The organism is Cytobacillus kochii, from assembly GCF_020171845.1.
Lineage (GTDB): Bacteria > Bacillota > Bacilli > Bacillales > Cytobacillaceae > Cytobacillus > Cytobacillus kochii.
Genome location: NZ_JAIVAM010000003.1, coordinates 115,343 through 173,013 on the forward strand (window position 1 = coordinate 115,343; position 57,671 = coordinate 173,013).

A 57,671-nucleotide genomic window follows, 5' to 3' on the forward strand; every position below is an offset into this window, starting at 1 on the left:
TAAAAGAAGGGCTCCCCCTACCTGATTTAATTATCATTGATGGTGGAAAAGGACATGTTGAAGTCGTTCGAGATGTGCTTGAGAATGAACTCGGTTTAGATATTCCACTAGCAGGATTAGTCAAAGATGATAAGCATAAAACATCTCAACTTCTTTATGGAAATCCATTAATGATCATTCCCCTCGCTCGAAATAGCCAGGAATTTTATTTATTACAACGTATTCAAGATGAAGTGCATCGATTTGCGATTACATTTCATAGACAAGTTCGTGGAAAGAGTGCATTTCAGTCACTTCTTGATGAAATTGATGGTATTGGGGAAAAAAGAAAAAAGCAGTTATTAAAAGATTTTGGTTCTGTAAAAAAAATGAAATCAGCTAGTGTAGAAGACCTTAGGGAATCTGGCTTACCATTAAAAGTTGCACAAGAACTTTATGAAAAGTTACATGAATAGACATTGTCTGAAAAAAACAAATATGGTATAGTGTTTTTAACTTTATATCAAATCACTTTTTAACTTGAAAGTGAAGGTAGAGGTGCGAGTTTCATTAGTAAAAGTTCCTTAGAAGATTGAGCTTCGTTTGAAGGACTTTGAAAGGGAATATTCGCCGAAGTGAAGAAAGACTCAATATTTTCTTCGCTGGTTCTGCATTGAATAAATGCAGGATTGTCAAGACTATCTGTCTTGGAGGGCTATCTCACTGTGTGTGCGTAGATTGTTCATACGTTTGACTACACAGCAATGGGATGGGTTTCATCTCATTGCTTTTTTTTATGCCGAATATGGGTAGAAATGTGTTGGTTGTACATACAGGCGGCAGGGAATAAAAACGAATGACTTGAAAGTAGGGGAGAAAAGTGGGCTTAATTGTACAGAAATTTGGTGGAACCTCCGTAGGCTCGGTTGATCATATTCAAAATGTAGCCAACCGTGTCATTGAAGAAAAAAATAATGGTAATGATATCGTTGTCGTTGTGTCGGCTATGGGCAAAACGACTGATCAATTAGTTGGTATGGCAAAAGAATTATCACCTGCTCCAAGTAAGAGAGAAATGGATATGTTGTTATCTACAGGTGAGCAAGTTACAATCTCCTTATTAACAATTGCATTAAATTCCAAAGGTTATGAGGCAACTTCCTATACAGGCTGGCAAGCAGGGATTAAAACGGAATCAGTACATGGTGACGCAAGAATCACTGATATTGACACAAAGCCTGTTTCACAAGAGTTAAAGAAAGGGAGAATTGTTATCGTAGCGGGTTTTCAAGGTTTAAGTGAGACTGGCCAAATAACGACATTAGGTAGGGGTGGCTCTGATACAACAGCCGTGGCTCTTGCAGCAGTATTAAAAGCGGACAAATGTGATATATACACTGATGTAACAGGTGTATTCACAACTGATCCACGCTATATAAAAAATGCAAGAAAGCTTCCATCTATCTCTTACGATGAAATGCTTGAATTAGCTAATCTTGGTGCAGGCGTTCTACACCCAAGAGCAGTTGAGTTTGCAAAAAATTACAATGTAAAGCTTGAAGTACGTTCCAGTATGGAACGAGAAGAAGGAACAATTATTGAGGAGGTTGCGGAAATGGAAGAGAACTTAGTTGTTAGAGGGGTTGCTTTTGAAGATGATATTACAAGGGTATCTGTCCTAGGGATTAAAGACCCTTTAATAAGCCTTTCATCCATCTTTTCACTTTTGGCGAAAGAACATATAAATGTTGATATTATTATACAAAGTATTACAGATGATAAATCATCAGGCTTATCTTTCTCTATTAAAAACCAAGATCTTACAGAGACTGTGAAAATACTAGAAAAAAATCGAGAAGCCTTAAGTTATGATCAGATTGAATGGGAATCACAATTGGCGAAAATTTCGATTGTCGGTTCAGGAATGATTTCAAATCCTGGAGTAGCAGCTGAGATGTTTAATGTATTAGCTGCTAATAACATCGTTGTAAAGATGGTCAGTACATCTGAAATAAAGGTCTCGGCTGTGATTGACCAAGCGCATATGTTAAATGCTGCTCAAGCTTTACATCAAACGTTTAATTTAGCTGGGGATTTAATAAAAAATTAAATGAGCTAGCAGTAGTATAAGATAGGAAAATCCAAACACCATTTAAACGCCTTAAAAAGAATGATGTTTGGATTTTTTTTACTGTTGGGTATATTTATTAGGTGTGGATATTGTCCTTTTTATCCCATTTGACTGTGAAGAGGACCTTTCCACCTTTTTTACGTGGGTGCTCGAATGTTTCGCAAATCACTTCTTTTTTCTGTTCGATTTGTTGAGCAATAAAACCAGCTTCTAATTGGAATGTTGCGTGAGCATTTTCTTTACAGCGCTTTTGAATGACTTCACTTGTTAACTCGTATTCGATTTCTTTTTTGTTTTCGAGGTTTTTCGTTAATTTTCCCCAACCAGCCTCGACAAAGAAACTGAATAAGTCTTCTTCTGTTTGTAGAGGATATTTACGCGCTAGTCTCTTGCCTGCCCAGTATAAGATATCTGGTGCGTCTTTACCTAGCAAATCATGTAAAAGTTCTTCTCTAATTAATTCATAACCAAAGGATGGAATCACTTCTTTGTTTGGTTCGATTGATTCTGCCATGTTTTCGGTTTGTTCTATTTGGGCTTCTTGAGATGGCATATTATGCTAAATCTCCCCTCTTTCATAAAGTCTAATATATACAATTTACTTGGAAAAAACGAATACGTACAGTGAAAAGGGAAAAATTTTTAGTTTGTAAAACTGGTGTAAATTATGGGAATAATCTTAACACTAATAATAATCTAATGTAAATGTATTTTTATGCGTAAAATATGAATATTATTGCGTGATTTAAGCTATTTTAATATACCGCCAAATAGGGTTGAAAAAACTATATCATTGGTTTTTTGAGTGAAACTAGAATAGAAAAAATTTTCGTAATATCGACAAAATCTGTATCCGTTTTCTTGACGCTAATGGGCGATGGGAGTAAAATGGACATGTCATATAAATGTTTTGAAAATGATTTGCATTTTCTTAGTGATGCGAAGGATTTGTTATGTACATATTCAGCGTGTCATGCTACAAATTCAAGGGGGTAAACTTATGGCGGGTAATCGAGAGTTTTTAAATCGCAGATTGCATTCATTACTTGGAGTTATACCTGTTGGGGTCTTTCTGATCCAACACTTAGTAGTGAACCATTTTGCAACTAGGGGAGAAGAGGCATTTAATAGCGCATCACATTTCATGGAAAGTCTTCCTTTTAGATATTTCCTAGAAATATTTATTATTTTCTTACCTTTGTTATATCATGCAATTTACGGTCTTTACATTGCGTTTACAGCAAAAAATAACACTTCAAGATTCGGATTTTTCCGAAACTGGATGTTCTTAGTTCAACGTGTAACCGGTGTAATTACATTGATTTTCATCGTTTGGCATGTTTGGGAGACTCGTATTGCAGCAATGTTCGGTGCCGAAGTAAATTATGATATGATGGCTGATATTTTGTCTAGCCCATTCATGTTAGCATTTTACATCGTTGGTGTATTATCTGCAATTTTCCACTTTGCAAATGGTTTATGGTCCTTCATGGTAAGCTGGGGAATTACAGTATCTCCTAGATCACAATTGATTTCAACTTATGTAACTTTAGTTATTTTTATCGCATTATCAATTGTAGGTATTCGTGCTATTTTTGCTTTCGTGTAATGAATACATACATTTTTCTATAATTTGTTCGGTTTTTTAGAGGTATTAGTATTAAGGGAGTGAGTCAGATATGGGTAAAGGAAAGGTTATTGTTGTCGGTGGCGGATTAGCCGGATTGATGGCAACTGTTAAAATTGCTGAAGCTGGCGGACAAGTAGAATTATTTTCTTTAGTGCCGGTTAAACGTTCTCACTCTGTTTGTGCCCAAGGTGGTATTAACGGAGCAGTAAATACAAAAGGTGAAGGGGATTCTCCTTGGATTCACTTTGATGATACAATTTATGGTGGTGACTTCTTAGCTAACCAACCTCCAGTTAAGGCGATGGCAGAAGCAGCACCTGGAATTATTCACTTATTCGACCGTATGGGTGTTATGTTCAACCGTACACCTGAAGGGTTATTAGATTTTAGACGCTTTGGTGGAACACAGCATCACCGTACTGCTTTTGCTGGTGCGACAACAGGTCAACAATTGCTTTATGCATTGGATGAGCAAGTGCGTCGTCACGAAGTAGCAGGGTTAGTAACAAAATATGAGGGTTGGGAGTTCTTAGGAACTGTCATTGATGATGACGGTGTTTGTCGTGGGGTAGTTGCGCAAAACCTACAAACAATGGAAATCCAATCATTCTCAGCAGATGCTGTCATTATGGCTTCTGGTGGACCGGGAATTATTTTTGGTAAATCAACTAACTCTATTATTAATACAGGCTCTGCTGCATCAATCGTTTATCAACAAGGCGCGTATTATGCAAATGGTGAGTTCATTCAAATCCATCCAACTGCTATACCAGGAGATGACAAACTACGTCTAATGAGTGAATCTGCACGTGGTGAAGGTGGTCGTGTTTGGACATATAAAGACGGGAAACCTTGGTATTTCTTAGAGGAAAAATATCCGGCATACGGTAACTTAGTTCCTCGTGATATTGCTACACGAGAAATCTTTGATGTTTGCGTAAACCAAAAACTAGGTATCAATGGTGAAAACATGGTTTACCTTGATCTTTCACATAAAGACCCGAAAGAATTAGATATTAAATTGGGCGGTATTATTGAAATTTACGAGAAATTCCAAGGTGATGACCCTCGTAAAGTACCAATGAAAATCTTCCCAGCTGTTCACTATTCAATGGGTGGTTTATGGGTAGATTATGATCAAATGACAAATATCCCTGGATTGTTTGCTGCAGGTGAGTGTGATTATTCACAACATGGTGGTAACCGTCTTGGAGCTAACTCATTGCTTTCTGCCATTTATGGTGGTATGGTTGCTGGTCCAAAAGCGCTTGAATATATTGAAGGATTAGAGAAATCAAGTGAAGATTTATCTTCTTCATTATTTGAAGGTGCAGTTCAACAAGAACAAGAGAAATGGAATAAAATCATGTCTCTTGATGGAACAGAAAATGCATATATCCTTCACAAAGAACTTGGTGAATGGATGACTGATAATGTAACAGTTGTTCGTCATAACGATCGTTTATTAAAAACAGATGCTAAAATTGTTGAATTGTTAGAGAGATATGAAAATATCAACATTAACGATACAGCTAAATGGAGTAACCAAGGGGCGGCGTTTACTCGTCAATTACAAAATATGCTTCAATTAGCTCGTGTTATTACAATTGGTGCATATAACCGTAACGAAAGCCGCGGTGCCCATTATAAACCAGAATTCCCTGATCGAAATGATGATGAATTCTTAAAAACAACTATGGCTAAATTCGTTGATGGCAAATCAGCCCCACAATTCCATTACGATGAAGTGGATATCAGCTTGATTAAGCCACGTAAACGTGACTATACAACGAAACATTAAGAGAAAACTCGATGAAAGGGGAGTAATTAATCGTGTCAGAAGCAGCAGTAAAGTCTAAAACCGTATTATTTCAAATTACAAGACAAGATGGTCCTGATTCAGATTCTTATGTAGAAGAGTTTGAACTTGATTATCGTCCAAATATGAATGTGATCTCTGCTCTAATGGAAATTCGAAGAAACCCGGTAAATACAAAAGGGGAGCATACAACACCAATTACTTGGGACATGAACTGTTTGGAAGAAGTTTGTGGAGCTTGTTCTATGGTCATTAACGGCAAGCCACGTCAATCTTGTACAGCTCTGATCGACCAATTAGAACAACCAATTCGTTTAGCACCAATGAAAACATTCCCGGTAGTACGTGATTTACAAGTTGATCGTAGTCGCATGTTTGATTCATTGAAAAAAGTAAAAGCATGGATTCCGATTGATGGAACATATGATTTAGGACCAGGGCCGCGTATGCCAGAGAAAAAACGCCAATGGGCTTATGAATTATCAAAATGTATGACTTGTGGTGTATGTTTAGAAGCGTGTCCAAATGTAAACAGCAAATCTGATTTTATCGGACCGGCACCACTTTCTCAAGTGCGTTTATTCAACTCGCATCCAACGGGTGAAATGAATAAGGCAGATCGTTTAGAGGAAATTATGGGTGACGGTGGTCTTGCTAACTGTGGTAACTCACAAAACTGTGTGCAATCTTGCCCTAAAGGTATTCCTTTAACAACATCAATTGCCGCGCTTAACCGTGATACAACATTACAATCTTTTAAAAACTTCTTTGGAAGTGACCGTGTGTAATAGATTTTATAGAACACTGAGGCTTATAGCCTCAGTGTTTTTTTTATCCAGTTAAAAGAGTAAGAGGTGGATCTTCGTTTAAATTAGCAATATTTTTAATAGTATTAAGCAATAGGTACTGAAAATTCATAATAATAAAACAAAATACCTATTAATTAATAAATAAAGAAAGTACTTTCAGCTTATTTTTGGCAAAAAATGTAGAATTTTTGTTATAAATAAACACGAATCATAGAAAAACTGGTATATTTCAGTTGTTGAAAGATTAATAATAATTTGAAGGAGGAACAGAATGAAATTAGCTAGAAATCGATGGTTGGCCTTATTGATGATTTTTATGTTAATATTTTCTAGCTTCAGCCCTCTAGCGGGACAAGCAGCACAAGAAGATGTATTGACGGTGAATGAAGCGATTGAAAATAACGAAGGAAATGCAACAGTAGAAGGTTACATAGTAGGTCATACAGTTTCGACGAATAATTACAATTTTAATCCACCTTTCAGTAATGACTATAATATTGCGATAGCTGATGATGCGAATGAACAAGATTCGTCAAAAATTTTACCTGTTCAAGTGTCTAGCAGCTTTCGTGCGACATTTGGCTTACAGACTAACCCTGATATTATAGGTGAAAAAGTACAAATAACAGGCAATCTTGAAGCATATTTTACCGTACCTGGCTTGAAAAATCCAACTGCATTTACATTTGCTGATGGAAACCCTGATGATGGTGAAGAGGAAGAGCCATCTGATGGTATTGAAGGTCTGCACATTCGTGATATACAAGGAGCGGGGCATGAGTCTCCTTATGTAAATCAAAACGTAACAGCCGTACAAGGTATCGTAACAAAAGTAGTAGATAACAGTAATTTTTATATGCAAGATGATACACCCGATGATAATCCCCATACATCAGAAGGGATTCTCGTGTACAAGCCTACGCATCAAGTGAAAGTTGGAGATAAGGTTACAGTGGATGGGCTTGTGAAAGAATGGGTTCTTGACGGATATAGTGAAAAGTTAGAAACAGATTTAGCCATGACGGAAATCAATGCCCAAAATGGGAAGTTAAGCATTGAATCATCAGGAAATGACCTGCCAGAAGCAATTGTTTTAGGCAAAGATCTTCCTATACCTCATGATATTATTGATAATGATGAATTGCAATCTTTTGACCCTGAGGAAGATGGTATCGATTTTTATGAGAGTCTAGAAGGTATGCGCGTCGCAGTGGAGAATCCTCAAGTTGTTGCACCTCAAAAATATGGTGAAATACCTGTCATTGCGAATCAGGAAGAGGATAAACTCTATACGGATCAAGGCGGAGTTTTATTAACGGAAGATAATGCAAATCCAGAAAGACTGCATCTTTTATTAGAAGAGGATAATTATGTAGCTAAAACGGGTGATCGTTTTGATGGTACAGTCACTGGTGTAATTAGTTATGGTTATAGCAACTTTAAAGTATTAGTGGATATGGATTCTTTACCAGATCTTATTGAATCGGAAAAAGAAGAAGTAACGACAGAACTTGGTAAGGATGAAGGAAAATTAACAGTTGCCTCTTATAATATTGAAAATTATTATGAAGGTACAAGCCAAGAAAAGACAAATAGAATAGCGCAGTCAATGGTCAATGAGTTAAATTCACCGGATATTATTGGTCTTGTAGAGGTACAAGATGATAATGGCCCGACTGATGATGGTATAACAACGGCAAAAGCTAGTTATGAGAAATTAATTGCAGCCATTGCCGCAAACGGTGGTCCGACGTATGACTGGGCAGATATTGCACCAGAAGACAAGCAAGATGGCGGTCAACCGGGTGGGAATATCCGAGTAGGATATCTCTATAATCCAGAGAGAGTTACATTAAAAGAGGCACCAAAAGGCGGGGCTAACGACGCAGTTACGTATGAAGAAGGTCAATTAACATTGAACCCAGGTCGCATCGATCCGACGAATGAAATTTTCCAAGATACAAGAAAATCGCTAGCTGCACAGTTTGAATTTAATGGAGAAGATGTGATTGTCGTTGCTAATCACTTTAATTCTAAGTCAGGTGATGAACCACTATTTGGGAAGAATCAACCTCCAGAATTAGTGAGTGAAGCACAAAGAATACAGTTAGCAGAAGCTGTAAATGGGTTCGTGAAAGATATAGATTCTAAAAACCCAGATGCGAATGTTATTGTATTAGGGGATATGAATGATTTTCAATTCACTCCCACATTAGAAACATTAAAAGGTGAAGAGTTAACGAATATGGTTGATACTTTACCGGAAAACGAACAGTATACGTATAATTACCAAGGAAATATGCAAGTACTTGATCATATTTTAGTATCGAATCATTTAGCAGAAGCTGCCAAAGTAGATATTTTAAATATCAATTCTCTATACATGGAGGAGCATGGTAGAGCTAGTGATCATGATCCGTTATTAGTTGAGTTAGACCTCGCAGTTGAAGAGGAAAATGACGGGCCATTCTCAATGAGTATCCTTCATACAAATGATACCCATGCTCATTTAGAAAATGTACCAAGGTTATTTACTGCAGTGAATCAACTAAGAAATGAAAAAGAAAATACACTATTAGTTGATGCTGGGGATGTATTCTCAGGTACATTATTTTTCAATATGTACCTAGGACAAGCGGACTTACAATTTATGAATCGCCTAGGTTATGATGCTATGACATTTGGAAATCATGAATTTGACAAAGATTCGCAAGTGTTGGCTGACTTTGTATCCAATGCGGATTTTCCATTTGTTAGTGCAAATGTGAATGTTGAGAATGATGAGATTTTAAGTGAATTAAAAGTAAATGAGTTTGGATATCCTGGAGAAAACGGTAAGATCTATCCTGCCATTATTAAAGAAGTAGATGGCGAAAAAGTAGCATTATTTGGCTTAACAACAGAGGACACTTCATTTTTGGCGAACCCAGATGAAGCCATTGTTTTTGAAGATGCAGTTGAAATGGCCAGCAATACAGTAGCAGCGCTTGAAGAAGAAGGAATTAATAAAATTATTGCACTTTCACATTTAGGTTATACGCCAGATCTGGAATTAACTGAAGCTGTTCAAGGTATCGATGTGATTGTTGGAGGACATTCTCATACGACATTAGAAGAGCCAGTTGTAAAAAATGAAGATGGAGAACCAACTTTAATCGTTCAAGCCAATGAATATCATAAATATTTAGGCTCTTTAGACATTGTTTTCGATGATGAAGGCGTACTGTCAGAGTGGGATGGTGAGTTACTTGATCTCGTTAGTCAAGATGAGAACGGTGAATATGTTTATGAAGAAGATGAATGGGCGCGTAATAAACTTGATGAGTTAAGTGAACCGTTGGAGGAATTAAAACAAGAAGTAGTCGGGTACAGTGAAGTTGCCTTGAATGGTGAACGTACTGATGTTCGTACGAAAGAGACCAATTTAGGAAACTTGATTGCAGATGGTATGCTCTCTAAAGCTAATGAATCTGTGCCAACACAAATTGCGATGCAGAATGGTGGCGGTATTCGTGCATCTATTGCTCAAGGTGAAATTACGCTTGGCGATGTTCTTACTGTGTTGCCCTTCGGTAATATGTTAGTAACCCTTGATTTAACAGGAGAAGAAATAAAACAAGCATTAGAACATAGTGTAGCAAATATTGAAGAAGGTGCTGGCCAATTTATGCAAGTGGCAGGTCTTCGCTTTAAATTTGACCAAGCACAGCCAGTGGGTGAACGTGTCCATGGCGTTGAAGTGAAAGTAGACGGTGAATATATAGCAATCAATGAAGACGAAACCTATACGGTTGCGACCAACGCTTTCACGGCCGATGGTGGAGATGGATATGATATGCTCAAAAAAGCCAAGGATGAGGGCAGAATTACTGAACTATTTGAAGTGGATTATGATGTGTTTTCCACCTATTTGGAAAACAATAATCCAGTAGCTCCGGAAGTTGAAGGAAGAATTATTGCAGAAGTGAAATCAACGGATCCAGAAGAGCCAGGTGAACCAGAAAACCCTGAAGAGCCGAGCGCATGTATTCCTGGCCCCGATACTAGCTGGTCTGAGTGTAAACAAGAAATCATTGATCACTTGAAGGACAAGGTAAGAGAATTCACAAGATGGATTTGGGAAATGATTAAAAAATGGTTTGGGTTTTAGGATAAAATCTATTTAAAGTAAGCCCCAGCACACACTTTGTAAAAAGTTTGTGCTGGGGCTTTTTATTGTAGTGTTAACACCATATCTTTGAGATTTCTCGTTTTTTATAAGGAAGTGTTGGTAAATTATTTGTCGAGTCATCTTATCAGCTTTTTACATTTGAGAAGGAAATCCCTTCAAATGACACCAAAACACGTTTTACGCGGTTTGCCTTAAACAGTTATTAAACATGAATGACTCAATTAAGCAATTATAGTTACAAAATCAGAAAAAGTAACATAAGAATATGTAAGAATTTCTCCTTTTGTATTTGTGTGAAAAAAGCTATAATAAGAAAAAAGGTGACTGAATGCTCATTCATTCTCAAGGAGGATTTAAAAGTGAAAAAAACTGATTATATAGAAAATATTGTGACATGGGAAGAAGAATTTATATTTGCTCATCCTGTTAAGGTGCGCTTTTCTGAAACAGATATGTTTGGTCATTTGAATAATACGGTTCCATTTGTTTACTTTGAAGAGGCTCGCATTGAGTATTTTAAAAGTTTAAATCTTATGGACGATTGGGTGAAGGAAGAAAACGAAACATTTATTGTCGTTGCAGATCTCCAATGTGACTATATGAAGCAAGTTTACTTCGATGAGCACCTCTTAATTTATGTAAAAGCAGGCAGAATCGGACAATCCTCGGTAGATATTCATTACATGGGTAAAAGAGAGGGTGGTGACATTTGCTTTACAGGAAGAGGAACGATTGTTCAGGTATCTAAATTAACTGGTAAAGGTGCGCAGTGGACTGATGAAATGAAGCTTGCTTTTCATGAGAAAATAAATGTACCTCAATCTTAGATAGGGACAGGCGTACATTTAGAAAATAAACATTCTCTACTTCAAGAATTTCAGTCACTCTCATTGTTTAACATACATATGATATGATGACTAATACACACCCACCCCGCGATTCATGGCTGGCGAAAGGCAAGGAGGGTTACAATACTTGAAGGAGAATGATTATACTCACAAGCCGTTACTCACAAAACGAGAAAGGGAAGTATTCGAGCTGCTAGTACAAGATAAAACAACTAGGGAAATCGCTGGTGAATTATTTATAAGCGAAAAGACAGTTCGGAACCACATATCTAATGCCATGCAAAAGCTTGGTGTAAAGGGGCGTTCACAAGCTGTTGTAGAGCTCCTTCGTATGGGAGAGCTAGAGTTATAATTTTAGACCGGCAGTCCGTCTGGATTGCCGGTTATCAATGTAATAGAGTTTGAGTATTCTAGGCGGGCGCAATGCTCGTTTTTCTTTTCTTGACATATTTTTTTAGTTTGCTTACAGTTCTCGCTTGAATTTTCCTCCGAAAAAGGTGACAATAAAATTAGGGTTAAAAGTAACGGAATAACCGAATATTTCGATGATATATATAGGAGTGTAGTGAATGAACGTAAGAGAACATAGAAATGAACATGTTAATGAAGTTGTAGCAGATATAGAAAAGGATTTACGATATATTTCTGGAATCATTAAGCAACATGGCCGTGAAATTTTAAGCAATTATACCATTACTCCCCCGCAATTTATTGCCTTACAGTGGTTATTAGAGGACGGGGACATGACAATTGGAGAATTATCGAATAAAATGTACTTAGCCTTTAGTACAACGACAGATTTAGTCGATCGTATGGAAAAGAGTGAATTGGTGAAAAGAGTAAAAGATCCTAATGATCGTCGCGTTGTAAGAATCCACTTATTGGAGGAAGGCGAAAGAATTATAGAAGAAGTGATCGACAAAAGGCAAGATTATTTGCAAGAAGTATTAAAGGATTTTTCCGGTGAAGAGGTCGTTCATTTAAGGGAGAATCTAAGAAAATTGCATCAAGATATGAAAAGAGATTGAGGCGAGAAGAAAGTGAAACAACCGATAGGTATTATTGATTCAGGGGTTGGCGGATTAACTGTTGCAAAGGAAGTGATGCGTCAGTTACCTAATGAAAATATTATTTACTTAGGAGATACAGCTCGATGTCCATATGGTCCGAGGTCTGGAGAAGAAGTAAAAGAATTCACATGGCAAATGACGAAGTTTTTATTAGAAAAAGAAGTGAAGATGCTCATTATTGCCTGTAATACTGCGACTGCTGTTGCGTTAGATGATATTAAAAATGAGTTACCAATTCCGGTCATTGGCGTTATTTTTCCTGGAGCAAGAACGGCGTTAAAAGTAACAGAAAATCATATCATTGGCATCATTGGTACAGCGGGAACGGTGAAGAGTCGTGCTTATGAACTCGCTTTAAAAGGGATCAATAATCGTACGGTAGTTCATAGCCTAGCTTGTCCTAAATTTGTCCCACTAGTAGAAAGTGGGGAGTACGAGAGTGTATTTGCGAAAAAAATCGTTCTAGAAACGTTAGGGCCATTAACAAATAAAGGTTTAGACACATTGATATTAGGCTGTACACATTACCCGCTGTTGGAGAATCTTGTTAAGCAAGTGATGGGTGAAGGTGTTAACGTGATTAGTTCCGGAGATGAAACCGCTCGAGAAGCAAGCACGATTCTTTATGATCGCGGCTTTTTAAACACGAGTGAAGAAGATCCTCAGCACCGTTTTTTCACAACAGGTTCTGAAGCGATGTTCAAAGACATAGCAACAAAATGGTTGCATAGAGAGATAAACGATGTGGAGCGCATACAACTCGGATAATATGGAGGCACCAAATATAATCAATGAACAATCATTGGTTGTATTTGGTGTTTTTTAAATGAATAGATTGCGAGGAAGAAACGATATGCGTTATGCTTTTAAATATATATCAATAAAAAATGAGGTGAGGATGGATATGCAAACAGCAGAGGAGCATTTGCAGAAGTATTTCGGTTATACAAGTTTTCGACCAGGTCAAAAAGATATTATTTACAATTTAAATCATGGCCACAACGTACTTGGCATTCTACCAACTGGCGGTGGTAAATCACTCTCCTTCCAAATTCCCGCACTTATGAATGACGGTGTGACGATCGTTATCTCCCCTTTAATTTCACTGATGAAAGACCAAGTAGATGCCCTTCTTGAAGCAGGAATTCCTGCAGCCTATATGAATAGTAGCCTTTCTTACAAGGAATATTCGGAAACAGAAGAGCGACTGTTAGCAGGGGAATATAAGCTTGTCTACATAGCTCCGGAACGTCTGGAGTCAATGGAGTTTCTAACGATTATGGAAAAGATTCATTTGTCAATGATTGTCTTTGATGAGGCTCATTGTATTTCTCAATGGGGACATGATTTTAGACCGAGTTATCGATCGGTAGTAGACAGGATTTTCTCTCTTACTGAAACTCCTGTAATTGCTGCATTAACAGCGACAGCGACGAAAAATGTAGAAGAAGATATAAGTCGCTTATTGCATATAGAAAAAGAACATATATTTGTTACAGGCTTTGCCCGAACGAACCTTTCTTTTCAAGTGTTAAAAGGAAGAGATAAGCGCAAGTATTTAGAAGCCTATGTTTCCAGTAGAAAAGAAGAATCAGGTATTATCTATACGTCTAGCAGAAAACAAACCGATCAATTATATGAACATTTTCTAAAGAAAGGTTATAAGGTTGAAAGATACCATGCTGGTCTTTCTGAGGATAATCGTAAACACTCTCAAGAAAAATTTGTCCATGATCAAGTGACGTTGATGATTGCTACCAATGCGTTTGGGATGGGGATTGATAAACCGGATGTGCGTTATGTGGTGCACTATAATATGCCACGGAACATCGAAGCTTATTATCAAGAAGCCGGAAGAGCAGGACGAGATGGGGAAGAAAGTGAATGTATTTTACTTTACTCACCTCAAGATATTCTCCTACAAAAATTTTTAATAGAAAAGAGCGAGCTGTCAACAAGCCTTCGCGAGCAAGAATATGAAAAACTAAGACAGATGACGAATTATTGTCATACGGAAAGTTGCTTGCAATCCTATATTGTCGCTTATTTTGCCAATCAAGATGTCTCGTCATGTAATAAATGTTCTAACTGTTTAGATGAAAGACAATCTGTTGACATTACGAATGAAGCGATGATGATTTTCTCGTGTATTAAGCGAATGGGAGAGCGTTTTGGCGTTAAGCTAACAGCTCAAGTGTTAAAAGGGTCCGCGAATAAGCGGATTAAGCAATTGTCTTTTCATACACTTACAACATATGGGCTTATGAAAGAAAAGACGGAAAAGCAAATTGTTGATATGATTAATTATTTACTTGCTGAAGGCTATCTTTCAATGACAGATGGCCAATATCCGACCGTTACATTAGCAGATGAAGCTGTCCCGGTTTTAAAAAGAGAAGCCCAAGTATCTATGAAAATTTCTGAAGATAAAGAGCTAGAAGAACGTCCGGCTGGTGAAGAAAATAGCGAGTTATTTACTATCCTAAGGGAGTTAAGAAAAAATTTAGCGCAAGAACAAGGTGTGCCGCCCTATGTCGTTTTTGCTGATACAGCTTTAAAAGAAATGTGTACTTATTTCCCTACTACTAAAGAAGCGATGTTATCGATTAAAGGTGTTGGTGAAATGAAGTTTAGTAAATATGGGGAAGCATTTCTAGAGGAGATAAAAATTTTTACTGAAAAAAATGACATAGAGGTCAAAGAGCAACACTTTGTGAAGACACCACCAGTAAATAAAAAGGCGGCTGAAGGGACAGGAAGTCATATCCATTCATATGAAGCCTTTCTATTAGGTAAAACGATTGCGGAGATTGCTAAAGAGCGTTCCTTTTCACCGATAACGATTCAAAATCATATTTTTAGAGCGGTAGCAGAGGGCCATCCGATTGACTGGGATCAAGTTTTCAATGAGCAGATAGAAGAGGAAGTACTTGTAGCTGCAGATAAAGTCGGTGTAGAAAAGTTAAGACCGATTAAAGATGAAATCAATGATGATACAATTGATTACTTTCAAATTAAGGCTGTTTTAACGAAACATCGTCTTGTTTGAATACGCTTTGTCCAAATTTGTCTAAAAGAATAGAAGACTTTCTTTCCTAAAGGCGGTCTATTTTGTAAATAGGCTCGTATACATGTAGTACAAACTGTCTTAGGAGGGAAAGGTTATGTCTTTAAATAAAAAAGCGACCATCGCAGTGTCCGCTGTATTAGTTTCATCTGCTTTGTTATCAGGTTGTGGATTATTTGGTGGAGAGGAGAAAGAGAAAATTGACCCACCGAGTGAAATGTCCATTAATAACGAAGATGCCAATGTAGAGACAGAAGAGACAACTGGTGAGGAAAGTGGAGCTACTGATGAAGCGGCAGAAACAGCAACGATTCCAACAGAATTATACTTAATTGACAATAATGGATATGTTGTATCACAAACATTAGATTTACCAAGTACGAACTCTGTTGCTAAACAAGCGTTAGAATATTTAGTGGTAGATGGAAAAGTAACTGAACTCTTACCAAATAATTTCCGTGCAGTCTTACCAGCCGATACAAAAATGACGGTTGATGTGAAAGATAAAGTGGCTCATGTTGATTTTTCTAAGGAATTTGCTGAGTATAATCCAGAAGATGAAGCAAGAATCCTGCAATCAGTCACATGGACATTGACCCAATTCGATGAAATAGAACAAATGAAATTGAGTATAAATGGGAATGCGATTAAAGAAATGCCAGTCAATGGTACACCAATTGGCGAAGAAGTAAGTCGTTCTATCGGTATCAATTATGATAACTCTGTTGTCACAGATATTACAAATACAAAACCAGTTACCGTTTATTACATGGGTGGCGAAGAAGATGATAAATACTTTGTTCCAGTAACAAAAAGAGTGTCCAATAATGTCGACAATAACGTGACGGCAATCATTGATGAGTTAGGGAACCCTTCTTTAGGATCTAAACTTTCTGCCGTCTTACCAAGTGAAGTCGCTTTATTAGGTGAACCTAAAGTAGAAGATGGAACGATTACGCTCGATTTCGATGAATCGATTTTCTCTAGTGGGGAAGAAAATGTCATTAACGAAAATGTATTAAAAGTTTTAGCGTTATCACTTACAGAACAAGCAGAAGTGGAATCTGTTGCTGTTACAGTGAATGGCGAGGGTGATTTACTTGATGAAGATGGCGAAAAGCTAGAGCCTGTTTCAAGACCTGAAAGTGTGAATACAGGAAGCTATTAATTGGTATCACCATCCTTTTATAGTAAAATGAGAAGAGTGAGGAAAGGGGCCTCCTCTTCTCTTTATTTTTTTATGACGAACGTAAAAGGAAGGAAACGCTATATGTCTGAGATTATTATTGCGACAAAGAATAAAGGCAAAGCAGAGGAATTTAAAAAAATGTTTGCACCACTCGGTTATGAAGTGAAAACATTACATGATTATCCTGATATGCCAGATGTGGAAGAAACGGGTACGACTTTTGAAGCAAATGCCGTTTTAAAAGCAGAAGAGATTTCGCGCTTAATGAATCGACCGGTGATTGCTGATGATTCCGGATTATCAATTGATGCACTTGAAGGACGCCCAGGAATATTTTCCGCTCGCTATGCAGGGGAAGATAAAAATGATGAAGCGAATATAGATAAAGTACTTGAAGAAATGAAGCATGTACCGGAAGAGAAGCGGGATGCTCGGTTTTATTGTGCACTCGCGGTAGCTATCCCTGGAAAGAAAACATACACCGTTTCGGGGACATGTGAAGGTAAAATTCTTTATGCACGCAAAGGAACAAATGGCTTTGGTTATGATCCCATCTTTTGGGCGAATGCAAAGAATAAGGCGATGGCAGAGTTAACATCAGAAGAAAAAGCAGCCATTAGCCATAGAGGACAAGCATTAAAGCAATTAGAAAAAGATCTTCCAACTATTCTTTAAGAGGAGGATAACATGAAGTTACTCATCGTTAGTGACAGCCACGGTGATGATGACATCCTGCAAGAACTAAAAGTACGTCACAGTCAAAATGTCGACTATATGATTCATTGTGGGGACTCTGAATTAAGTAGTGACCAAGCTGAAATCACTGGATATGTCGCTGTGAGAGGGAATTGCGATGCCGATGCTCGCTTTAAAAACGAAGAATTAATAGATACGGATAACGGCAAAGTATGGATTACACATGGTCATCTATATGGCGTAAAATCGTCCTTTTTAGGTTTAAGCTTAAGAGCAAAAGAAGTAGCTGCACGTATTGTGTGCTTTGGTCATTCGCATCAACTGGGGGCTGAAATGGTAGATCAAATCCTTTATCTTAATCCAAATAGTATCTCGCTTCCAAGGCAGCCGAAAGAAAAAACATATATGATGGTAGATTGGACAGCGGAAAAAGTGGTCGTTTCCATTTGGACAAGAGACGGTGTCGAGCTCGAGGAATGGCAGCAATCCTTTTCCTTTGCGTAGCCAGAGAACTGCTATTTTTACAGCAGTTCTCTTCCAATCATAAATTTATTTAAAAATTAATTGACACTTCAGTTTATCCTGCGTATAATAAATATTGTCTTGATATTAAGTCCCAGTAGCTCAGCAGGATAGAGCAACAGCCTTCTAAGCTGTCGGTCGGGAGTTCGAATCTCTCCTGGGACGCCATTAGCTACATATTTATCTACCAACACTAGCGTTGATTCCGGTGAAAACTTGGATTAGCGCTTTTTTTATTTGAGCTAGAGATCGATTTCATATTAGTTTTCTCCATAAGTAATCTTCCTTTGTTGTTCTCCATCCTCAATTAAAAACCCAAAAACAAATACAAAAATACTATCTTAAAATAATAGCGATAGGATGCAGTGAATAAAAACCTACTCAAATACTGGTGATTTTTATCGAATATGTACCGATGAGTCGGCATATGGTAGAAGTTATCACGTTTGTATGTGATTAAATATTAAAAAAATGGATTAAAATGAAATGGTCTCTGAAGGTTGTAGTTTCTTTGTATAGTATTTATCGTAAATGAACGCACATGATTTATCTTGTAATAGCCTTCAATTAGTTGCGTTCTTTTGCTCATGAGCTGTTCAAATACCCCCATCCTAAAAGTACATCACTTGCTATTCTCGCATGCCACAGAATGAATAAATCAATAAAAAATTTTGTCCAATTAAAAGGTTAATAGATCAATGATGTAAGCGGATACATGAAAACAGACTAATCTAAATTATCAAATAATTTTCCAAAAAGGTGTTGACGACTATTAAAAATGGGCGTAAGATAGTCCTCAACAAAGCAAAGCACAATAAAATAAATCGAAAATGAAATTGGAAGCAGCGTTATTTTCCTTTTATTTTTACAAACGAAATTTTAGTGGTTTAAAGTGAGAAACTAAAAGCGTTGATGAGGATAAGTAGTTTTTTGATGTAGGTTTTGCAGAGAGCCGGGCAAGCTGGAAACCGGTAAACCAGTCTTAAAATGAACTCACCTCGGAGTGGAGACTTGAACAATGATAAGTAGAGTCTTCCGGGTCGAAGGAACCCGTTATCTAAGCTTAGCAGTTATTATGCTGTTACTGAGTGCGCGTGGAGATTTAAAACGCGAACAAGGGTGGTACCGTGGAATGGTGATCAAAGCCTTTTCATCCCTTGACCAATGATTGGTCAATGAGGGATGAAAAGGCTTTTTTATATTTAATTTTATTAAGGAGGTTAAAGAGCGATGGTGCGGGAAGCTGCCTTAACAGAAGAAGTGAAAACAAAGCTTGAGACGATTACAGGCGCAGACTTATTAATGGATGCGTTAGAAAGGGAAAATGTAGAAGTCGTCTTTGGCTACCCTGGCGGAGCGGTTTTGCCGATTTACGATAAGATTTATGATGCGAAATTCCTTCATGTTCTCCCTAGACATGAACAAGGCGGCATACATGCTGCAGAAGGTTACGCAAGAATTTCAGGTAAGCCTGGTGTCGTCATTGCAACATCCGGGCCTGGAGCAACGAATATCGTAACAGGTTTGGCTGATGCGATGATGGACTCATTACCAATTGTAGCTTTTACAGGTCAAGTAGCAACAAGTGTGATTGGTTCAGATGCTTTCCAAGAAGCAGATATATTAGGAATTACCACACCGATTACAAAATATAATTTTCAAATTCGCCAATTGGAGGATATTCCAAGAGTCATTAAAGAAGCGTTCTATATTGCAAAGACAGGCAGACCCGGTCCAGTGCTCATTGATATTCCTAAAGATATAGCTTCGACGATTACCGAAAGGCCCGAAGAAGTAGAAATGGAGTTACCGGGTTATCAACCGACATTAAAGCCTAATCGCCTTCAGATTCGTAAGCTCTCAGATGCGATAGGAGCAGCACAGAAACCAGTTATTTTAGCGGGGGCAGGCATTCTTCATTCGAAGGGGGCAAACGAACTCTTACAGTATGTAGAAAAAACAAAAATACCAGTTGTCCATACATTACTTGGTCTTGGTGGCTTTCCAAGTGATCATCCATTATTCATAGGCATGGCTGGCATGCACGGCTGTTACACAGCAAACATGGCTCTTTCTCAATGTGACTTATTGATTAATATTGGTGCAAGGTTCGATGACCGCTTAACAGGTAATTTGGAACACTTTGCTCCGAATGCTAAGGTTGCTCATATCGATATTGACCCTGCAGAAATTGGTAAAAATGTACCGACAGTTATTCCGGTTGTAGCAGACGCAAAGGCTGCGCTTCTCGCACTTCTTCAAGAAGAATGTAATGAACCAGCTCATAGCGAATGGATGGAGACATTAAAACAGTGGAGTGTTGCACATCCTTTCCATTATGATAAAGCATCACCAAAGTTAAAGCCGCAAAGAGTAATGGAGCTCTTGTATGAAAACACGAAGGGCGAAGCGATTGTAACGACAGATGTCGGTCAACACCAAATGTGGGCTGCGCAATACTATCGCTTTAAACATGCGGATAGGTGGGTTACATCTGGTGGGCTTGGAACGATGGGATTTGGTTTACCTTCTAGTATTGGCGCTCAAATTGCTGATCCAGATAGTTGTGTGCTTGCCATTGTCGGTGATGCAGGCTTTCAAATGTCAACACAGGAATTAGCAGTTATACAAGAAATGAACTTACCGATAAAAATCGCAATATTCAATAATCAATCCTTAGGGATGGTTAGACAATGGCAGGAGTTTTTCTATGAATCACGTTTTTCACATAGCAAGATTCCGGTTCAACCTGATTTTGTGAAGCTAGCTGAAGCTTACGATATTAAAGGTTATACCATAACGACAGAAGAAGAAGCAGAGAGAGTGTTAGCTGAAGTATTACACACAAGAGAGCCTGTATTGCTAGATTTCCGTGTCGATGCTGACGAAAATGTCTTTCCAATGATCGCTCCGGGTAAAGGGATTCATGAGATGGTAGGTGTGAAAGAATGAAGAGAATCATATCGCTCCTTGTTTTAAATAAACCTGGTGTACTTAATCGAATTACTAATTTATTTTCTAAACGTAATTATAATATCGAAAGTATTTCAGTGGGTTTATCTGAACAGGAGGGGATGTCAAGAATCACATGTGTAATTTATGTAGAGTCCGACCAACAAAGTGAGCAAATTACGAAACAGCTCAATAAACAGATAGACATACTGAAAGTGACGGATATTACAAATCAAGCAGTGGTTGCTAGAGAACTAGCTTTGATAAAGGTACAGTCTAATCCGCACTCAAGAAATGAGATTTATTCTTTAATTGAACCTTTCAGAGCTTCTGTCATTGACGTAAGCAAAGATAGTTTAGTCATCCAAATCACAGGAGAATCTGAAAAAATCGAAGCTTTCCTAGAGTTAATTAAGCCTTATGGTATTAAAGAGATTGCTAGAACGGGTACAACAGCATTCCCAAGAGGGACACAAAGACAGTCGCAACAAAAACATAATTTTTCAATTGTATAAAAAAATAAATGATGAATAGAGGAGAATGAATAATGGCTAAAATGTACTATAACGGAGATGCAAATGAGAACTACTTAAACGGGAAAACAGTAGCAGTAATTGGATACGGATCACAAGGTCATGCGCATGCGCAAAATATGAGAGATAGCGGTGTAGAGGTAGTAATCGGCTTAAGGCAGGGAAAATCATGGCAGACAGCAGTTGAAGATGGCTTTCAAGTTTACTCAGTAGGAGAAGCGACTGCTAAAGCAGATATCGTAATGATTTTATTACCAGATGAATTGCAAACGAAAGTATATAAAGAAGAAATTGAACCAAATTTAACCAATCAAGCATTGATGTTTGCTCACGGATTTAATATCCATTTTAATCAAATCGTTCCACCGAAAGAAAGTGATGTTTTATTAGTCGCACCAAAAGGACCAGGTCATTTAGTAAGAAGAACATATGAAGAGGGAGCGGGTGTACCAGCGTTATTCGCTGTTCACCAAGATGTATCGGGTGAAGCAAGAGAATTAGCACTAGCTTATGCAAGAGCAATTGGTGCACTAAGAGCCGGGGGCTTAGAAACGACATTTAAAGAAGAGACAGAAACAGATTTATTCGGAGAACAGGCAGTATTATGTGGCGGACTGACTTCTCTTGTTAAAGCAGGATTTGAAACGTTAACGGAAGCAGGTTATCAGCCGGAACTCGCCTACTTTGAATGTCTCCATGAACTCAAATTAATTGTTGACCTTATGTATGAAGGTGGATTAGAAGGAATGAGATATTCTATTTCAGATACAGCACAATGGGGAGATTTCGTCAGTGGCCCACGGGTTGTAGATGAACGGGTAAAAGCAGAAATGAAAGAAGTATTAAAAGATATTCAAGAAGGTAAATTTGCTAAAGGTTGGATTATGGAAAACCAGGTGAATCGTCCAGTGTTTACAGCTATTAATGCAAAAGAAAGTGAACATGAAATTGAAAGAGTTGGTAGAGAGCTTCGCAAAATGATGCCATTCGTCCAAAACAATAAAAAGAAAGAAGTGGTGAGCAGTGCAACAAATTAATATATTCGATACAACGCTTAGAGATGGAGAACAGTCAGCAGGAGTCAACTTGAACTTCTCTGAGAAATTAGAGATTGCTAGACAGCTAGAAAGACTGAATGTAAACATCATCGAAGCAGGTTTTCCAGCCGCGTCTAAAGGAGACTTTGGATCGGTAAAATCTATTGCAGAAACAGTGAAGAACGCTTCTGTAACAGGTTTAGCGAGAGCGGTTTTATCGGATATAGATGCAGCATGGGACTCATTGAAGGGAGGAGCCGAACCAAGGCTCCATACCTTCTTGGCAACTAGTCCTATCCATCGTGATTACAAACTTAAAATGACAAAAGAGCAAGTAGTGGAAACGGCAGTTAACACCGTTAAGTATGCGGCGGAACGCTTCTCCATTGTCCAATGGTCAGCAGAGGATGCTTCAAGGACAGAATTGCCCTTCTTGGCAGAAATCGTGGAGAAAGTCATCCAAGCAGGAGCAAGGGTGATTAACATTCCGGACACAGTCGGATATGCAACACCGAAGGAATATGGAGAGATTTTTAAATATTTAAAAAATAATGTCCCGTCTATTGATAAAGTAGCATTATCAGCTCATTGCCATGATGATCTAGGGATGGCGACAGCGAATTCTTTAGCTGCGATCGAAAATGGTGCGACACAAATAGAGGGAACGATTAACGGAATTGGTGAGCGAGCGGGCAATGCAGCGCTTGAGGAAATAGCTGTCGCCCTTCACATTAGAAAAGATTTCTATAATGCCCAAACAACGTTAAACCTAGGGGAGATTAGCCGAACAAGTAGCCTTGTAAGCAAACTTTCCGGAATGCCTGTCCCAGCAAATAAAGCCATTATTGGAGCAAACGCTTATGCTCATGAATCTGGTATTCATCAAGATGGCGTATTAAAAGAGGTAACCACTTATGAAATTATTTCACCGCAATTAGTCGGTGTGCAATCTAACTCTCTTGTTCTTGGTAAACATTCAGGACGACATGCATTTAAAAATCGTTTAGACGAATTAGGATTAGATGTGGCAGACGAAGATATCAAACCACTATTTACCGTATTCAAAGATTTAGCCGATCGCAAAAAAGAGATGACAGATGAAGACTTAGTCGCCCTTGTGCTAGAAGAAAAATTGTCGAAGGAACAACGATTCTATGAATTAATTCAAATTCAAATTCAGTACGGTACGAATCAAGTGCCGACAGCAACGGTTACATTATCCGGTAGCGATAATCAAGTGATCCAGGAAGCGGGTACGGGTGCAGGTAGTATTGAGGCACTGTATAACACATTAGAAGCAAGTGTGAATGGTGAGATTAGTTTACTCGATTATCGCATTCAATCAGTTGGTGCCGGTAGAGATGCACTTGCGCAAGTGTTCGTTAAGTTAGCTTACCAAGGGGTAGAAACGAGCGGTCGAGGGCTCGCTCAAGATGTGCTCGAAGCATCAGCAAAAGCTTATTTAAATGCAGTTAACCGAGTCATATATATGAAGGAAAAAACGGAACCAGCTATGCAGAATAGTTAACATACATTTTAATCGGAGGGATAAAAGATGAAAAAACGTATCGCTGTACTACCAGGAGACGGGATCGGGAAAGAAGTTGCAAAGGGAGCAGTTGAAATTCTCCAAGCAGTCGGAGAGCGCTATAATCACCAATTTGAATTTTCTTATGGTATGATTGGCGGCCATGCGATTGATGAAAAAGGCAAACCACTTCCGGAAGAAACCATTCAACTATGCAAAGAAAGCGATGCGATTCTTTTAGGAGCAGTGGGTGGTCCTAAATGGGACCAAGTAAATCCTGAGATCCGTCCGGAGAGAGGGTTATTACAAATCCGTAAAGAGCTTAATCTCTATGCCAATCTTCGTCCAACAACTTATTTTGAAAGTTTGGCGCAATCTTCTCCTCTAAAAGATGAAGTGATCCAAGGTGTAGACTTATTGATGGTACGCGAATTAACTGGCGGATTATATTTTGGTCAACCGAGTGAACGCATGGATGCTAACGGGGAGTCTGCGGTAGTCGATACACTATTTTATAAAAAAGCAGAAATGAAGCGTGTAATCGAAAAAGCGTTTGTTTTAGCAGATAAGAGAAGAAAAAAAGTCACATCTATTGATAAAGCAAACGTGCTTGAATCAAGTAGGATGTGGAGGGAAACGGCAGAGGAAGTGGCAAAAGATTATCCGCATGTGTATCTTGAGCATATGTTAGTTGACAATGCGGCGATGCAGATGGTGACAAATCCTAAACAGTTTGATGTTGTCGTAACCGAGAATATGTTTGGTGACATTTTAAGTGATGAGGCTTCCGTTTTAACCGGTTCATTAGGTATGCTACCATCTGCTAGTTTATCTGAGAAGGGTCCATATTTATTTGAACCGATTCATGGTTCGGCACCTGATATCGCTGGCAAAAACGTGGCCAATCCGTTAGCAATGATTTTATCTGCTGCGATGATGCTTCGTGAATCGTTCGGGTTAGAAACAGAAGCGAATGAAGTAGAACGTGCTGTAAAACAAGTGTTAGATGCAGGCTTTAGAACGAGTGATATTGCGGAATTCGGCCAACAAGTGACATCGACAACAGAAATGATTGCGGAAGTAAAAGCGATGCTACTTGATAATGAAGCCATTATGCATATTATGGGTGCGTACGCTTAAATAATGGAGAAGGGACACGGCCCTATTGTGGGTCCGTGTTTCTTTTAGAAAGGTGTGAATATTAATGGGGCAATCAATTATAGAGAAAATATGGGAACAACATATTGTTCATCAAGAAGAGGGAAAGCCGGACTTATTGTACATTGATCTGCATTTAGTGCATGAAGTAACATCGCCGCAAGCATTTTCTGGCTTAAGAATGAAAGGAAGAACGGTTAGAAGACCAGATAAAACCTTCGCTACGATGGATCATAATATCCCAACAGATAATCGTAAAGTCATTAATGATAAGATTGCATTAAACCAGATGACAACACTAGAAAAAAACTGTGAAGAGTTCCAAATACCACTAGCAGGAATTGATCATCCAGACCAAGGAATTGTTCATGTCATTGGTCCGGAATTAGGACTAACGCAACCAGGGATGACAATTGTATGTGGCGATAGTCATACATCCACACACGGTGCATTCGGCTCAATTGCATTCGGTATCGGTACAAGTGAGGTGGAGCATGTGTTAGCCACACAAACCATCTGGCGCCAAAAACCGAAAACGCTAAAAATCGAAATCAATGGCAAAAGGCAACAAGGTGTATCAGCAAAAGATGTTATCCTATATGTTCTTTCTCAATATGGGTTTGATTTTGGAACAGGACATGTAATTGAATATACGGGAGAAGTAATTGATCATATGTCTATGGAAGAGCGGATGACGATTTGTAATATGTCGATAGAAGGTGGCGCGAGGGCTGGATTAGTGAACCCTGATGAAACAACATTTTCTTACTTAAGAGGACGTAAGTATGTCCCAACAGGGGAAGCCTTTGAACAGCTAGTGACAAAATGGCAATCATTAGTGTCGGATGAAGATGCAACTTATGATCGTGTGATTACTATGGATGCAGCCAATATTGCCCCAATGGTTAGCTGGGGGACAAACCCAGCGATGACCTCTAAAGTTACTGATTCAATTCCTACATCAAGTGATTATGAAACAGCTGTGGAAAAGAAATCACTTGAGAGTGCTCTTAAATACATGGGACTAGAGGAAGGACAGAAAATAGAAGATATTCAGATTCAACATGTATTTATCGGTTCTTGTACCAATTCACGACTAGAAGATCTACGTGAGGCTGCTTCTGTAATCAAAGGCAATAAAGTTCATCCTGATGTGCGAGCACTAGTTGTGCCAGGTTCACAAACGGTCAAGTCGCTTGCAGAAGAAGAAGGTCTAGATGAAATTTTTAGAGAAGCTGGGTTTGAATGGAGAGATTCGGGTTGCAGTATGTGTTTGAGTATGAATAATGATATTGTCCCTAGCGGTGAACATTGTGCTTCCACATCTAATCGGAATTTTGAGGGTCGGCAAGGATCTGGAGCGAGAACTCATTTAGTCAGTCCAATTATGGCTGCAGCAGCAGCTATTCATGGTCATTTTGTCGATGTTAGAAAAATGGTTGAAAGACAACCAGTAAGATAGGGAGCGGAGTAGATGACTGGATTTAAAACTTTAAAGGAAAAAGCGATTGCATTTGACCGTGCCAATGTAGATACAGATCAGATTATTCCTAAGCAATTTCTAAAACGAATTGAAAAAACGGGCTTTGGTCAATATTTGTTCTATGAATGGCGTTATATGGCAGATGGTAGTTTAAACCCAACATTTGAACTGAATCAAGATAAAAATCAACATGCATCGATTTTAATTGCAAATGAGAACTTCGGATGTGGGTCGTCTAGGGAGCATGCCCCGTGGGCCCTCCTAGATTATGGGTTCAAAGTGATATTAGCACCATCCTTCGCAGATATTTTTCATCAGAATTGCATGAAAAATGGTGTGTTACCGATTGCGTTACCAAAGGAGCAAATTGTGCAATTACTTGAAAAAGGCAAGCAACAGCCTTATCAATTAGAAGTGAATCTAGAGAAGCAAACGATTGGTGATGAAACAGGGTTCCAAGTATCATTTGAAATTGATGCTTATTGGAAAACGATGCTAATGAATGGGTGGGATGAGATTGAAATTACCTTGCAATTAGCTGATCACATCACTGCATATGAACAAGCATTAAGATAAGAAATGAATCATTACTTGTGAGCCCGTATGCATTGTATATAGGGCTCATTTTTTTATGAAGTTTTTCCGCTAAACCTCTCAATGGCACAATCCTTTTGCATTTTTCTCTTTTCATGCTACACTTACCTCTAAATAAGGAATTAAAGGGACGTAGGCAAAATGACAAAACATAATCGTGATGACAAAAAAAATAAAGTGATTCCCTTTCCCTTTTTAGATAGGCGTTTATTAGAGAAAGGGTTAGAGGCTCTACACCGTAGGGAGTTTCAAGAGGCAGTAGAATTCTTAACAGAAGCTTCAGAGCTAAATGATAAGGATGAAGATATTCAAACAGGTCTTGTGCTTGCCTTTTTTGAATCAGGTCAATTACAACATGCGCAAAAACAAGCGGAATACATGCTCCATAATGGGATAGGTGACTACCTTCAAGTGGTAGATATGTATTTGATGATATTAGTACAATTACATCGCTACGATGAAATTGTGACCACTATTGAATACTTATTTGAAGAGAATAAAGTACCTCATGAAAAATTTGAACATTTTAGTCGGTTGTTAGAATTCAGCCGTAGAATGGCTGAAGCAGATATAAAGTCCAGTGAGGTAGAGGACGACTCGGAAACTCACCTACAGCTTTTTGAAATAAAAGATCAACAAGAACAGATGATGCTCGCTAAAGAATTGGCAGAAAAGAATATTGTGCACAATGTAAAAGAAATCCTTTTCTATTTACGATCTGAGGAGGGACATCCCTTCTTTAAGACATTACTTCTCGATGTGTTAAAACAGCATCTATATAATAAGGAAGTTATTGTTGAAAAAATGGGTAATATAAAAAGTTTCGTTCCTGCACATTTGCCGGACTTTGAGCATTTCCAACAAAGGGTTGAAATGCTCAAAGTGTTAGAAGAGAAAATGGAGCAAGATGACCCCATTTTACTTGAACATGCTGCCTCTCTTGTGAACCGTCATTTATTTCTCATGTATCCGATAGAATTAGAACCTTTTTCGATTGAAACATGGTCTGCAGCTTATCATACTCTTGCAATTGATTACCTAGGAATGGACCTTGCTGTGGATGAGATGCTTGAGAAATATTGTGTCGAAGAAGAGGATTATCATGCAGCTATTACTTATATTGAAGCAATAGAAGAATTTTCTTATCCTAAAATATAGTCTCATTGTTGAAAGCTAGAGACGTTATGTTATAATATAATGGTTGTATTATGTGGATAGAAAGCTGATTCACCTTATATAAATGAATAATCGATTAGACATATTCATTCTATTTGCTGTGAATGAAATGATCATAGATTTTGGAGGGAAATAATAGTATGTCTGCTAAATTTGAAAAGTTAGAAGGGAACCAAGGGGTTCTTACAATTGAAGTAGATGCAGAGAAGTTAAACGAAGGTTTAGACGCTGCATTTAAAAAAGTAGTTAAACAAGTAAATGTTCCTGGCTTCAGAAAAGGTAAAATGCCTCGCAGCCTATTTGAAAAACGCTTTGGTGTTGAGTCTTTATACCAAGATGCAGTTGATTTTCTTTTGCCAGAAGCGTATGCAAATGCAATTGATGAAACAGGCATTGAGCCAGTTGATCGTCCTGAAATCGATGTAGAACAAATTGAAAAAGGTAAAGCGCTTATTTTCACTGCGAAAGTAACTGTAAAACCTGAAGTAGAACTTGGCGAATATAAAGGCCTTGAAGTAGAAAAATTCGATACAGAAGTAACGGATGAAGATGTAGAAAACGAATTAAAAGGCCTACAAGAAAAACAAGCTGAGCTTGTTGTTAAAGAAGAAGGTACAGCAGAACAAGGTGATACAGTTGTTATCGACTTTGAAGGTTTCGTTGATGGAGAAGCATTCGAAGGTGGAAAAGGTGATAACTTCTCATTAGAACTTGGTTCTGGACAATTCATTCCAGGTTTTGAAGAAGAATTAATTGGTGTTTCTGCTGGAGAATCTAAAGAAGTAAATGTTACGTTCCCAGAAGAATATCACGCTGCTGAGCTTGCGGGTAAAAAAGCAGTATTCAAAACGACTGTACATGAAATCAAAACAAAAGAACTTCCTGCATTAGATGATGAATTCGCTAAAGATGTAGATGAAGAAGTTGAAACATTAGATGCACTAAAAGAAAAAACGAAGAAACAACTAGTTGATAGTAAAAACCATGAAGCAGAGCACCATGTGCGTGATACTGTAGTAGAAAAAGCAGCAGAAAACACGACAATTGATATTCCAGCTGCAATGGTTGATACTGAATTAGATCGCATGATGCAAGAATTCGAACAACGTATACAAATGCAAGGTATGAACCTTGAGCTTTATTATCAATTCTCTGGACAAGATGAGTCTGCATTACGTGAGCAAATGAAAGTTGACGCAGAGAAGCGCGTGCGTATTAACTTAACTCTTGAAGCAATTGCTGCTGCAGAAAACATCGAAGTTTCTGAAGATGAAATAAACGAAGAAGTAAATAAAATGGCTGAAATGTATAATATGACAGCTGAAAATATTCAAATGGCGCTTGGTGGTAGCCTTGATGGTTTACAATCTGATATTAAAGCGAAAAAAGCAATCGATTTACTTGTAGAAAATAGTAAAACTGTTTAAAATGAATATAACAAAGTAACGGTAGCAACCCGGAACTTAAACATAACAAGGCGCGATCACATCGTGCCTTGTTTTCTACAATTTTAGATAATACATAATAGCAGTACGGCAAAAGCAGGATACCTTATCACATACATAACTGCCTGAAAAAAATTCCACTTATGGATGGGCATAAAAATGGACATGCTTATGGAAGTACAAGTTTTATTGAGTGATTTCCTTCTGCGAATCATGAATAACGTATTACGTACATAACTTAGAGGTAAGTGTTATTATTTCCTGTCTTTTGCTGAAGTGTGTTACAATGCAATACATAACTTAAAGGTTAGTTTTTATCAAGCGTTTTTAATAAGAACTGGCGAGTGAATTGGCTCAAATATTTAGCTAATGATAAACAAAAGTTCGCAGAAGATATATCGCTTAGAAGTTTGATCAAGGGGTGAAGGATTTGTTTAAATTTAATGATGAAAAAGGTCAATTAAAGTGTTCCTTCTGTGGGAAAACACAAGATCAAGTTCGTAAGCTAGTAGCTGGTCCTGGTGTTTACATTTGTGACGAATGTATTGAATTATGCACCGAGATTGTGGAAGAAGAACTTGGAACAGAGGAAGAAGTTGAATTTAAGGATGTGCCAAAGCCGTCCGAGATTCGCGACATTCTCGATGAATATGTAATTGGTCAAGACCAAGCAAAGAAAAACCTAGCTGTAGCAGTTTACAATCATTACAAACGAATTAATTCGAACAGTAAAGTAGATGATGTAGAACTGGCAAAAAGTAATATTGCAATGATTGGGCCAACAGGAAGTGGTAAAACTTTACTAGCTCAAACTTTAGCAAGAATTCTAAATGTACCATTCGCAATTGCAGATGCGACTTCATTAACAGAAGCAGGTTATGTTGGTGAAGATGTTGAGAATATTCTCCTAAAGCTTATCCAATCTGCTGACTATGACGTGGAGAAGGCTGAAAAAGGCATTATTTATATTGATGAGATTGATAAAGTGGCACGTAAGTCAGAAAATCCGTCGATTACAAGAGATGTATCTGGTGAAGGTGTGCAACAAGCATTATTGAAAATTCTTGAAGGCACTGTTGCCAGCGTACCTCCACAAGGTGGAAGAAAACATCCGCATCAAGAATTTATTCAAATTGATACGACGAACATCTTATTTATTTGCGGTGGTGCCTTCGATGGGATCGAACAAATCATTAAACGCCGTTTAGGTCAAAAAGTGATCGGTTTCGGTTCGGATAATAAGCAGAAAGAACTTGAACAAAATGAGTTGCTATCTAAAGTTTTACCAGAGGACTTATTGCGTTTCGGTTTAATTCCTGAATTTATTGGTCGTCTACCGGTTATTGCAAGCTTAACACCATTAGATGAAGAAGCATTAATTGAAATTTTAACTAAGCCGAAAAATGCTTTAGTAAAACAATTCCAAAAAATGCTTGAATTAGATGATGTTGAGTTAGAATTCGAGGATGAGGCACTAATCGAAATTGCTAAGAAGGCAATTGAAAGAAAAACAGGTGCCCGTGGATTACGTTCAATTATTGAAGGAATCATGCTTGATGTCATGTTTGATTTACCTTCTCGTGAAGATATTAAAAAATGTATCATTACAAAAGATACGGTCCTTGAGAATGGTTCACCAAAGCTATTACTTGAAGACGGTACCATTGTGAAAGAAGAAAGAAAAACGTCTGCATAAGTTTGAAAGGAACTAAACTTCGGTTTAGTTCCTTTTCTATTACTCCAACAAAAAGGGTGAAGGACGATAGAGAAAAAAGATAAGTAATTTCGCCCCATCTACGGAGTAAACGGTAGTGGCTCGTAATTGTAGAGTGGAAATCGCAAAGATAGCAGAGGAAAGTCGATTAGCTCGTGCATGTAGAGTGGAAATGTCAAAGATAGCAGACAAAGTCAATTAGCTCGTACATCCAACGTGAAAACCACAAAGATGGCTGAACAAACCAACTCACTCGAAAAAGACCTTATAGTCAAGGTAAGCTGTGGGTTCTTTTAACGTAAAATAATAAATCCGTAAAAAATAGTAAAACTTGTTAATTACAGTACGATCGAGGTTTATTACTAGAGGTTAAACAGTAGATGAAAAGAATATACCACTTTCTTATGTATCACAATTACAGCTAAACAAAAGGCAAATTTATTTCATTGATTTCCTTTTTTACTAAACTATAATAAATGCTAAAACAACCATAAGCTTCCTCTCATTGAATTTAAAATTCTTGTTTATTCCAACTTTGCGCAGGAGATACTATCCATTAACAGCAAGAAAATGTTCAGGAGGGAATAGGATGAGTTGGACGGGAATTGCATTGTTTGTACAGCTATTTTTTGGGATTGTTATTGGGCTCTATTTTTGGAACTTACTTAAAAACCAACGTACACAAAAAGTCTCTATTGATAGAGAGTCTCGTAAAGAAATGGATCAATTAAAGAAGATGAGGTCAATAAAACTGTCAGAACCTCTGTCAGAGAAAGTTAGGCCAACGACCTTTGATGATATTGTAGGTCAAGAAGATGGCATAAAATCACTTAAAGCGGCACTTTGTGGACCAAATCCTCAGCATGTCATTATTTATGGGCCTCCTGGAGTAGGTAAAACAGCTGCAGCCAGATTAGTATTAGAAGAAGCAAAGAAAAATCAAAAATCACCATTTAAACCATCCTCAGTCTTTATTGAACTAGATGCGACAACCGCTCGCTTTGATGAAAGGGGGATTGCTGATCCACTTATTGGATCTGTACATGATCCGATTTATCAAGGGGCAGGAGCAATGGGGCAGGCAGGAATCCCACAACCAAAACAAGGAGCAGTCACAAATGCCCATGGTGGGGTCTTGTTTATAGATGAAATTGGGGAGTTACATTCTATTCAAATGAATAAGTTGTTAAAAGTGTTAGAAGATCGCAAAGTATACCTTGAAAGCGCTTATTATAATGAAGAAAATATGCAAATTCCTTCTCATATACATGATATCTTTAAAAATGGTTTACCGGCAGATTTTCGGTTAGTGGGTGCGACAACAAGAACACCTAATGAATTGCCTCCAGCTATTCGTTCACGTTGTATGGAAGTGTTTTTCCGGGAATTAACAGAAGAAGAAATCGCAGAAGTTGCTAAAAAGGCAGCCGATAAAGTGAACTTAAAAATAAGTGAACAAGCTTTACAAACATTAGCATCTTATGCAAGAAACGGCCGTGAATCAGTCAACTTAGTACAAACGACGGCGAGTCTTGCAATACAAGAAGAGCGCGATTATATTAAGGACGAAGATGTCGAGTGGGTTATCCAATCAAGTCAGTTAGTGCCGAGAATGGAAAGAAAAATCGGAGAAACAGCAAAGGTTGGTTTAGTTAATGGCTTGGCTGTTCATGGACCTAATTCCGGTGCTTTATTAGAGATTGAAGTTACTGTGATTCCTGCTAAAGAAAAAGGATCAATTAATATTACAGGAATTGTAGAAGAAGAAAGTATTGGCGGACAAGGAAAATCAATTCGAAGAAAGAGTATGGCACGTGGCTCAATTGAGAATGTGATTACAGTTCTTCGCTCAATGGGTGTACCTGCAGATGATTATGATATTCATGTGAACTTCCCTGGTGGTGTGCCGATTGATGGCCCATCTGCTGGGATTGCAATGGCTACAGGTATTTATTCAGCTATTTATAAACATCCAATAGACAATACAGTGGCAATGACAGGAGAAATTAGTATTCATGGTGCTGTTAAGCCTATTGGCGGAGTATATCCAAAAGTAAAAGCTGCTAAAAAAGCTGGTGCAAAGACGGTTATTATCCCTGAAGAGAATATGCAATCGATATTAAATGAGGTGGAAGGAATTCAAATTGTTACCGTTAAAACGTTGAATGAGGTGTTCGAGTTCGCCCTTCACAAAGAATATCAACATGAAAAGCCGTTAATTTCACCACTAGATGCGTCAGCGATTGATCTTGCTAAAAAGGAAAGTATGTGAGGTACTAATAACTTCGGCAACAACTGCCGGAGTTTTTCATTCCCTTCGTTTTAAAGTCCTATAAATAGGGAATGAAATAAGTAATTGTCAAGCTAGAAATGAAGAAAACAAACAAAACGGTTGTACTTTTTAACTCTTTTCGCAAACGAACTAGATTAAAAAAGTCGACACTGTGAAGTAAATAAGATAAAATTGTACAAAGAAAATGAATTGAAATCTTGATACATATGCATTTTGGAGGTGCAAGTATATGACGAATAAGAAAGAGATCATCGTCCCCCTCCTGCCGCTTCGAGGTTTGCTCGTTTATCCTACAATGGTCCTGCACTTAGATGTAGGTCGTGATAAATCAGTACAAGCACTTGAAAAAGCAATGGTAGATGACCATTTAATCTTTTTAACAACACAAAAGGACATTTCTATAGATGAGCCTGACAGCAATGATTTATATCATTTAGGTACTCTTACTCGGGTAAAACAGATGCTCAAATTGCCCAATGGTACGATTCGTGTACTAGTAGAAGGACTTAAACGTGCAAAAATCGCAGAGGTTTTAGATGATGAAGACTATTTTTCAGTAAAAGTTGAAGCATTCGAAGAGTCTGAATCTCGCGATGTAGAAGACCAAGCATTAATGCGTACTCTTTTAAGTCATTTTGAACAATACATAAAAGTATCTAAAAAAATATCAACAGAAACATTTACATCTGTTACAGATATTGAAGAACCCGGTCGTTTAGCTGATATTATTGCTTCTCATCTTCCTTTAAAACTTAAAGAGAAACAGGAAATCTTGGAGACGATTAATATAAAAGATCGTTTGAATCGTGTGATCAGCATTATTCATAACGAAAAAGAAGTGCTTAATTTAGAAAAGAAAATCGGTAATCGAGTAAAGAAATCGATGGAAAGAACGCAGAAAGAATATTATTTGCGCGAACAGATGAAAGCCATTCAAACCGAATTAGGTGATAAAGAAGGTAAAACAGGAGAAATTGCAGATTTAAAAGCGAAAATCACAGAAGCAAATATGCCTAGTAATGTAGAAAATACTGCATTAAAAGAGTTAAATCGTTACGAAAAGGTTCCTTCTAGTTCGGCAGAGAGCTCTGTTATTCGTAATTATATCGATTGGCTATTAGCTATACCTTGGTCTAAAGAAACGGTCGATGATTTAAACATCAACAAAGCAGAGAAAATCCTTGATCGAGATCATTATGGTTTAGAGAAAGTAAAAGAGAGAGTGCTTGAGTATTTGGCGGTTCAACAGTTAACGAACTCTTTAAAAGGCCCTATCCTCTGTCTCGTTGGACCTCCGGGTGTAGGGAAAACAAGTCTCGCGAAATCAATCGCCTCCTCACTCAACCGAAATTTTGTCCGGGTATCTTTAGGTGGTGTCCGTGATGAATCAGAAATTCGCGGTCATCGAAGAACATATGTTGGTGCAATGCCTGGTAGAGTGATCCAGGGGATGAAAAAAGCAGGAACAGTCAATCCAGTATTTTTATTAGATGAGATTGATAAAATGTCTAATGATTTTCGTGGAGACCCTTCATCAGCAATGCTTGAAGTATTAGATCCTGAGCAAAATCATAACTTCAGTGATCACTATATTGAAGAGACATATGATTTATCGAAAGTTATGTTCATTGCTACGGCTAACAATTTAAGTACAATTCCAGGACCATTATTAGATCGCATGGAAGTCATTTCAATTGCTGGTTATACAGAACATGAGAAGCTTCATATTGCCAAGGACCATCTTTTGCCAAAACAAATTAAAGAGCATGGTCTTTCGAAATCTCAATTGCAAGTGAGAGATGATGCTGTTCAAGCTGTTGTTCGTTATTATACTAGAGAAGCTGGTGTTAGGAGTTTAGAACGTCAACTGGCTAGTATTTGTAGAAAAACGGCAAAAATTATTGTATCAGAGACGAAAAAAAGAGTAGTAGTTACGGCGAAATCACTTGAAGATTTCTTAGGTAAGAAACGTTTTAGATACGGCCAAGCTGAATTAGAGGATCAAGTCGGTATCGCTACAGGACTTGCTTATACAACTGTAGGCGGAGATACACTTCAAATCGAAGTCTCTTTATCAAAAGGTAAAGGCAAGTTAGTCTTAACTGGTAAACTTGGTGATGTGATGAAAGAATCCGCTCAAGCAGCTTTTAGTTATGTGCGTTCAAATGCGAAGGAATTAGGGATTGATGAAAACTTTCATGAGAAATTCGATATTCATATTCACGTTCCAGAAGGGGCTGTTCCTAAAGATGGTCCATCTGCAGGAATCACAATGACTACTGCACTTGTTTCAGCATTAACCGGTGTACCAATTAGAAGAGAAGTAGGAATGACAGGTGAAGTAACGTTGCGTGGTCGTGTCTTACCTATCGGTGGATTAAAGGAGAAATCACTAAGTGCTCATCGGGCGGGATTAACGAAAATTATCTTACCAAAAGATAATGAAAAGGATATAGATGATATTCCAGAATCGATTCGTGAGGAACTTTCATTTGTGCTTGTATCCCATGTAGATGAAGTGCTTAAAGCAGCGTTAGTAGACGGGGTGGAACAATGAAGGTTGTAAGTTCAGATATTGTCATCAGTGCCGTAAAGCCTGAGCAATATCCAGATGTAGAGTTACCAGAATTCGCATTAGCAGGTCGATCGAATGTAGGAAAATCTTCTTTTATTAATAAAATGTTGAATCGTAAAGGATTAGCAAGAATATCTTCTAAGCCAGGAAAAACGCAAACATTAAACTTTTATCTTATTAATGAAATCTTACATTTTGTTGATGTACCAGGATATGGCTATGCAAAAGTGTCAAAAAAAGAAAGAGAAGCATGGGGGAAAATGATTGAGACATACCTCACTTCTCGAGAACAATTACGAGCGGTTGTTCTGATTGTGGATTTAAGACATCAGCCTACTAAAGATGATGTTATGATGTATGAATTCCTTAAACATTATGAGATTCCTTGTATCATTATTGCCACAAAAGCTGATAAAGTACCAAAATCGAAATGGCAGAAACATATTAAAGTGACGAGAGAAACCCTTGATGTTGACCCTAGTGACTCCCTTATCTTGTTCTCTTCAGAAACAGGAAAAGGGAAAGAAGAAGCATGGGCCGCTATGAAAGGATTGATGTAACCGGGTTCAAGGTTAATATCAAACAAACATTTAAAAAGGCGAACAAACCGGATGAAGCCGGATTTGTTCGCCTTTTTTTGTTAATGATTTCATTTGCTATATCTTTCATCTTGGTAGTATTCAATGGTTATCAAAATAAGTGAAAAGTTAATCATTTTTTTGAAGTTTACGTTTATTTTTCTGAATTTAGGGAAATTAGACTATGTACGTAAATTTCGGTTTACATAATTTCACTTGAATCAAGTGAGCCCTTCTCCCGCTATACTTAGTAATAGAGATGATATAGGAGGATACATGTTTAATAAGGAGGATAGAGTATAAGAGGGATGTGTGAGACTTTCTTACAGTTTTATATCTTAAAATATCATAAAATATGAATTTTGAGAATAATTTGTAAGAGTGGTAAGGTTGATAGCGTATATGAAAAAAGAACATACAAGGGGGATATTTTACTAGTGAAAAAGATACTTAAGGGAATGATTGTTGCTGCATCTGTAGCTGTATTAGCTGCATGTGGCTCAAATGAAGAAGCGAGTAGTGGAGGAATGGATTTAGCAGAGGAAGGGAAATTCACTTATGCTTCATCGGGAGAATTTAATCCATTTAGTGTAACGCAAGATGATGGTTCAATGACAGGTTTCGACATTGAAGTAGCAGAAGCAGTTGCAAAAGAGCTAGGACTAGAACCAGTGCAGCAAAAATTTAAATTCGGTGGAATTGTTGAAGGTGTAAAATCAGGACGTTTTGATGCGGCTGTTGCTAGTCATACAATAACAGAAGAAAGATTACAAGCTGTTGATTTCTCGATTCCTTACTATTATTCAGGCCCACAAATTTATGTGAGACCGGATAGTGATGTAGAAACATTAGAAGATTTAGAAGGTCTTGAAGTAGCTGTAGCTAAAGGAACAACGTATCAAAAAACAGTATCAGAAGTTACTGATAATATTAAGTTTTATGATAGCGATGTCGTAGCACTTGAGGCTTTATCTAATGGAAAGCATGATGCTGTAATTACCGATTTTGTTACAGGTAAAGAAGCGATCGGTGCGGGTATGAATATTGAGGGAAAACAGCTTTTAGAAAAAAGTGAGCAAGCGATTGCTGTAGCCAAAGACAATGAAGAGCTACTTGAAAAAATTAACGATGCATTAGAGAAGCTTCATGAAGATGGAACCTTGACTGAAATTAGCAAGGAATATATCGGCGAAGATATTACTGTAGAATCAGAAGAATAATTTTCTGTTGGCGAATGCATCTCCGTTTATTGCGTATGCATTCGCCTCTTGTATCTAAAGAGAAAATACATTTTACCTTAAGGAGGAAATATGGACATACTAACAACGTTTGTTGACACCTTCCCAATGTTTTTTGAGGGAATGCTCCTAACTTTTCAATTAACAATAGTCTCAATTTTTATTGCTATTTTTATCGGTCTCTTTTTTGCTATGTTAAAGATATCTAAAGTGAAAGTATTAGAGTGGATTGCGGACCTCTATATCTTCTTAGTCAGAGGAACACCTCTCGTTGTGCAAATCTTTATCTTTTATTTCGGTTTAACTTCATTAAATATTTCCGGTTTTTGGTCCGTTGTTTTAGGTTTAGCTTTCCATAATGGTGCCTATATTGCAGAGATTTTCAGAGGAGCCATTCAATCTATTGAAAGTGGTCAAATGGAGGCAGGTCGTTCCCTAGGGATGAGTGCAGGCTTAACAATGAGAAGAATTATTTTACCACAAGCAAGCAGACGCGCTTTGCCACCACTCGGGAACCAATTTATTATTGCGTTAAAGGATTCTTCACTAGCTTCGTTTGTAGGTGTCTATGAGCTCTTTAATATTGCCACAACACAAGGATCAATCAATTATGATTATATGACTTACTTATTGATTGTTGCCGTCTATTATTTAGTGCTTGTTCTTCTATTTACAGTGATTGTGAACCTTGTTGAGAAGAAAATGTCTAATAGTGAGCGATAGAAAGGGATGAATATAGATGAGTGAATCAGTTATGATTAGTATAGAGAAATTAAATAAGTCTTTTGGTGATCTTCATGTATTAAAAGATATTGATTTTACAGTAAAAGAAAGCGATGTTGTTTGTCTAATAGGTGCCAGTGGTTCTGGTAAAAGCACATTACTAAGATGTCTTAACTTTCTAGAATTAAAAGATAGTGGAACAATTACATTAGAGGGTGAAGTAATAGAAAAAGACTCTCATGACTTAAATGAAATTAGACAGAGAGTTGGAATGGTGTTTCAGCACTTTCATCTCTTCCCTCATAAAACAGTCATACAAAATATAATGGAAGCACCGATGCAAGTGAAAAAATTATCGAAAAAGGATGCAGAGGAACAAGCGTTAGTACTCTTAGATAAAGTTGGCTTATCGGATAAGAAAGATGTTTACCCATCTAAACTATCAGGTGGTCAAAAACAGCGTGTTGCCATTGCAAGGGCATTAGCGATGAAGCCGGATGTAATGCTGTTTGATGAACCAACTTCTGCACTAGACCCAGAATTAGTTGGTGAAGTGTTAGCAACAATGAAAGAACTTGCTGAAGAAGGAATGACGATGATTGTCGTCACGCATGAAATGGGATTTGCGCGGGAAGTGGCAGATTGGGCAGTGTATATGCATGATGGTAAAATCGTTGAAGTCGGTCATCCTGAAGAGTTATTTAATCATCCAAAGGAAGAAAGAACGAAAAGCTTCCTAGATTCTGTTCTTTAAAAAGAGTTAATTACTAAAACGAAAAAAACGAACATTTTCTTTGCAGATATGTTCGTTTTTTCAATGGAAGTTTCTAATAGATTATTTTCTTTTAATAAGGAAAAAGAGGCCAATGATAATAAAAATAGCAGGCCAGAATTTCGTTATGTATGAAACGATTTCACCGTAGCTACCTGCATATTGCAAAATTTTTTCATAAAATAATAAAGTAATGGCTAATACTAACATAAGAAACCCTTGCAAGAGGCCATTGCCTGTTTTTAAGTAATATAATAAAAAGGCAAGGGCAATAATAAGGACAAAGGCACCAATATGATTAGGCCATATGCTTAAACGATCAACAATGATGAAATGTAAACCAAACCCAAAGAGAATCACACCGGGAAATATAGCATTATATTCTTTACCGCTATATGCTTGGAGTAAAAAGGCCAAACCTGTAATAGCTAGTAATACTGGCCAGGTCAATAACGATTGTAAACTCTCAACCTGTAATTGCTGAATGAGAAAGAAACAGCCGTAGCCTATTAATATAATACCGGCAAATAGTCGTTGACTTTTCATTTATTCACCACTTTCAGTTAGGTACACTTGAATATTAGGCAGTTTTTTGGTATTGTACATAGTGGAGTGTTTATGATAATAAATATCAAATTATAATAGTTTTAAAGTAATCATTTACTACTCAAATATCATATCATATGTGTTCATACTCTGTTCACATTTTTTCGAAAAAGCTTGTAAAGATAATGTTATAATATATGTATGTATTTATGCAATTTTTTTGGGGGGTCTACTAAAAATGCATATCGTGGTCGTTGGTCTAAATTATAAAACAGCCCCTGTGGAAATTAGAGAAAGATTAACATTCGATCCTTCTCAATTGGGTGAAGCAATGCAAGCATTGCAACAAAAGAAAAGCATCTTGGAAAATGTAATTCTATCCACATGTAATCGGACCGAAATTTATGCGGTTGTCGATCAACTGCATACAGGGAGATATTATATTAAAGAATTTTTAGCCGATTGGTTTCAAATAGATCAAAATGAATTTTCGCCCTTTCTTTTTATTTATGAACATGATGGTGCGATAGAGCATTTATTTAAAGTCGGTAGTGGATTAAACTCAATGGTTCTAGGAGAAACTCAAATTTTGGGCCAAGTTCGCTCTAGCTTTTTGCAAGCGCAAGTTGAACATACAACTGGAACAATATTCAACCAATTATTTAAGCAGTCCATTACATTTGCTAAAAAAGCACATTCCGAAACAGATATTGGTGCAAATGCTGTATCTGTCAGTTATGCTGCAGTTGAGCTTGCTAAGAAAATATTCGGTCTTATTACGAATAAGCAAGTACTTATTCTTGGAGCAGGTAAAATGGGCGAATTAGCGATACAACATCTTCATGCAAATGGTGCGAATGTTACGGTTATTAATCGTACTTTTGAGAAAGCGAAAAATTTAGCACACCGCTATGAAGGACAAGCGAAATTAATGCAAGAATTACAATGTGCATTAGTGGAAGCCGATATCGTGATCTCTTCTACAGGTGCAAACAGTTATATGATTACAAAAGAGATGATGGCAGATGTAGAAAGATTGCGGAAAGGTAAGCCATTATTTATGGTCGATATTGCTGTTCCACGTGATTTAGATCCAGCACTCGCTGATTTAGATAGCGTTTTCTTATATGATATTGATGATCTAGAAGGTATTGTTGAAGCGAATTTGCAAGAACGTAAAAAAGCAGCGGCGAAAATTCAATTATTAATCGAAAGTGAAATCGTTGAATTTAAGCAATGGCTTAAACTTCTAGGGGTTGTACCTGTCATCTCTGCTTTAAGAGAGAAAGCTCTTGCTATTCAGGCTGACACAATGAAAAGTTTGGAAAGAAAGCTTCCTAACCTAACAGAACGTGAAAGAAAAGTGGTTAGCAAGCACACGAAGAGTATTGTGAACCAAATGTTGAAAGATCCTGTATTACAGGCAAAAGAATTGGCAGGACATAAAAATGCTGATAAAGCATTAGAATTGTTCGTGAAAATATTTAATATAGAAGATCTTGTTGTCCAGCAAATTGAAAAACAAGAACAACCAAAATCAGATCGTGTAAAGGTGCAACAGACATCCTTTCAATCATAAAAAGGGGTACTGTCCATGTTTGATATCTATATGGCACGCCTGCATGAATTTACTGTCGTTCTTTATGCAGCGAGTGTACTTCTCTACTTTATTGACTTTTTAGCAAGTAACCGGAAGGCCAATCGTGTCGCCTTCTGGTTACTTGCATTTGTATGGGGATTACAGACGGTATTCTTATTACTCTATATGTGGAATACGGGTAGGTTCCCTGTGTTAACGATATTTGAAGGTTTATACTTCTACGCATGGGTACTTATTACATTTTCTTTAATTATTAATCGCATTATGAAAGTTGATTTTATCGTTTTCTTCACAAATGTACTTGGTTTTTTTATTATGGCTTTACATACATTTGCGCCTATTGAGATTGAATCAGATGTGCTGGCGAATCAATTGATGTCTGAGCTCCTCTTTTTTCATATTATTGGTGCGATTCTCTCATATGGTGCTTTTTCATTGTCATTTGTATTTGCTCTTTTATATTTGATTCAATATGATTTGTTGAAGAGGAAAAAGTGGGGTTCAAGGCTTATTCGAATTGCGAATTTATCACAACTAGAAAAAATGTCTTATCTATTTGCTAGTATAGGGGTGCCTATGTTAGTGATTAGTTTAATATTAGGGATACAATGGGCTTATATGAAATTACCAAATATGGTATGGTTGGATTCAAAAGTGCTTGGTTCCTTATTGGTACTCATTTTGTATAGTATTTACTTATATTTAAAGGTTGGCAGAGGAATGAGTGGTAAATCACTTGCTACTTGGAATGTGGCTGCTTTCCTTGTTGTATTAATTAATTTTTTCTTATTTGGAAGGTTATCTTCTTTCCATTTCTGGTATGAATAAGAAAAGGAATATGTTTTAAAGAATAGGGAGGCTGTCATGAGAAAAATAATTGTCGGTTCAAGAAGAAGTAAGCTTGCGTTAACACAAACAAATTGGGTGATTGATCAGTTACGCCGTTTGAATCCTGCAGTTGACTTTGAAGTAAAAGAAATTGTGACAAAAGGAGATAAAATCCTGGATGTTACCCTTTCAAAGGTAGGAGGAAAAGGCCTATTCGTTAAAGAAATTGAACAAGCGATGTTAGATAAGGAAATTGACATGGCTGTACATAGTATGAAGGACATGCCAGCTGTCTTACCTGAAGGATTGACAATTGGTTGTATTCCGGAAAGAGAAGACTATCGAGATGCACTTATTTCCAAAGGCCATGTGAAATTAGCTGACTTAAAACCAGGTGCAATTGTCGGGACAAGTAGTTTAAGAAGAGGTTCACAAATTTTGGCTAAAAGACCAGATTTGGAAATTAAATGGATTCGAGGGAATATTGATACACGTCTTGCTAAACTTGAAACAGAAGAATATGATGCCATTATTCTTGCTGCTGCCGGCCTATCAAGAATGGGATGGACGAAGGAGATCGTTACAGAATTTATTGATCCAGATATTTGTTTACCAGCTGTTGGTCAAGGTGCACTCTCTATTGAATGTAGAGAAGATGATCATGAACTAAGAAGGCTTTTAGATGCATTCACTTGTGAGGAAACGAAAAGAACAGTGCTGGCCGAGCGTGCATTTCTTCATAAAATGGAGGGTGGTTGCCAAGTGCCGATTGCAGGCTTTGCCCGTTTAACTGAGAATGGAGAAGTAAGTTTGACTGGTTTAGTTGGCTCTCCAGATGGCCGTACGATTTATAAAGATATGGCTGTTGGTGATGATCCTGAGACAATAGGGTATCAAGTAGCAGAAAACTTATCGGAATTAGGTGCAAAAGCCTTAATTGATGCTGTCAAAGAGGAGTTAGACGAAGGATGATTCATGAGGACAGTGCCCTACATGGAATGTCTGTCCTTATTCCCCGAAGTAAAGATCAATCGGAGGCTAGTGGTGATTTGGTCAGATCCCTTGGTGGACATCCAGTAATTATCCCATTAATTTCGTTTAGAGAAACAACAGAAGCCCATTCTTTAAAAAACCTTGATTTCACACAATATCAATGGATTATTTTTACAAGCAGTGTGTCAGTTGAGGTGTTTTTTACATATGTGTCACAGAAGACAAACTTACCGAAGTTGGCCGTTATAGGAAAGAAAACAGCTGAAAAGTTATCACAATATGACTTGAAAGCTGATTTCATACCTACGGAATTTGTGGCTGAAACATTTACCCTTGAATTTTTAACAATTTTAGGGGATGAACAAAATATATTCTTGCCTAAGGGCAACTTGGCCCGAGATTATATTAAGCAAAGGCTTATGGAAGCAAAGCATAGAGTGACTGAACGAATCGTTTATGAAAATTTTTTTCCTAATGAGAGTAAACAATTATTAACGGGTCGTTTATTGAATGAGGGCATTGATATACTATTATTTACTAGCCCATCAACGATTGATCATTTTATGGAAATCGTAGAGCGTCATGATTTGAAGAATCAAATAAGGAAGAGTATCATCGGTTGTATAGGACCAATAGCTGCAAAAAGAGCAGAATTTTACGGTTTGAAGGTACATGCTGTACCAACTATATATACATTTAAACATTTAATTAAGGAAGTAGTAAAAGTCATTTCTTAATCAAGTTGGAGGTAGTACAAATGGATAGTCAATTTAATCGTCATCGCCGTTTACGTCGGACAGCTAATATGCGCAATCTAGTAAGAGAAACACATCTACATGTGGAGGATTTTATTTATCCAATTTTTGTTGCAGAAGGACAAGACATAAAAAAAGAAATTCCTTCTATGCCAGGCATTTATAATTTATCATTAGACCATTTAACTGAAGAGATGGATGAGGTTGTATCTCTAGGTATCCAATCTGTTTTATTATTTGGTGTTCCTCTTGAAAAGGATGCTTGTGGTACGCAGGCGTATCATGACCATGGAATTGTCCAAGAAGCAACAAGATTAATCAAGGAAAAGTATCCAGAAATTTTGGTCGTTGCAGATACTTGTCTTTGTGAGTATACTGACCATGGTCATTGTGGTTTGATTGAAAATGGCGAAATATTAAATGACGCTTCATTAGAATTACTTGTGCAAACAGCAATTAGTCAAGCAAAAGCAGGCGCAGATATTATTGCTCCTTCTAATATGATGGATGGATTTACAGTCGCTATTCGTGAGGGCCTTGATGAGGCAGGCTTTGAGCATATACCTGTTATGTCTTATGCAGTTAAATATGCGTCTGCTTTTTACGGACCATTTAGGGATGCTGCTGGCAGTACACCACAATTTGGTGATCGGAAATCATACCAAATGGACCCTGCAAACCGCTTAGAAGCAATGAGAGAGGCAGAATCAGATTTAATGGAAGGTGCAGACTTCCTCATTGTAAAGCCTGGGATGCCTTATCTTGATATTGTTCGCGATGTGAAAAACAATATTAATTTACCACTTGTTACTTATAATGTAAGTGGCGAATACTCGATGGTAAAGGCCGCTGCACAAAATGGCTGGATTGACGAAGAAAGAATCGTGCTTGAGATGTTAACAGGGATGAAAAGAGCTGGTAGTGATTTAATTATTACTTATCATGCAAAAGATGCTGCCAAATGGATGAACTCACACAAATAAGAAAAGAGGGATGTTTATGCGTTCATATGAAAAGTCACAAGCCGCATTTAAAGAAGCAGTTAAATTGATGCCTGGTGGAGTAAACTCCCCAGTGCGTGCTTTTAAATCGGTTGATATGGATCCGATTTTTATGGAGAAGGGCCAAGGGTCCAAAATCTATGATATTGATGGTAATGAATATATTGATTATGTCCTTTCATGGGGACCACTCATTTTAGGACATGCTAATGAAAAAGTTGTTTCTGCGGTGAAGGAAGTTGCCGAAAATGGCACAAGTTTCGGGGCGCCAACGTTGATTGAAAATGAATTAGCACAGCTCGTCATCGATCGTGTTCCTTCAATTGATGTGATTCGTATGGTTTCATCAGGTACAGAAGCAACGATGAGTGCATTAAGATTAGCTAGAGGTTTCACAGGACGCAATAAAATAGTTAAATTTGAAGGCTGTTATCACGGTCATGGAGATTCTCTCTTAATTAAAGCCGGTTCTGGTGTAGCTACACTTGGATTGCCTGATAGTCCTGGTGTGCCTGAAGGTATTGCAAAGAATACGATTACAGTTCCATACAATGATCTTGAAGGTGTGAAATACGCTTTTGAACAATTTGGTGAAGATATCGCTGCCATCATTGTTGAACCTGTTGCTGGTAATATGGGAGTTGTTCCACCAGTAGAAGGATTTTTACAAGGGTTACGTGATGTGACAACTGAATACGGTGCCCTTCTTATTTTTGATGAGGTAATGACAGGTTTCCGTGTTGATTATAACTGTGCCCAAGGTTTCTTCGGCGTTACACCTGATTTAACTTGCTTAGGAAAAGTAATAGGTGGTGGACTGCCTGTTGGTGCTTACGGTGGTAAACGAGAAATTATGGAGCAGGTTGCACCAAGTGGCCCGATTTATCAGGCAGGTACATTATCAGGTAACCCGCTTGCGATGGCTGCAGGTTATGCAACATTAAGTCAATTAACACCGGATACGTATGCTAACTTTATTAAGAAAGCTGATAAACTCGAATTAGGCTTGAGAACAGCAGCAGAAAAATATGAGATTCCACATACAATTAACCGGGCAGGATCGATGATTGGTCTATTTTTTACAAATGAAGATGTCATTAATTATGATCAAGCGAGAACGTCTAATCTTGACTTCTTTGCCTCTTATTATCGTGAAATGGCACTTCAAGGCGTATTCCTTCCACCATCACAATTTGAAGGTTTATTCCTGTCTACAGCATTAACGGATGAAGATATTGATCAAACAATTGCCGCAGCTGAAAAGGCATTTGCGAAATTGAAATAAGTTTTTAGCGAACAAATTCCGGAATGGAATTGTTCGCTTTTTTATTCTCAATCGAAAGATGTCAATCTTTTAGAGAGTAGGGCAAAGAGAAGAGCAACGGTAGACAGAATGAGAAAAAGAGAGTTTGGTGCATTGAAATGGCTCACATCGAAAAATAGTCAAAGTGGAGAGTGGGAAAGATGTGAGATTTTAAATTCACAACCCCTAAATTAATCTATTTCTCTTTAACAATATAGTTATTCTATCGAAGACGCGCTCCTTTCTAAGTAAAGTAATCATAATTCACTTTTCCTCCTCATAAAGTGTAAGAGAAAAGATGTTATTGTTTTGATGATATGGGAGGAGGAGTCGAATATGTCTCAAGGAAATCCGTCGAACTTGCGGTTTTCATTAGAGGAATCCGTTTGGTTTCAAAAAGGACAGGAAGTATCACAATTACTTTCGATTTCACTTGATCCGAATATAACGATTCAGGATAGTGAGCAGTATGTAACGATTCAAGGTGCACTAGAACTAACAGGCGAATATCATCGTGATGAATCAACCGAGGACAGTATGAATGAACCGCCATCTACATTAAGGTTTATCCAATCTGTGGAAGAAAGGGAAGAGGGGGTATGTGAGTTTACACACTACTTTCCTGTAGATATTACGATCCCGAATAACCGTATTGAGAGATTGGATGATATTGATGTCCAAGTAGAGTCATTTGATTATATGTTTCCTGAAAGAAGTTGCATGAAACTCCATGCTAATTTGACGATATCTGGTTTGTATGGTGACCAACAGCATGTGGCATATACTGAGGATGAGAATAACGTGCTTGAGCTTGATACGGTAGAACGTTCAACGGTTCAGGATCAAGAAGAAGAAGAAGAAGACACCAGTCGTGAAGAAGAACAAACAGAAATTAACTTCTCCCTACCAGAGGAGAATGAAAAAGATGAAGATGTGTTTGTTGCTGAAGCCAAGCAGGAGCCAGAAGTGGTTGAAGAAGAACCGGTATTAAATCGATCCTTACCTATTCTTGAGCCTCAAGAAGAAGAACCCATTGATATGCCAGAGGTTTCTTTTATAGCTAATCGATATGAAGAGAAAAAGCAGGAAGCAGAAGAGATTTTTGAGGTTAAGCAAGTAGAAGAAACAAAACCAGTTCAAGAGCTTGAAGAAGTGACAGATGAGCTTGAATCCTCTTCAGAAGAAGTGAAACCACAAAAGAAAAAAGTAAAAGGCAAGAAAAGCATGAGTTTGACGGAATTTTTTGCTCGTAAAGAAGATGAAGAACAATTGACGAAGGTTAAGGTATGTATTGTCCAGCCTAATGATACGATTGATCTTATTTCAGAAAGATATGATGTGACACCACAAACATTAATGAGAGCCAATCAACTAGAATTGAATCAAGAAGTGCATGAAGGCCAAGTTTTATATATCCCTGTAGCTGTTACAAACTAGCGGGTAAGGGGGCACATTATGAGCAGATCTCCATCGGTCTGCTCGCATTTTTATCAGTGTCACTTGTTTACTTACACAGTTTAGGTAAGTGAGGAAAGAGAGTGGTCTAAGTGGCAAAGGAAAATAGATTAAAAAAATATGGTCCAATCTTAAAACACTATGCACTTGAGCCTAATTTCATCGAAAGTTTTGGTAGCGTTCAAAAAGTTTACTCTAGCAAAGGTGTTTTTTCTTTGAAAAAAATAAAAGCAAATCATGGTGCGGACTTCATACGTTATATTCAACAATTATACCAAATGGGGTACAACCGGATCGTCCCGATTTATCCGACGGTTGATGGTAGGTATGCCGTTTTACACAACCAAAAGCTGTATTATTTAATGCCTTGGCTACCTAATGAGATTAAAGAAGATCAATTTGAACGGCATCAACAAATGTTTAGAGAACTTGCTCGCTTGCATGTCTTAAGTACGAAAGAAGTGGAAGTTTCTAAGGAAGAACGTGAAGAGCATTATGAAAATACGTTACTAGAATGGGAAAAGCAGAGTGAATTTTTGGATGGTTTTATTGAAACATGTGAATCTAGGGAATATTTATCTCCTTATGAATTGATGTTTACACAATATTATAATGATATCGCTCAAGCGTTAACTTTCTCAACCAAGAAGTTAAAGGATTGGTACGAAAAAACGAAGGAAGAGGAAAAAGTTCGTACAGCTGTTATACATGGAAAAATTTCTACCGAACATTTCTTGTATGATGAGCGCGGATATGGCTATTTTTTGAATTTTGAAGAAGCGAAGAGAAGTTCACCTATGCATGATCTTCTTCCGTTCTTATCAAGGTCTTTAAAAACCTTTCCAAAGCGTGCCGACGATGCTGTCGATTGGATTTACACTTATTTTAAGCATTATCCGTTTAGAGAAGATGAAATGCTGTTATTTCAAAGTTATTTTGCTCATCCAGGGCCTGTCATTCGCGCAGCAGAAAAATATCATAATGGTAAGTCAAAAAAGAATGAAAGAAAGCATGTAGAGCATATACAAAGGCAATTTTGGTTATTAAAAAATACGGAATATGTGGCCATGAGAATTGATGAAATTGAGCGTCAGAAAAAACAAGCACAAGAAGCAGCTGAGAAAGCGAATGCAGAACAAGAAGGAGCCCAAAATGGATAAAAACTGGGCTCCTATATTCATTTTAAGAGAATCCAAATGAAAATTAAACGCCCTCTGTAAAAGCAAGGTCTATATCTTAGAGTATACCTTTCTACCTCTCCTCGAAAGTTTACATTTAGGTTGTGGATTTCTCTTTTGCATCCTCATCCCGCGCATAATTGCCTCATACATAGGCAGGCTCAAAATATGAGCAATTTTTTTAAAGGTTTGTTCCCTTTTTTCATTATCATGTATATAATAAAAAAAATTGGTCATCCTTATTGACTATAGTGACTGTTTTTAGGTAGTATTACTTTATATTCAAACAAATGAAAAGCTTTGATAGGGAAGAGTACATTGGCGCTTTGCTTTAAGAGAGGAAAATCAATTGCTGTGAGATTTTCTAAGCGAACCCATTGGAAGGTCGCCCTGGAGCTTCTTTCGTGAACGTAGGTTCTATTATTAGCGAAAGACGGGAACGCCGTTATCCATTCGAGAGTCAATTACTAAAGTTTATGGTAATTGAAAAAAAGGTGGTACCGCGGAAGCAACTCCATTCGTCCTTTTTGTGACGAGTGGAGTTTTTTATTTTGCTTTTGTTTGATTGTTAACGATAAGCGAATGTGAGAAAGGATGAATAGGCGATGGAAGAGAATAATATCACGATGCCAACAAAATATGACCCTCAGTCTATTGAACAAGGTCGTTATGATTGGTGGTTAAAAGGAAAATATTTTGAGGCAAAAGATGATCCGGAGAAAAAACCTTATACTATTGTGATACCGCCACCAAATGTAACGGGAAGATTGCATCTTGGTCATGCATGGGATACAACGCTTCAAGATATTTTGACGAGAATGAAGCGCATGCAAGGCTATGATGTTCTGTGGTTACCTGGTATGGACCATGCAGGTATTGCTACTCAAGCAAAGGTTGAGCAAAAACTTCGTGAAGAAGGAAAAAGCCGTTATGATTTAGGTCGAGAAGCCTTTGTAGAAGAAACGTGGAAATGGACGAATGAATATAAAGGACATATTAGACAACAATGGTCTAAGCTTGGTCTCGGTCTAGATTATAACCGTGAACGCTTTACATTAGATGAAGGGTTATCAGATGCTGTACAAGAAGTCTTCGTTGCTTTATATAATAAAGGCTTGATTTATAGAGGCGAGTATATTATTAACTGGGACCCTTCTACTAAAACAGCTTTATCTGATATAGAAGTTATCCATAAAGATGTGCAAGGTGCGTTCTATCATATGCGCTATCCATTAACAGATGGTAGCGGCCATATTGAAATTGCGACAACAAGACCTGAAACGATGTTAGGTGATACAGCGGTTGCCGTTCACCCTAAAGATGAGCGTTATCAACATTTGATCGGTAAAACGGTGAAACTGCCTATAACTGGAAGAGAAATTCCGATTGTTGCAGATGATTATGTTGACATGGAATTTGGTTCAGGAGCAGTGAAAATTACACCAGCTCATGACCCGAATGACTTTGAAATTGGTAATCGTCATAACTTAACAAGAATTCTAGTAATGAATGAAGACGGGTCAATGAATGAGAATGCTGGCAAATATCAAGGGTTAGATCGTTTTGAATGCCGTAAACAAATCGTTAAAGATTTGCAAGAAGAAGGTATTCTTTTTGAAATTGAAGAGCATCTTCATTCTGTGGGTCATTCAGAACGTAGTGGGGCGGTTGTAGAACCTTATTTATCTACACAATGGTTTGTAAAAATGCAACCACTTGCGGATGCGTCGGTTGATTTGCAAAAGGGTGAAGATAAAGTCAACTTCGTTCCAGATCGTTTTGAAAATACGTATTTACGCTGGATGGAAAATATTCGTGATTGGTGTATTTCTCGTCAACTATGGTGGGGTCATCGCATCCCAGCTTGGTATCATAAGGAAACAGGTGAAGTATATGTAGGAACAGAAGCACCGAGTGATAGTGAGAACTGGAAACAAGATGAAGATGTGCTTGATACATGGTTTTCATCCGCGTTATGGCCATTCTCCACATTAGGTTGGCCGAATGAAGAAAGTGCTGATTTTAAACGCTATTATCCGACTGATGCGTTAGTAACCGGCTATGATATCATTTTCTTCTGGGTATCTAGAATGATTTTCCAAGGTATTGAATTTACTGGTGGTCGTCCATTTAAAGATGTACTTATTCATGGATTGGTTCGCGATGCGGAAGGTCGTAAGATGAGTAAGTCACTAGGTAATGGCGTTGATCCAATGGATGTAATTGAGAAATACGGTGCAGACTCCTTGCGCTATTTCTTATCAACAGGAAGCTCACCAGGCCAGGATCTGCGTTTCAGCTTTGAAAAAGTAGAATCTACGTGGAATTTTGCCAATAAAATATGGAACGCTTCTCGATTTGCCTTAATGAACATGAATGGATTAACTTATGATGAAATTGATTTAACCGGTGAAAAATCGGTTGCAGATAAATGGATTTTAACTCGCTTAAATGAAACAATTGAAACGGTAACAAGGTTGTCCGATCGTTATGAGTTTGGTGAAGTGGGCAGAATCCTCTATAACTTCATTTGGGATGATTTCTGTGACTGGTATATTGAAATGGCAAAACTGCCATTATACGGTGAAGATGAAGCAGCTAAACAGACAACAAGATCTGTTCTCGCTTATGTACTAGACCAAACAATGAGATTATTGCATCCATTCATGCCGTTTATTACAGAGGAAATCTGGCAAAACCTTCCTCATAAAGGAGAATCGATTACAGTTGCCTCTTGGCCGACTGTGAATGAAGAGCTTTCCGATAAGGCAGCAGCAGAAGAAATGAAACTGCTTGTAGAAATTATTCGTTCTGTACGTAATATTCGTGCAGAGGTAAACACACCATTGAGTAAGAAGATTGATATGCTCATCAAAACAAAAGATGAAAAAGTACAGAAGGTTTTAAGTAAAAATGTTGGTTATATTGAACGCTTCTGTAACCCTGAGCAATTAACCATTGCGATTGATGCAAAAGCACCTGATAAGGCGATGACAGCGATTGTTACTGGAGCAGAAATTATTCTGCCATTAGCAGGTTTAATTAATATTGATGAAGAAATTGCTCGTTTACAAAAAGAATGGGATAAGTTAAATAAAGAAGTAGAACGTGTTCAGAAAAAATTAAGCAATGAAGGTTTTATTAAGAAAGCACCTGAAAAAGTGATCGCTGAAGAAAAAGCGAAAGAACAAGATTATAGCGAAAAACGTTCAGCAGTTGAAGCAAGAATGAACGAATTAAAAGGTGAATAAGGTATAATAGGAGAGGAGGCGAAATATCGTCTCCTCTTATAATGGTTATATTAATAAAGGTGGCAGATAGAAATGTTTACAACATATGAAGAAGCAATTGGTTGGATTCATTCTCGTCTTCGTCTTGGGATCAAACCAGGATTACAAAGGATGGAATGGATGATGGAAAAGTTGAATCATCCAGAAAGAAGACTGAAGGTTATACATATAGGGGGAACGAATGGTAAAGGTTCGACACTAGCTTATATCCACTCAATCCTTGAAGCAGAAGGGATTATGGTAGGTACATTTACTTCTCCATATATAGAGCAATTCAATGAACGGATTACATTAGGCGGCAAGCCGATTTCTGATAAAGATATTGTCCAGCTAGTGAATGATATTTATCCACTTGCAGTAGAGCTCGAAGGATCAGAACTAGGAGAGCCATCTGAATTTGAAATTATAACAACAATGGCGATTCATTATTTTGCCCATATTGAACCGGTTGATATTGCTTTGTTTGAAGTAGGATTAGGTGGCAGACTAGATTCAACAAATGTCCTTCATCCCCTATTATCTATCATTACAAATATCGGTCTTGATCACACAGCGATATTAGGTGATACGATTGAGAAGATTGCCTCTGAAAAAGCTGGGATTATAAAGCCTGGAACACCAATTATTACTGGTGTTAAGCAAGATGAGGCAGTGGCTGTTATCGAAAAGACAGCAAAAGAAAAACATGCAAAACTTTATCAAGCAAATAAGCAATTCCAAGCGGAGCATATCGTATCGACAGAAGTAGGTGAGTCCTTTTCTTTTCAGAATACATTTAGTCAAAGAGACTATTTAGAAATATCGATGCCAGGTGTTCATCAAGTAGAAAATGCCAGCTTGGCGTTGATGGCGATTGATTTTCTGAATCAATATTTTTCCTTTGTGATTTCAGAAGAAAGCATAGGGAGAGGCTTGAAGAAAACGTATTGGCCCGGTCGTTTTGAGCGCGTGGCAACAGGCCCACTAACGATTTTAGACGGAGCACATAATGAAGAAGGAATGGCTGCTGTTTGTGACGAATTAGAAAAGCGCTATCACGATCGTGATATTTATTTTATTTTTGCAGCATTAAAGGACAAACCACTGCAAGGCATGATTCAAAGAATGGAGGATTGTGCGAAAGCGATTACTTTTGTAGGTTTTGATTTCCCTCGTGCGGCAAAAGCTGAGGAACTGTCTGCAATCAGTCAAAAGAATCATCATTTAGTTACAGCTGATTGGCAAGAAGCAATAAAAGAAACGAAAGAAATGATGCGTGAAAATGATGTTTTAGTGATTACAGGTTCCCTATACTTTATTTCTGAAGTAAAGCGTTTTTTCGCTCATCAATAATGATTGGTTACGATGGATATTGCTCGTAGCCGTATAAGTAAAGGGCGTCAAATAGCTTTTAGAATCGCCCTTTACTTTTTAGTTGACCAACATGAATAGAGCATCATTATGTGTCTTATTCAAGAGGGAAATCCTTTTCTTGAGCAAAAAAATCACTAATCGGGATATAGTTCACTGTTGTTCCCCCACTCATAAGGTAAACGCCATTTTTAGCAATGATACTACCATTAAATTCTCCTCCATAAAAGGTTACACTTCCATATGGAGCAAATACGACTCCGCTAAATCGTTCAATCCATTGACTTTGTGAACCGATATATACATCACCGGTAGCAATAATTACTGCTTTTGAAAAGGAGTTTATATAACGGTATTTTTCGTCAAGATATGGAGAAATGGTAATATCTCCTCCAAATAATTTCATATTTTCACTTTTTACTGAGGAACCATAGCCATTTGCTTCATACCATCCTGCTGGTTTGGTTTTAAGAAGAGGGTAAGAAGGGATGCTACAACTCGTTAACTTTTCTAAAGATGTTCCTTTTTGATAAGCGGATAAATTTATATTATTCGGATGATACAATTCTCCAACATATGTTGCTAAAGCGGAAGGAGAAAAGGATGGAGTCCAATCAACCGTCAAGTCTTGATGAGAAAAAAGCGCCTTCTCAAAGTAAGCATCTTTGATGTAAGTGTCACCACCAATATGTACGATATCTTTATATGTTCCTCCAGGTAACACTGCATCCTTCATTATGGTTAGAGGTTGATAAAAAGTCGTATCCTTAATATTGGCCCTTCCATTCACAACGGTATGACCATATATAGAACGTCCACCTGTGGCTGAAAAGTCGCCGTTAATACAAACTTGCCCTGGCTTTGAGGCTGATCCTAATCCTGCACTACCTCCTTGTAAATTTACATCTCCATCTATAAATAGATTAGAAACACTACTTAAGGCCCCGCCATTAATGTGGGTAGTTTTTAATGAATCCCCAATATATATGGTTGCATCGCTACCATTGATTCGGTTACCATGAAAGGCAAATGAGGAACCATGGATAAATAGTTGACTTTCAATCATACATTGATAGAAGCTGTCAGAGCAAGTAGAATTTTCTCCTTCATTAGGGTCCTCGCCATTATCATCGCCCCCTCCTCCGTCGCCGGGATTCCCCTCGTTTCCAGAATCGTCCTCTTTATCTCCTAACAGCAGTTTGTTTATTTTAGTATGAACACTGAAAGTATCTTCTCCGCCTGCAAGAGTGAATTGAACATCAATTACATCACTAGAAATGAGGCAATCCTCAAGAGGTTTCACATCATCTTCATGATAACTACAATAAGGATCTGCTCTGCTTTGATTATCAGGTTTAATCGAGATGTCTTTGAAGTGAATATCATTTCTTAATAGTAAAGAAGGTAGCGATAAAGAATATTGTGGCGTTGTTGCATATTTTACTTGATGTAAGTCTCTTAAATAAGCCATAATGAGGTTAGATTCTTGCCTTAAATTGACAGAAGTAAAAGTCTTACTTTTTGTTTTCTCTATTGAAATAAAAGTACCATAAATCACAGAACTAATAATTGAAAGGATAGCAATGGTCGCTAGTACTTCAATTAATGTCATACCTATGTTATTTTTATAGTTATATTTACCCATTTCTTTATACCCCCTTTATACCTTTATTTTACATAATAATTATTTGGAGGTGAATGAGAAATTTTTAAACTATTAAAAAAACAAAAGGGGTTAACGCTAATTGAAGTCATTGTTTCTCTTTCGTTAATTACAATTGTACTTACTGTGTTTATTTCTGTCTTTATCAATGCAAACGGACAAATAACAAGAACGGAGGCTGATTTTACTGCAATACAACTAGCAGAGAAAGCATTAATAGAGGGAACGTGCGGTCAAGAAACTGTTGATATAAACGAACAAGAATATGTGATTAAAGTGATTCAAAAGATGGTGGAAGAAAAAGCTATTTTGAAGGTTACTGTCTCTACTGGAAAGGAAGGAGATGAGCCTTTAGAGGAACTCTATGGTATATCACAACTTGAAGGTGAGGGTTCAAGGTGCGAGTAAAGGAAAATGGCGAAAAGGGGTATGCACTTGTTACTGTTCTCTTGATTATATTGTTGCTATTTATTATCATCCCACCGCTTTTGTTAGGTGTCCTTCAATCAACCAAACAAATCACTCAAAGTCAATTTGATATCCAACATCATCGTTTGATTGAAGTAGGAGTAACCCTATTTTCTACCCAAGAAGGGAACAAGGCGATCGCGCTATCTGACCATCACTGTGTGGTTTTCGCTACAGATACATCTTGGGTTGAGATAGGAGATGAGACGAGTGCTTGTACCTGTGACAATGCATTGGATATAGAAGGGTTAGGTATCATCCCTATTTATAAAAATAAGTGCGGAGCTGCAATGGCGTTCGTACATGAAGGTGAAGAAAAATGAAAGCAAGAATAATTCTAACAAGTATTGTACTAATTCTTTTGCTCATCATCGTTTGGCAGTATGTTGCTCATGCCACTCCTCCTTCTATTCATTCAAGTAAAACGAAAGTGGCAGATGTGGTCATTAAAGGTTTAAGTGAAGGAGAAATAAAAAGTAAGTTACTGCAAAAAGTTGAACAATGGCGAAATAAAGCACAAATAAAGGTTACCTATCTAGATGAAGAATGGATACTTGACCCGCAATTATTTCGCTTTAACGTGGAGGGTACTGTTAAAGAAATAACAGAAGGAACAAATCATCCACTTTTTGTTGAATATGATAAGCAATTGTTTTATGAGCGTGTAGAAGAATTATTTTCACAATTGACGTTGAATGAAGAAGAGATGAATAAAATCTATGAGGACATGGTAGATAAAGTTAGTAGATTAGAAACATCCTTTAATGTGCAAATAGAGGAGTACTTACTAGTAACACTGGTACAAGAACCACTCGCTCAAGTTGTACTACAAGTAGATGATGATTGGAGTGGCTATGCCCAATCCGTTGCTATCGATAAACGTTCCCTTTTCTCTGTGTTAGATCAATTCGGTGAGGAAAATGATCTACCTATAATAGCAACAGGCATTTATCAACTTATTTTACATACGAATTTTTCCATTGAAGAAAGATACATTCAAAATAAGCTTCCAAGCTTTACTGAGGCAGGATATGAAGCTTACGTGGACAAGAAAAGACAACATGATTTCAAATTCTACAACCCTCATACTGTCAATTATACAATCAAAATAGAAGAGAGCAGGGGGAGGATGTATTTTACTTTATTGGGGCCACCATTTATTTATGATTATGAGGCTGTAATAAAAGAGACGGAGCAAATTGAGCCACTGACAAAGGTATATAACCAAGAAGGGTTAGAAGACGGTGCGAAAATCATTGAAGAAGGTGCCATGGGTATACGGGTTGTCATTGAGCGCCAAAAGCGAAAAGGTATGTTCATAGAGACATTTGCTAGATTGAAAGATTATTATCCCCCCATATCTACAATTGAATGGAGAGGTGACGGTAGGGAAGAAGAAGAGAACAAAGAAGTAACAAAGGATTCAAATGAAGAAAGTGAACCGCGTGATGATTTATGGGGGATAGAGGGCGAAAAAATGGAGAAATAAAGGAGGAAATCTCTTGCGCAAA

General features: G+C 37.6%; 47 protein-coding genes, 1 tRNA gene, 1 pseudogene, 1 riboswitch and 2 other annotated features (2 of these 52 running past the window's edge). Of the genes and pseudogenes, 46 read left to right on the forward strand and 3 right to left on the reverse strand.

Annotation, left to right across the window (positions count from 1 at the left end):
• Positions 1–455: the end of an excinuclease ABC subunit UvrC gene (uvrC, locus tag LCM23_RS04035; protein ID WP_224935806.1), read on the forward strand. Its footprint begins 1,318 nt before the window's first position; the window shows 455 of its 1,773 coding nt (coding positions 1,319–1,773); its start codon lies off the left edge, out of view; its stop codon occupies positions 453–455.
• A 69-nt stretch (positions 456–524) separates the two neighbouring features.
• A riboswitch (Lysine riboswitch) is annotated at positions 525–705 on the forward strand.
• Positions 706–859: 154 nt separating this feature from the next.
• Positions 860–2,089 carry an aspartate kinase gene (locus LCM23_RS04040; RefSeq protein WP_095372348.1) on the forward strand — a complete coding sequence of 410 codons (1,230 nt, stop codon included), beginning with the start codon at positions 860–862 and terminating at the stop codon, positions 2,087–2,089.
• 97 nt (positions 2,090–2,186) lie between these two features.
• Here the strand turns inward: LCM23_RS04040 and LCM23_RS04045 are convergent, their stop codons facing one another.
• Complete coding sequence (locus LCM23_RS04045; protein ID WP_224935807.1) at positions 2,187–2,663, reverse strand: YslB family protein; 477 nt, start codon at positions 2,661–2,663, stop codon at positions 2,187–2,189.
• Positions 2,664–3,110: 447 nt separating this feature from the next.
• Between LCM23_RS04045 and LCM23_RS04050 the strand changes: the two genes are divergently transcribed.
• From LCM23_RS04050 to LCM23_RS04190, 29 genes are all read left to right on the forward strand, one after another.
• The gene (locus LCM23_RS04050) at positions 3,111–3,719 is read left to right on the forward strand and encodes a succinate dehydrogenase cytochrome b558 subunit (RefSeq protein WP_095372349.1); all 609 of its coding nucleotides are present in this window, start codon (positions 3,111–3,113) and stop codon (positions 3,717–3,719) included.
• A gap of 70 nt (positions 3,720–3,789) precedes the next feature.
• Positions 3,790–5,541 carry a succinate dehydrogenase flavoprotein subunit gene (sdhA, locus tag LCM23_RS04055; RefSeq protein WP_224935808.1) on the forward strand — a complete coding sequence of 584 codons (1,752 nt, stop codon included), beginning with the start codon at positions 3,790–3,792 and terminating at the stop codon, positions 5,539–5,541.
• Between the two features lie 32 nt (positions 5,542–5,573).
• Positions 5,574–6,347, forward strand: coding sequence for a succinate dehydrogenase iron-sulfur subunit (gene sdhB / locus LCM23_RS04060; protein WP_095372351.1), 774 nt, complete (start codon positions 5,574–5,576; stop codon positions 6,345–6,347).
• A 292-nt stretch (positions 6,348–6,639) separates the two neighbouring features.
• On the forward strand, positions 6,640–10,518 hold the full coding sequence (locus tag LCM23_RS04065; RefSeq protein ID WP_224935809.1) for a 5'-nucleotidase C-terminal domain-containing protein: 3,879 nt from the start codon (positions 6,640–6,642) through the stop codon (positions 10,516–10,518).
• 380 nt (positions 10,519–10,898) lie between these two features.
• Positions 10,899–11,366 (forward strand): acyl-CoA thioesterase, encoded by a 468-nt coding sequence (locus LCM23_RS04070; protein WP_224935810.1) that lies wholly within the window; start codon positions 10,899–10,901, stop codon positions 11,364–11,366.
• 115 nt (positions 11,367–11,481) lie between these two features.
• On the forward strand, positions 11,482–11,739 hold the full coding sequence (locus LCM23_RS04075; RefSeq protein WP_370873250.1) for a helix-turn-helix domain-containing protein: 258 nt from the start codon (positions 11,482–11,484) through the stop codon (positions 11,737–11,739).
• A 217-nt stretch (positions 11,740–11,956) separates the two neighbouring features.
• Complete coding sequence (locus tag LCM23_RS04080; protein WP_095372354.1) at positions 11,957–12,415, forward strand: MarR family winged helix-turn-helix transcriptional regulator; 459 nt, start codon at positions 11,957–11,959, stop codon at positions 12,413–12,415.
• A 12-nt stretch (positions 12,416–12,427) separates the two neighbouring features.
• Positions 12,428–13,225 (forward strand): glutamate racemase, encoded by a 798-nt coding sequence (gene racE / locus LCM23_RS04085; protein ID WP_095372355.1) that lies wholly within the window; start codon positions 12,428–12,430, stop codon positions 13,223–13,225.
• 58 nt (positions 13,226–13,283) lie between these two features.
• A complete protein-coding gene (recQ, locus tag LCM23_RS04090) occupies positions 13,284–15,506 on the forward strand; it encodes a DNA helicase RecQ (RefSeq protein WP_318247525.1) in 2,223 nt (740 codons plus the stop codon).
• Between the two features lie 115 nt (positions 15,507–15,621).
• A complete protein-coding gene (locus LCM23_RS04095; protein WP_224935811.1) occupies positions 15,622–16,692 on the forward strand; it encodes a GerMN domain-containing protein in 1,071 nt (356 codons plus the stop codon).
• 102 nt (positions 16,693–16,794) lie between these two features.
• Positions 16,795–17,388, forward strand: coding sequence for an XTP/dITP diphosphatase (locus LCM23_RS04100; protein ID WP_224935812.1), 594 nt, complete (start codon positions 16,795–16,797; stop codon positions 17,386–17,388).
• Positions 17,389–17,400: 12 nt separating this feature from the next.
• On the forward strand, positions 17,401–17,913 hold the full coding sequence (locus tag LCM23_RS04105; protein WP_224935813.1) for a metallophosphoesterase: 513 nt from the start codon (positions 17,401–17,403) through the stop codon (positions 17,911–17,913).
• Positions 17,914–18,022: 109 nt separating this feature from the next.
• Positions 18,023–18,099, forward strand: a tRNA-Arg gene (locus LCM23_RS04110).
• 732 nt (positions 18,100–18,831) lie between these two features.
• Positions 18,832–19,092 (forward strand) — a binding site (T-box leader).
• A 69-nt stretch (positions 19,093–19,161) separates the two neighbouring features.
• The gene (gene ilvB / locus LCM23_RS04115; protein WP_224935814.1) at positions 19,162–20,883 is read left to right on the forward strand and encodes an acetolactate synthase large subunit; all 1,722 of its coding nucleotides are present in this window, start codon (positions 19,162–19,164) and stop codon (positions 20,881–20,883) included.
• Positions 20,880–21,398, forward strand: coding sequence for an acetolactate synthase small subunit (gene ilvN / locus LCM23_RS04120; protein ID WP_095372360.1), 519 nt, complete (start codon positions 20,880–20,882; stop codon positions 21,396–21,398). Before ilvB ends, ilvN begins: the two co-directional genes overlap by 4 nt.
• Positions 21,399–21,430: 32 nt before the next feature.
• Positions 21,431–22,453 carry a ketol-acid reductoisomerase gene (gene ilvC, locus LCM23_RS04125; protein WP_095372361.1) on the forward strand — a complete coding sequence of 341 codons (1,023 nt, stop codon included), beginning with the start codon at positions 21,431–21,433 and terminating at the stop codon, positions 22,451–22,453.
• Positions 22,440–23,981: a 2-isopropylmalate synthase gene (locus tag LCM23_RS04130; protein ID WP_224935815.1), complete on the forward strand. Its 1,542-nt coding sequence runs from the start codon at positions 22,440–22,442 to the stop codon at positions 23,979–23,981. Before ilvC ends, LCM23_RS04130 begins: the two co-directional genes overlap by 14 nt.
• Positions 23,982–24,008: 27 nt before the next feature.
• The gene (leuB, locus tag LCM23_RS04135; RefSeq protein ID WP_224935816.1) at positions 24,009–25,121 is read left to right on the forward strand and encodes a 3-isopropylmalate dehydrogenase; all 1,113 of its coding nucleotides are present in this window, start codon (positions 24,009–24,011) and stop codon (positions 25,119–25,121) included.
• Positions 25,122–25,185: 64 nt separating this feature from the next.
• Positions 25,186–26,601, forward strand: coding sequence for a 3-isopropylmalate dehydratase large subunit (leuC, locus tag LCM23_RS04140; protein WP_224935817.1), 1,416 nt, complete (start codon positions 25,186–25,188; stop codon positions 26,599–26,601).
• Positions 26,602–26,613: 12 nt separating this feature from the next.
• Entirely contained in the window at positions 26,614–27,198 is a 585-nt protein-coding gene (leuD, locus tag LCM23_RS04145) for a 3-isopropylmalate dehydratase small subunit (protein ID WP_224935818.1), read from the forward strand.
• A gap of 159 nt (positions 27,199–27,357) precedes the next feature.
• Entirely contained in the window at positions 27,358–28,374 is a 1,017-nt protein-coding gene (locus tag LCM23_RS04150) for a tetratricopeptide repeat protein (RefSeq protein WP_224935819.1), read from the forward strand.
• A 158-nt stretch (positions 28,375–28,532) separates the two neighbouring features.
• Complete coding sequence (gene tig / locus LCM23_RS04155) at positions 28,533–29,819, forward strand: trigger factor (protein WP_224935820.1); 1,287 nt, start codon at positions 28,533–28,535, stop codon at positions 29,817–29,819.
• A gap of 448 nt (positions 29,820–30,267) precedes the next feature.
• On the forward strand, positions 30,268–31,533 hold the full coding sequence (clpX, locus tag LCM23_RS04160) for an ATP-dependent protease ATP-binding subunit ClpX (protein ID WP_224935821.1): 1,266 nt from the start codon (positions 30,268–30,270) through the stop codon (positions 31,531–31,533).
• Positions 31,534–32,140: 607 nt separating this feature from the next.
• The gene (lonB, locus tag LCM23_RS04165) at positions 32,141–33,823 is read left to right on the forward strand and encodes an ATP-dependent protease LonB (RefSeq protein WP_224935822.1); all 1,683 of its coding nucleotides are present in this window, start codon (positions 32,141–32,143) and stop codon (positions 33,821–33,823) included.
• A gap of 250 nt (positions 33,824–34,073) precedes the next feature.
• Positions 34,074–36,401: an endopeptidase La gene (lon, locus tag LCM23_RS04170; protein ID WP_224935823.1), complete on the forward strand. Its 2,328-nt coding sequence runs from the start codon at positions 34,074–34,076 to the stop codon at positions 36,399–36,401.
• Positions 36,398–36,979, forward strand: coding sequence for a ribosome biogenesis GTP-binding protein YihA/YsxC (gene yihA, locus LCM23_RS04175; protein ID WP_224935824.1), 582 nt, complete (start codon positions 36,398–36,400; stop codon positions 36,977–36,979). Before lon ends, yihA begins: the two co-directional genes overlap by 4 nt.
• Before the next feature lie 455 nt (positions 36,980–37,434).
• Positions 37,435–38,217 (forward strand): transporter substrate-binding domain-containing protein, encoded by a 783-nt coding sequence (locus LCM23_RS04180; protein WP_224935825.1) that lies wholly within the window; start codon positions 37,435–37,437, stop codon positions 38,215–38,217.
• 90 nt (positions 38,218–38,307) lie between these two features.
• Positions 38,308–38,958, forward strand: a complete 651-nt coding sequence (locus tag LCM23_RS04185) for an amino acid ABC transporter permease (protein ID WP_224935826.1) — start codon at positions 38,308–38,310, stop codon at positions 38,956–38,958.
• A gap of 16 nt (positions 38,959–38,974) precedes the next feature.
• Positions 38,975–39,712: an amino acid ABC transporter ATP-binding protein gene (locus LCM23_RS04190; protein ID WP_281202221.1), complete on the forward strand. Its 738-nt coding sequence runs from the start codon at positions 38,975–38,977 to the stop codon at positions 39,710–39,712.
• 81 nt (positions 39,713–39,793) lie between these two features.
• Here LCM23_RS04190 and LCM23_RS04195 read toward each other — a convergent pair whose 3' ends face one another.
• Complete coding sequence (locus LCM23_RS04195; protein ID WP_224935827.1) at positions 39,794–40,276, reverse strand: LiaI-LiaF-like domain-containing protein; 483 nt, start codon at positions 40,274–40,276, stop codon at positions 39,794–39,796.
• Positions 40,277–40,514: 238 nt separating this feature from the next.
• Here LCM23_RS04195 and hemA point away from each other — a divergent pair, with 238 nt between their 5' ends.
• The 10 genes from hemA to LCM23_RS04245 all read left to right on the forward strand — a co-directional run bounded on the left by hemA (position 40,515) and on the right by LCM23_RS04245 (position 54,011).
• On the forward strand, positions 40,515–41,855 hold the full coding sequence (gene hemA, locus LCM23_RS04200) for a glutamyl-tRNA reductase (RefSeq protein ID WP_224935828.1): 1,341 nt from the start codon (positions 40,515–40,517) through the stop codon (positions 41,853–41,855).
• 15 nt (positions 41,856–41,870) lie between these two features.
• Complete coding sequence (locus tag LCM23_RS04205; RefSeq protein WP_095372377.1) at positions 41,871–42,704, forward strand: cytochrome C assembly family protein; 834 nt, start codon at positions 41,871–41,873, stop codon at positions 42,702–42,704.
• A gap of 36 nt (positions 42,705–42,740) precedes the next feature.
• The gene (gene hemC, locus LCM23_RS04210) at positions 42,741–43,676 is read left to right on the forward strand and encodes a hydroxymethylbilane synthase (RefSeq protein WP_224935829.1); all 936 of its coding nucleotides are present in this window, start codon (positions 42,741–42,743) and stop codon (positions 43,674–43,676) included.
• Positions 43,673–44,434, forward strand: a complete 762-nt coding sequence (locus LCM23_RS04215) for a uroporphyrinogen-III synthase (protein ID WP_224935830.1) — start codon at positions 43,673–43,675, stop codon at positions 44,432–44,434. The genes hemC and LCM23_RS04215 overlap by 4 nt, the downstream gene beginning before the upstream one ends.
• 20 nt (positions 44,435–44,454) lie before the next feature.
• Positions 44,455–45,435, forward strand: coding sequence for a porphobilinogen synthase (gene hemB, locus LCM23_RS04220; RefSeq protein ID WP_224935831.1), 981 nt, complete (start codon positions 44,455–44,457; stop codon positions 45,433–45,435).
• Positions 45,436–45,451: 16 nt separating this feature from the next.
• A complete protein-coding gene (gene hemL, locus LCM23_RS04225; RefSeq protein WP_224935832.1) occupies positions 45,452–46,738 on the forward strand; it encodes a glutamate-1-semialdehyde 2,1-aminomutase in 1,287 nt (428 codons plus the stop codon).
• A 354-nt stretch (positions 46,739–47,092) separates the two neighbouring features.
• Positions 47,093–48,193, forward strand: coding sequence for a stage VI sporulation protein D (spoVID, locus tag LCM23_RS04230; protein WP_224935833.1), 1,101 nt, complete (start codon positions 47,093–47,095; stop codon positions 48,191–48,193).
• A 110-nt stretch (positions 48,194–48,303) separates the two neighbouring features.
• On the forward strand, positions 48,304–49,371 hold the full coding sequence (ysxE, locus tag LCM23_RS04235) for a spore coat protein YsxE (protein ID WP_224935834.1): 1,068 nt from the start codon (positions 48,304–48,306) through the stop codon (positions 49,369–49,371).
• Between the two features lie 309 nt (positions 49,372–49,680).
• Positions 49,681–49,918 (forward strand) — a binding site (T-box leader).
• A 76-nt stretch (positions 49,919–49,994) separates the two neighbouring features.
• Positions 49,995–52,640: a valine--tRNA ligase gene (locus LCM23_RS04240; protein ID WP_224935835.1), complete on the forward strand. Its 2,646-nt coding sequence runs from the start codon at positions 49,995–49,997 to the stop codon at positions 52,638–52,640.
• Between the two features lie 72 nt (positions 52,641–52,712).
• Positions 52,713–54,011: a bifunctional folylpolyglutamate synthase/dihydrofolate synthase gene (locus tag LCM23_RS04245; protein ID WP_224935836.1), complete on the forward strand. Its 1,299-nt coding sequence runs from the start codon at positions 52,713–52,715 to the stop codon at positions 54,009–54,011.
• 115 nt (positions 54,012–54,126) lie between these two features.
• Here LCM23_RS04245 and LCM23_RS04250 read toward each other — a convergent pair whose 3' ends face one another.
• The gene (locus LCM23_RS04250; protein WP_224935837.1) at positions 54,127–55,674 is read right to left on the reverse strand and encodes a PilW family protein; all 1,548 of its coding nucleotides are present in this window, start codon (positions 55,672–55,674) and stop codon (positions 54,127–54,129) included.
• 60 nt (positions 55,675–55,734) lie between these two features.
• On the opposite strand from LCM23_RS04250, the pseudogene LCM23_RS26150 reads away from it, so the two are divergent.
• The 5 genes and pseudogenes from LCM23_RS26150 to LCM23_RS04270 form a co-directional block, all read left to right on the forward strand.
• Positions 55,735–55,815 (forward strand): annotated as a pseudogene (locus LCM23_RS26150) (prepilin-type N-terminal cleavage/methylation domain-containing protein); the annotation flags it as partial.
• 3 nt (positions 55,816–55,818) lie between these two features.
• Complete coding sequence (locus tag LCM23_RS04255; protein WP_263624127.1) at positions 55,819–56,100, forward strand: hypothetical protein; 282 nt, start codon at positions 55,819–55,821, stop codon at positions 56,098–56,100.
• The gene (locus LCM23_RS04260; RefSeq protein WP_224935838.1) at positions 56,091–56,483 is read left to right on the forward strand and encodes a hypothetical protein; all 393 of its coding nucleotides are present in this window, start codon (positions 56,091–56,093) and stop codon (positions 56,481–56,483) included. The genes LCM23_RS04255 and LCM23_RS04260 overlap by 10 nt, the downstream gene beginning before the upstream one ends.
• A complete protein-coding gene (locus LCM23_RS04265; protein ID WP_224935839.1) occupies positions 56,480–57,649 on the forward strand; it encodes a VanW family protein in 1,170 nt (389 codons plus the stop codon). Before LCM23_RS04260 ends, LCM23_RS04265 begins: the two co-directional genes overlap by 4 nt.
• Before the next feature lie 13 nt (positions 57,650–57,662).
• A protein-coding gene (locus LCM23_RS04270; protein ID WP_224935840.1) for a GspE/PulE family protein crosses the window boundary here: on the forward strand, positions 57,663–57,671 show its 5' portion. It continues 1,680 nt past the right edge of the window; 9 of the gene's 1,689 nt are visible here — the first part of the coding sequence; its start codon is at positions 57,663–57,665; its stop codon lies beyond the right edge, outside the window.

What these genes read in the sequence shown, in the direction of transcription:
- LCM23_RS04150 (WP_224935819.1), top strand. Translation starts at nt 27,358, where the DNA reads ATGACAAAACATAATCGTGATGACAAAAAAAATAAAGTGATTCCCTTT.
- LCM23_RS04205 (WP_095372377.1), top strand. Translation starts at nt 41,871, where the DNA reads ATGTTTGATATCTATATGGCACGCCTGCATGAATTTACTGTCGTTCTT.
- sdhA (WP_224935808.1), top strand. Translation starts at nt 3,790, where the DNA reads ATGGGTAAAGGAAAGGTTATTGTTGTCGGTGGCGGATTAGCCGGATTG.
- LCM23_RS04050 (WP_095372349.1), top strand. Translation starts at nt 3,111, where the DNA reads ATGGCGGGTAATCGAGAGTTTTTAAATCGCAGATTGCATTCATTACTT.
- LCM23_RS04095 (WP_224935811.1), top strand. Translation starts at nt 15,622, where the DNA reads ATGTCTTTAAATAAAAAAGCGACCATCGCAGTGTCCGCTGTATTAGTT.
- LCM23_RS04240 (WP_224935835.1), top strand. Translation starts at nt 49,995, where the DNA reads ATGGAAGAGAATAATATCACGATGCCAACAAAATATGACCCTCAGTCT.
- tig (WP_224935820.1), top strand. Translation starts at nt 28,533, where the DNA reads ATGTCTGCTAAATTTGAAAAGTTAGAAGGGAACCAAGGGGTTCTTACA.
- LCM23_RS04075 (WP_370873250.1), top strand. Translation starts at nt 11,482, where the DNA reads ATGGCTGGCGAAAGGCAAGGAGGGTTACAATACTTGAAGGAGAATGAT.
- leuD (WP_224935818.1), top strand. Translation starts at nt 26,614, where the DNA reads ATGACTGGATTTAAAACTTTAAAGGAAAAAGCGATTGCATTTGACCGT.
- yihA (WP_224935824.1), top strand. Translation starts at nt 36,398, where the DNA reads ATGAAGGTTGTAAGTTCAGATATTGTCATCAGTGCCGTAAAGCCTGAG.
- hemL (WP_224935832.1), top strand. Translation starts at nt 45,452, where the DNA reads ATGCGTTCATATGAAAAGTCACAAGCCGCATTTAAAGAAGCAGTTAAA.
- LCM23_RS04265 (WP_224935839.1), top strand. Translation starts at nt 56,480, where the DNA reads ATGAAAGCAAGAATAATTCTAACAAGTATTGTACTAATTCTTTTGCTC.
- leuC (WP_224935817.1), top strand. Translation starts at nt 25,186, where the DNA reads ATGGGGCAATCAATTATAGAGAAAATATGGGAACAACATATTGTTCAT.
- LCM23_RS04195 (WP_224935827.1), bottom strand. Translation starts at nt 40,276, where the DNA reads ATGAAAAGTCAACGACTATTTGCCGGTATTATATTAATAGGCTACGGC.
- hemB (WP_224935831.1), top strand. Translation starts at nt 44,455, where the DNA reads ATGGATAGTCAATTTAATCGTCATCGCCGTTTACGTCGGACAGCTAAT.
- LCM23_RS04045 (WP_224935807.1), bottom strand. Translation starts at nt 2,663, where the DNA reads ATGCCATCTCAAGAAGCCCAAATAGAACAAACCGAAAACATGGCAGAA.
- LCM23_RS04105 (WP_224935813.1), top strand. Translation starts at nt 17,401, where the DNA reads ATGAAGTTACTCATCGTTAGTGACAGCCACGGTGATGATGACATCCTG.
- ilvC (WP_095372361.1), top strand. Translation starts at nt 21,431, where the DNA reads ATGGCTAAAATGTACTATAACGGAGATGCAAATGAGAACTACTTAAAC.
- leuB (WP_224935816.1), top strand. Translation starts at nt 24,009, where the DNA reads ATGAAAAAACGTATCGCTGTACTACCAGGAGACGGGATCGGGAAAGAA.
- LCM23_RS04185 (WP_224935826.1), top strand. Translation starts at nt 38,308, where the DNA reads ATGGACATACTAACAACGTTTGTTGACACCTTCCCAATGTTTTTTGAG.
- LCM23_RS04190 (WP_281202221.1), top strand. Translation starts at nt 38,975, where the DNA reads ATGAGTGAATCAGTTATGATTAGTATAGAGAAATTAAATAAGTCTTTT.
- LCM23_RS04100 (WP_224935812.1), top strand. Translation starts at nt 16,795, where the DNA reads ATGTCTGAGATTATTATTGCGACAAAGAATAAAGGCAAAGCAGAGGAA.
- LCM23_RS04250 (WP_224935837.1), bottom strand. Translation starts at nt 55,674, where the DNA reads ATGGGTAAATATAACTATAAAAATAACATAGGTATGACATTAATTGAA.
- ilvN (WP_095372360.1), top strand. Translation starts at nt 20,880, where the DNA reads ATGAAGAGAATCATATCGCTCCTTGTTTTAAATAAACCTGGTGTACTT.
- hemA (WP_224935828.1), top strand. Translation starts at nt 40,515, where the DNA reads ATGCATATCGTGGTCGTTGGTCTAAATTATAAAACAGCCCCTGTGGAA.
- ilvB (WP_224935814.1), top strand. Translation starts at nt 19,162, where the DNA reads ATGGTGCGGGAAGCTGCCTTAACAGAAGAAGTGAAAACAAAGCTTGAG.
- lonB (WP_224935822.1), top strand. Translation starts at nt 32,141, where the DNA reads ATGAGTTGGACGGGAATTGCATTGTTTGTACAGCTATTTTTTGGGATT.
- hemC (WP_224935829.1), top strand. Translation starts at nt 42,741, where the DNA reads ATGAGAAAAATAATTGTCGGTTCAAGAAGAAGTAAGCTTGCGTTAACA.
- recQ (WP_318247525.1), top strand. Translation starts at nt 13,284, where the DNA reads ATGAATAGATTGCGAGGAAGAAACGATATGCGTTATGCTTTTAAATAT.
- LCM23_RS04065 (WP_224935809.1), top strand. Translation starts at nt 6,640, where the DNA reads ATGAAATTAGCTAGAAATCGATGGTTGGCCTTATTGATGATTTTTATG.
- LCM23_RS04245 (WP_224935836.1), top strand. Translation starts at nt 52,713, where the DNA reads ATGTTTACAACATATGAAGAAGCAATTGGTTGGATTCATTCTCGTCTT.
- LCM23_RS04215 (WP_224935830.1), top strand. Translation starts at nt 43,673, where the DNA reads ATGATTCATGAGGACAGTGCCCTACATGGAATGTCTGTCCTTATTCCC.
- LCM23_RS04080 (WP_095372354.1), top strand. Translation starts at nt 11,957, where the DNA reads ATGAACGTAAGAGAACATAGAAATGAACATGTTAATGAAGTTGTAGCA.
- spoVID (WP_224935833.1), top strand. Translation starts at nt 47,093, where the DNA reads ATGTCTCAAGGAAATCCGTCGAACTTGCGGTTTTCATTAGAGGAATCC.
- lon (WP_224935823.1), top strand. Translation starts at nt 34,074, where the DNA reads ATGACGAATAAGAAAGAGATCATCGTCCCCCTCCTGCCGCTTCGAGGT.